Below are 52113 nucleotides of genomic sequence, written 5' to 3'. Positions count from 1 at the left end.
AGCAACAGGTCGATGGAGTGGAAACCCCAGTAGACCAGAGGCAACTCACCGTCCCTGACGGCGTTGGGCAGCTGCAGCTGCTCGACGGCCTTCCAGAACACAGTCTCGGCGTCGTCATATTCGGGGTGCGTGGTCTGCCCGGCAAGAAAAACGAAGGAGTTGTTCGACGGAGGCACGGGCACCGCTGCGGTTGCGGACATCAGGCCGGCGAATGCGTCACGTCGATCGGCGGGGAGGCTGCTGAGGTATTCGGTCAGATTGCTCGCTGCGGGCAAGATGGCGCTCCTATCGCTGATCGTGTGATGCGACTATCTTGGCGTAACTGCGGTGGTCTCGATACGTCGGCGCCTTCGTCGCGCGACTACTCGATCAGCGCGGGGGCGCGGAGGCGAGGGCGGCCTGCGCCGGTCGAGTAGCCCGAGGCCGCCCGCGGCCGAAGCGTATCGAGACCATGCCGACCGGCGCCCGGCTCAGCGACGGCGCAGGGAGGACCTCACCACTACCGCCGTGACCACGATCGTGGTGAGCGCTCCGGCCCCGGCGGCCGGCAGCACCGCGGTCGGGCTCAGCAGCACGCTTCCGATGACGGCGAACACCGCTCCTGCGAGCAGCCCCGGCGCAGCCGAGCTGAGCACCTCTGCGATGGCGGTTTTGCGCAGGTGCGTCCGCTGCCATCCCATGGCGTGCAGTGCCTCGAGTTGCGCGGTTCGCCGCTCGAGGCCGAGTCGGCGCACGACCACGATGAGCACGCAGCTCGCCACGATGGTCACCGTGATCAGGATGCCCTGCGGCACCAGCGCCTGCGCGGTGGCGAACGCTCCGAGCCGAGAGGTGCCGGCGGCCTGCCGCCCGGTGAGCAGCACGGCGATCGCGGTCGCCGCTGCGAGGTAGACGAGGGTGAAGGCGAGAGCAAGGGTCACCGTGGTCGCTGGACTGGTCGCTGCCTGCCTCAGTCCGAGACGAGACGGAGTGCGGAGCTTTCCCGCCCGCGCGGCGTCGTGGCCGAGTCGCGGAGGCGCCGCCGGGTGCGCGCCACGCTGGATCAGGAGGGCAGACGTGAGAAGGCTCGCGCCGAGCGAGATGATCACCATGGGAATGGTGACCTCGCGCACCGCCGACAGCGCGATGGTCGCGGCTCCGACGACGATCAAGATCGCCAGCGGAATCGCCTCTTCGGCCACGAGCCAACGTCGGATGCGGGCACGAGGCCATCCGATCTGGCGCAGCACGACCGAGTCGGTGCGCCGGGCCGCGATCGAACTCAGTTGCACGGCGACGAGCAGTGCCGTGCCGGCGACGATCGCCATGACGAGCAGCGCCAGGTTCGTGCCCGATACTCCGCCTGAGGCGAGGGCGGCGGCTCCGAGTCGGGAGTACTCCAGCGTCACAACGGGCGCCGCTGTCCGCTCATCCGCCTCCGGCGTCGGGGCGTTCTGTGCGGAATCATCCGTTGCCTCGGTGCCCTGCGTCTCGTCGGCGGGCGGCAGCAGGCTCACGGGAACCGCCTCGAGCGACGATCCCGAGACGACCGTGGCCGTGAGCCCGAGATCTCGGATGCGGTTGGCCACGTCGAGAATGCGCGCTTGGGCATCTGCGGTGTACCCGTCGATGCCGGCGACCCGAACCCTGATCGACGAGACAGGATCGGTGACGTGCCAGCTCGACGCGTTCTCGAGGTCGGCGATGGCCAGGGCGCCGGAGGTGTTGAGCCCCAGGCCCGACCACGAGGGCGGCAGGATCTGCTGCTCGCTGCCGTTTGTCACGGTGGGATCGGGGTCGTCATAGCCGAGACCGACCTGGCCGAGGCTCGTCGACTCACCACGCAGGCTTTGAGGTGTGAACGATCCCACCGGCCAGATCTCCGATTCGACGGTGTCGAGGGGCTGGGAGTTGCGGTCGAGAATCGGAGAGAGGGCGTTGAACTGCAGCTCGCCAGCGTCGTTGCTCGTCGACTGCAGGCTCACCTGGGGAGCGGCGCCGTGCGCATCCGTCGCGCCCGTCGCATCCGGTATCGACGCCGTGCTCGTGGTGGGCTGAACCGAGGAGTCGGCCATCGGCGTGACCATGCTCAAGATGTTTGACTCAGATGGACGGAAGTAGGGAAATCGAGCGTAGGACGGCTGCTCGGGCATGGTGAATCCCGGCCAGTTGATGTCGACTGTGTCGAACGTCAGCGGTGACAGCGCATCGCCCGGGTCGCCCGTGTAGATCGTCTGTGCGTCGCCTGCCGTAGCGCCTTCGATGGGGCCGGGCGGCAGCATCGAATTGTCCCCCGTCTGGTTCCAGGTCAGTGCACCGGAGAGCGTGCTCGGCGGCACGTCGAGAGGCGCGAGCTGCACGGTGAGAGCGGAGGGAGAGGTCTCGACGGTGCGAGTGAGTACCGGAGCGGCGTTCGAGACGATGCCCTTCTCCGAGAGGGTCTGCAGATCGTCTCCGTCGACGGGCCGATCGTCGGGGTCAGTCGGGTCGTAGACGTTCGTTCCGAGCGTTCCGATGAGCGAGGTCGTGTCGATCAGTGGATCCATGACGTCGCCCGCGTCGCCGAGCAGGCGTTTCTCTGCCTCGGCGTCGACGAGCACGATATGAGCGGTCTCGACGGCCGGAACGGGAAGGGTGATCATGACGATCCCTTCACCCGGGGGCGGCTGGCGAGGGGACGAGTAGCCCGAGTAGTAGTAATCGATCCCGACGTTCGGGTCGGTTTCGGCGGGCGCATAGGTGCCGCCGTCTGTGGTGGATGCTCGAATGCGCACATGCTCGCCGTCGGCGAGTTGCCTGAACCCCTCCCACTGCGTCTGATCGACGACGAAATCGACGGACCCGTTGATCGTGCGCGGCGCGGTGACGCCGTCGTCGATCGATAGCTGCGTCGTCGCCCGATAGGCCCGGGGGCCGGGGTTGCTGTTGTCGAGGGGAACGATCAGTGTGACCTTGGAGGTGCCCGTGGTGGGTGTCGAGATCTCGCCGATCGGAGCGGCGACGTCGATGCCGTCGAGTCCCTCGACTTGCGCGACCTGGCCAGAGGGGATGTGTCCGAGCGCGGCATTCGTGAGCGCCGACGAGGACAGCAGCGTGCTCTCGCCGTCGACGAGTGGAGTCGAACCGCCGGCCGTCACGAGAATGTCGTAGTCGCCGCGCCAATTCGCATCCAACGTCTGCTTGAGGAGCTCGGCCGAGGTCGACTGCATGAACGACGCGGCCACCAGAACGAGGCCGATCAGGCTGAGGGCGACGATGCGCAGGTGCCTGCGACGGAAGCGGGTGAAGGGGCCCGGAACGCGGTCGAGCTTGGCGTCGGTGTCCTTGTTGCGGCGGCGGGGCCGGCTCATGCCATGACCGTGCGGGTATCGGCGGCGTCGATGAGATTTTGGTCGTGCGCCGAGACGATCACCGCGGTTCCGGCATCCGCAATCGACCGCAGCAACGCGATCACGCCGTCTGCGCTGCGTCTGTCGAGGCTGGCGGTCGGCTCGTCGACGACGAGCACACCCGGGTCGAAGAGAAGTGCCCGGGCGAGGGCCACGCGTTGTCGCTCGCCGCCCGAGAGCTGTTCGGGCTTCGACCGCAGCCTTTCGCCGACGCCAAGGCGGTTCAGCAGATCGCGTGCCTTGCGGCCGAGGGCGCGGGTCTCGCGGTCGGGAACCGCGGGCAGCAGCACGTTCTCGAGAGTGGTGAGCCCGCTGATGAGCACGCCGCCCTGATCGAGGTAGCCCACATGGCGGCGACGGAACTTCGTGACCGCGTCGTCGGACTGGGTGGCGAGATCGGAGCCCGACCAGAACACGCTGCCCGAGGTGGGGCGCACCAGTCCGGCTGTTGCCTTGAGGATGCTCGTCTTGCCTGATCCGCTTCGACCGGCGAGGCAGTGCATTCTGCCGGCATCGACGTCGAAAGAGAGGTTCTCGATGATCGTGAGGTCGTCTTGACCCTCGCGCGGATAACGGATGGTGACATCTCGAAGAGACAACGGCGCTGTGATCACGGAGCGAGCCTAAGCCTGCCGAGGAGCCGTTCAGGCCTTGAGCGGGAGGAGTCCTACATTTGTCGAAAGCTCGTTCCTCGCCCGACTACTCGACGGCGCAGCGGGCGATCGTCACGGCTCGCAGAAGTCTCGCTGCAACTCAGGAGATCTCGACTCTTGGTGCGCGAGAAGACCGTTTTCCGCCCGGATTCTCCTGAGCGCGAGCAGCGAGCCACCCGTAGGCAGTCGACGATGTCACCAGTGATCGATGGAGCCTCTCATTCGTGCCGCGACTGATGCGGATGTCGGCGAACTGGCGTGGCTCAGTCTCACCGTGTGGGACGAGGCGTACGCCGACATGATCGATCCGGCAGTGTTGCGCGCGCGCCACGACGAGCCGGCGGATTCTCGCGCTGCGCGCTGGGCGGCGCGCATAGCTCGCGAGAAAGTACTCGTGGCCGTCGAGGTCGGGGCGGTCGTCGGCTTCGCCCGGGTCGCGGACAGACCGAATCTGGAACTCCTCTCGCTTTATACGCGGAGAAGTCACTGGCGATCGGGCCTCGGAACTCGATTGCTGAACGAGAGTCTGCGGGGAGCGGCCGCCGAGCTGTGGGTCTTCGAGGGCAACGCTCGAGCGCTGCACTTCTATGAGCACCACGGTTTCAGTTTGGACGGACAACGGCGCGAAGATCCGCCTTACGGGTTCGAGGTGCACATGACTCGGCCCTGATTTTCGTTGAACAGGATGTTTTGACGAAGTGTCGGTGTGTCTTCGACCTGACAGCGGCGAGCCGTCAATCGGCCCTGTAATGGTGAAGCACCTCGCTGTCTGGGGCGTGGGATCATTGCCCCATGACGGATGAACAGGATCGAGTGGGCGAGCTCCTGCGTGATTTCATCGTGGGGTACGGCGAGCTCACCCGTCACATGGGTGAATCCATCGATCTTCCCGCGTCGGACGCTGCCGGTCTTGCCGAGATCACGATTGCGGCCGGCGAAGGGGAGCCGATGACACCAGCACGGCTTGCACGACATGTGGGGCTGACATCGGGTGCGACTAATGCGCTGATCAACCGATTGGAGCGCCGAGAGCTGGTGACGAGGAGTCGCGAGAGCGAAGATCGCCGCATCGTCACACTTCGTCCGACACCCCAGGCTGCTGCGAGCGTCGGCGAGTTCTCCGCGCAGGCAGGGGGTGGTCTCGAAAGAACCCTCCGGAGCCTGGATCCGACATCGGCTCGCATCATCGCGGCGTTCCTCGGCGATATCACCAGCAGCATTGAAGAAGCCAACAAGGCCCTGCGTAAGGGGCGCCGCTGACACGGCCTCTTTGCCAACTTGATTCATAGAGAAGTAACTTCACAGTGAAGCAAAACATGCCATACTGATCTTCTGCACACGCACACCGATCAGAAAGCAGTCATGACATGCCTCAATTACACGCCGTCATCTCCGGTGCCAGCATCGCCGGGCTCTCCTCCGCATATTGGCTTCGCCGAGCCGGATGGCGGGTCACCGTCATCGAACGCGCGAACGAGTTCCGCGACGGCGGCCAGAACATCGACGTACGCGGCATCGCTCGTGAGGTGCTCTTCCGCATGGGCCTGTTCGATGCGGTCAAGGCACAGAACACGACGGAGACGGGCACTGTGCTCGTTACGTCTACGGGCAAGGTCAGGGTTGAGTTGCCCTTTGGTGGAGAAGGTGGGGCGACAGCAGAGCTCGAGGTGCTGCGAGGCGACTTAGCCCGCACGATGCTCGACCATCTGCCGGATGACGTCGACTTCATCTACGGGGACACGATCGCCGACGTCACAGACGTGCCCGATGGTGTGGAAGTCGGCACCGAAGGCGGACTGTCGCTGCGTGCGGATCTGCTCGTCATCGCCGAGGGTGTGCGTTCTGCCACCCGTGACCGGCTCTTCGGCGACGCGGTCGACCAGAAAGAGCTCGGCATCAAGATGGTGTTCGGCACTATTCCGCGCACCCCGACCGACGACGACCGGTGGCGTTGGTACAACGCGATCGGTGGGCGACAGATTCATCTCCGGCCCGACAACCACGGAACCATCCGCGCGATTCTCGCCTACTCGCGCGGGGAGGACCTCAAAGGCCTCGACCGTGCCGGCGCCCTCGCGGTCGTCAGGGCGCACTACCAGGATGCGGGGTGGGAGGCGTCCCGGATCTTGGATGCGTTCGACACGTCTGACGACGTCTATATCGACCAGCTCACTCAGGTGCGGATGAGCACCTGGCATCGAGGCCGCGTTGTGATGGCAGGAGATGCCGGGTGGTGCGTCACCCCGATGGGCGGCGGGGGAGCATCCCTCGCGCTCATCAGCGGATACGTGCTCGCTGCGTATCTGTCGACCACTCCGCACAATCTCGAGACGGCGCTCACCTCGTACGAGAAGTGGCTCCGACCGTTGGTCGACGATGTTCAGAGCCTGCCTCGAGGGCTCGAATATTTCGCCTATCCGCGAACGCGGCTCGGTATGGCGGCGCGCGGGGCCGTCGACAGGGTGATCGCGTCACGACTCTTCAGGCCAATCGCGGCGAAGGTCACCCGAGTCGCCGAGACGAAGCAGGTTCTTCCTGCGCTCCGCGACGCCGCCGAGTGAGCGATATCGACGAGTGAGCGATGCCGCTGGCTAGGGGAGCCCGCGATTTCTGCCGAGCGACCACACTGAACGCATGACGAACATTCTCGGGATCGGTGTCGCCGCCGAACTGCTGCAGGTCGACAGTTGGAGGGCCTCGCTGCACACGGCGCTCTCCGCGCCGACGATCTTCGAGGCGGAGTCGTCGGTGAAGTACGCATCTTCGGCGGCTACTCCGAGAGTGTCGAGCACGTGTGTGAAGGCGCGAACGTCTGGCTTCGCGAAACCGATCTCGGCGGAGTTGAAGATCGCGTCGAACCGGTGGGTGATATCGAGCTCGGCGAGTTCTGCGGGAATCGTATCGGTGCCATTGGTGAGTACGGCCGTTATGATTCCGAGTCGACGGATCTCATCGGAGAGCTCGAGAACAGCCTCGTCGATGCGCGCTGGTTGTCGTCCCCACTCCTCGGCGGCCGCCATGTTGCCGGCCAGCTCGCCCAAGCGCCTCACCCACGCGGACCGGCTGATGCGGCCAGTGGTCACCTGCTCGATCAGCGGTTTCGCGAAGGCGAATCCGTCGAGGGTTCCTGGCGGTCTTGCTGCAACTCAGGAGAAACCAGCTAGCCACGTACGAAAAGGCGACATCTGGCCTACTTCTCCTGAATAGGAGCGGCGACCGGCGCGGAGAGTGTATTCAGCGAGCGGGCATGGCTCAACGGTCGCAGAGTGCGCCGGCGGCGACAAGTTCCGCGTTCAACAGGATGTTTCGACCGAGAGCTGGCGTGTCCTCGACCGGGTGGCGGCATGGTGACAATCCGCCCTGCAATAGCGAAGTAGGGGCTCAGCCGTCGAGAGCGTCGAGCTCGTTCAGAGCCTCGTTCGCCCGGTCGATTCGATCCTGTTCGGGGGAGTCCCACCAGGAGGGGCCGCGCTCGCCCAGGCCGTGCTTAGCCAGATTGGTGCGCCGGCGCGCGGCGGCCACAGCCTCATCGTCGCCGGTCTTCTTCGCAGCCCGCACGCCCGAACGGCCCCGGCCGAGATGACTCTTCAGCCTTTCGACGAGTGCCTCATCGAGAACGGGGTCTGTGCGAGGCCACCTGCGGCCATTGATGACCAGCCAGCGGTCGTCGTCGACAGACCCCGTCTCAGACATGTCTGGTGATGACGGCCTTACGCCGCGATCAGCTCGGGCTGCGAAGCCCACGAACCGGAGGGGTTCTCCACGGGAGTCCCATCGGGCTCGGTTCCCTTATCGGGGTCGATCTCGTCGGGCTTGGGGGTGTGCTCGGGGCGAGGGTCACTCATCGTCTGCTCCTCCTCCTGATGCGGTGTCTTCACCGTTCTGGGGCTGGCTTCCGTCAGATCCTGAGCCATCGGGCAACTCGTCGGCATCCGGCTTCTTGGATTCATTCGTCGTCATGTGTGCTCCTTTCCGCCCGCGACGTTACGCCCGCCGCCCGATTCGGTGTCAGGGGTTGACGAGTCAGCGCGCGAGCAGGGCCCGAGCGCTGCGCGTGACGAGATCGCGATCGGTGGTGAGCACGAACTCGTAGAGCCCCTCGCGATGCCGCGACGAATCGATCTCCCTCGCGGTGAGGGCGGCGGCGTAGTCGGCGGTGAGCAGAACGACATCCCATTCGGCGGCGAGGGGGTCGGCGTCGTCGACCGTCACGCTGCGGGCCGGATGCGGAAGGGCCGCCGACGCGCCGGTCGAGTAGGCCGTCAACAGGCATCCGGATTCGATCAGACGGTCGTAACGCCGTCGCGTGTTCTCGCTGATGTTGTCGCCGGACTGGAAGGTCGAGAGCAGCACGGCCGAGTCGCCCGCCGCCGCGGCGCGCTCCTCGAGCAGGATGCTGACCTGCACGAGCATGGCGCGGTCGCCGACCCTCAGCGGAGTCTCGGCGGAGACCACACCGAAGGGCGTGGTGTCGATCGAATCACGCACGGGCGCCGCGCTGTGGCGGCCGGGTCCCGCACGTCGAACGGTGACGCCGGGCGCATCGCGTGCGCTCTCGCTTGGTTTGCCGAAGTGCCAGCCCTGAGCAACGGATGCGCCGAGCGCCCGCGCCCGTGTGATGTGCTCGGCGGTCTCGACCCCCTCGGCCAGAACGAGGGCACCGCTTCTCTCGGCATAGGCCGCGACCGCCGTCATCATCGCGGCCGTGGTGCGGTCGGGCTGGCGGCGAATCAGGTTCATATCGAGCTTCACGATCTCGGGCGCCAGCAGCGGCAGAAGCGCGAGAGAGGCGGGTTCGGCACCCAGATCGTCGATTGCGATGAGGTGGCCGGCGGCGCGCAGGGCGGCCGCGGAGGTGAGAAGCGCCCCGGGGTCGGCGGTGAGCGCCCGCTCGGTGATCTCGATGACCAGCGGGGGAGCGCTCAGGAGCGGTGCGGTGATGAATCCGTTCGCGAGGCTGATCGGCTCGACGTTCACGAAGAGGGAGTGCGGCGAGAGGAGTCCCCGAGTCGCCGCGGCACGCAGAGCAGACTCGATGAAGACCGAGTCGAGTTCGTCGGCTGTGCCGCTCTGATAGGCGTCGTGCAGAAGCCGATCCGGCGCCACGGGAGCCCCGTTGATCGACGCGCGGCTGAGCGCTTCGTGCGCCACGACCCGACCGGTATCGATGTCGACCACGGGCTGAAAGTTGGTCGTCAGACGATCGATACCGAATGCCTGCATAGTTCTATTAACGCAGTAGTGGCGGGCGATCACCTATTCGAGCCTCTTCGGACGTTCTCGGCGTGATCGCCGTGTGTCACATTTCGGCGAGAGACGAAGCTATTCGGCCATAGCGTGGAGTCATGACGACACACACCTATGCGAGCGCGCTGCGCTGGGCCGGCCGCACTCAGGGCTACGACAGCTACAGCCGCCAGCACGACATCACGATGAGTGACACCACGATGGCGGTCAGCGCTGATGCAGCGTTTCGTGGCGATGCAGCGCTGCCGAATCCTGAGCAGTTCGTGGTCGCGGCCGCCAGTTCGTGCCAACTCCTGTCTTTTCTCGCGGTGGCGGCTCTCGCTGGAGTCGAGGTGCTGGAGTACAACGACGCTGCGGAGGGTGTGATGCCCGATGATCTGCGCCCCATGCGTCTGACGGCAATCGTGCTTCGGCCCCGAATCGTTGTGCGCGGTGCGACAGTCGAGCGGGTGCAACGCCTGCTGAATAAGGCTCACGAGCAGTGCTACATCGCCAACAGCCTGACGACCGAGGTGACGATCGAGCCCGTCATCGAGGTGCTGTGATGTTCGATATCGAACTCCCTGCGCCCGACGGGGCGCGATCGCTTGCGCACATCGGCACCCTGCTGGGAGAGGCCGGCGTCGGCCTCGAAGGCGGCGGTATGTGGGCGGGCGTGGCGCACTACCTCGTTGCGGATGCGCAGCTCGCCATGGTGGCACTCGCCGAGGCGGGTATGGGACCGGTGGTCGCCCGAGAGGCAGTGCTCGCCGAACTCGACGCAGACATGCCCGGCGCACTGGGCCGAATGATGACCGCGCTCGCCGAGGCCGACGTCGTTCTTCTCGCTCAGTACAGCGATCACGACAACCGCAAAGTGCTCGTCGTCGACGATGTCGAGGCTGCTCGCGCGGCACTGGGTCGGGCGCACGCAGCATGAGCGGCGAGCCCGACATCGCAGTCCCTGCCCGAGCGTTGGGCGACCCCGCGCGCGGTCGGATTGTCACCGCTCTGCTTGGTGGCCGATCGATTCCGGCGGGCGACCTCGCTCGAGCCGCTGGAGTGTCTGCCTCCACCGCGAGTGAGCACCTTCGGGTGCTGCTCGCAGCGGGGCTGGTCGCGGTCGATCATCGAGGCCGCCACCGCTTCTTCCGGCTCGCGAGCAGCGAGGTGGCAGGCGCGATCGAGGCGCTCCAGGAGATCGCCCCGCGCACCGAGATCCGGTCGCTGCGTCAGCACCACGTCTCCGAAGAGCTTCGCTCGGCGAGGACCTGCTACGACCATCTCGCTGGAGACCTCGGGCTGCGGATGGCAGACCTGCTCGTGAGTTCCGGAGTAGTGAGCGAGCTCAAGATCGGAGAGTCGTCGTCTGCGCCCGAGCCGTTTCCGGCGGGACAGCTCGTGCACGCCCTGCGCATCCGGCCCACCCAGGGCCGTCGCCCGTGGGCGAGGGGATGCCTCGACTGGACAGGTCGGCGCGCTCATGTCGCGGGTCAGGTCGGCGCGCAGATTTTCAGCGCGATGGATGCCCAGGGCTGGGTCGCGCGTCGCGCCGACAGCAGGGCGGTGCGTCTCACAGGCCGCGGTGCCGCCCTGCTGTCAGAGCTTGAGCAGGTGACGAACGAGCTCGTCTAGTCCTGCGTGGCTGGCGACTTTCGCAGCGCCACGAGGGCTAGACCGGCACCGCTCAAGAGAACGGCCGCGCTTGCCCACGTCGCCACGCGCAGACCCTCCGCCGTCGCGGCAAATGAATCGCCGGATGCAGATTGGCTCACCGCCACCGCGAGCCCGGCCAGAACGCTGAGACCGAGCGCGGTTCCGACCTGTTGCGCGGTCGTCATTGTGGCGGACGCGACGCCCTGCCGCTCCGGGGTGATACCTGCGCCGGCTGCAGCGTAGAGGCTGGCGAATCCCATTGCCTGGCCGACGCCCAGCAAGAGTGTCCAGGCGACGGGCACGATGAGTGCCGTGCCGGCGTACAGCGACGTGGCAAATCCTGCCGTACCCAGGGCGGCGATGACGGCGCTCAGAGCTATTGCTCCACGCAGGCCGAACCGCCCAAGAGCCAGCCGGGCAATCGACGAACCGAGGAAGGCCATGATTCCCCAGGGAAGAAAGGCGAGGCCTGTTGTCAACGCAGATGCTCCGAGAACCTGCTGCAGGAACAAAGAGAACGTGTAGTAGCTCGTTCCGATCGATGCGATGAACAGAATCATGACGATCAGACCCACGGCGAGGCTGCGATTCCGCAACAGCGACAGGGGTAGGAGAGGGGAGGTGGAGCGCTTCTCGATCACGATGAATACAACCAACAGCACGGCACCGATGGCTGCCGTCGTCAAGACGTTCGGGCTCGTCCATCCCGCTGTCGGCCCTTCTCCCAGGGCGTAAACGATCGCGGTGATACCGAGCGCCGACGTGGCCGCGCCGAAGATATCGATCCGATGACGTGCACCAGTCGTGGCGTCTGCGGGAACCCCACGAAGTACGAGTGCGGCGGCGACGATGACCAGGGGCACGTTGATGGCGAAGACGCTGCGCCAATCAAAGGCGGCGATGAGAACGCCTCCGAGAGCAGAGCCGCCGGCGAGGCCGGCTGCTCCTGCCGCCGACCAGATCGACAGTGCTTTGAACCGAGCTGGTCCCTCGGGGAATGACACGGCGATGGTGGCCAATACGGCCGGGGACAGGAAGGCCCCGCCGATGCCCTGGACCACTCGCCCCGCGAGAATCACGCCATAGAACGGAGTTACGGCGGCGGCGATGGAGCCGAGGCCGTACAGCCCGAACCCGATCATCATCATGCGCCTGCGCCCCACGACATCGGCGAGTCGTCCGCTGAGGAGGAGAAGGCCGCCGAACGCCAAAGCGTATGCGCTGACGATCCACTGCAGGCCGGTGCCGTCGATTCCAAATTCAGACCCGATCTGCGGAAGTGCAACCAGGACGATGTTGTAGTCGATAGCAACGAGAAACTGACAGAACGCCAGCGCAAACAGCAGTAGGTGAGATCGTGATTGCACGATAGTCATAGGAGCTCCAAAGAAAGAGTGGTAGATCACTCACTAGCAGGACGCGTGATCCGGGATTGGGGTGGTTTGTTTGATGGGTGGTGTGGTTACGGGAGCAGAAGCTCGCTAGACGCAGAGCTCGAGTCGATGCCGGCTGCTTGTAGGGCGTTCGAGTACTGGGCCTCGGATAGATAGCGCCGCACCGCCTCGACAGAGGCGCCTCGGCCGCGCAAGAACTCGAGTTGGTCTTGATAGCAGTCGCGAACCGCCTCAGCCACCGCGGGCACCACGCATGCTGCGACTGCGTGGAGGAGGACCATGGCGATGTCGTGGTCCACGGCTCTCTGCTTTGCCAAAGCGGCGTCGATCTGATCTGTGGGAACGGAGTCGAATGTCGAGCGGAGATCGTCGCGAATGCGGAGCTTGACGTGATTGAGAACCGCGATGAACAAGGCTTCTTTGCTGTCGTAAAGACGGTAGAGGTAGGCCTGCGAAATGCCGGATGCGTGCGCCACCTCGGTCGTGTTCGTGCCGAAGTAGCCGCGCAGAGCAAAGGCCGCGGTTGCCGCGGTCAGCACGTCTACGCGGCGGTCTTCTGCCGTACTCAGCACTCGCTTCGGATTGGCCATAGTGAGTAATCTATCACTCACAAACAGAAAATGGAACGTAATCGAGAGACCATCGGGCCATGCCATCGCCGAGAGCGAACCTCGACGCGCGCCCGGCGCGCCGAGTACTCCGAGCCCTAGTGTCTGAATCACCACCACATGCAAAAGGACCTCACCATGCAGCTGCTCTTCGTACACGGCGCTCTCGTTCGCGACGGAGCCTGGTGGTGGCGGCCCGCAGCCGACCTGCTCGAGCGGCGCACCGGCATCCGGAGTCGCGCCGTGGCGCTGCCGTCGTGCGGCGAGCGTGCCGCGGGTGGCGCCGACAGCGAATCGGATGCCGCGGGCGGGCTCGTCGCAGACGCCGCGGCCCTGCGCCGCGAGCTCGACGACATCGACGAGGCGATCGTGGTCGGCCACTCCTACGGCGGAACCGTCATCGCCGAAGCCGGTGCGCACCCCGCCGTGACGAGCCTGTTCTATATCTCGTCGTATCTGCCCGACATCGGCGAAGCACAGGGCGCGATCATGAGCGGCGAGCCCGACCCCGTGGCCATCACAGACAACGGCGACGGCACGCTCGGCGTCTCGGGCTACGACGCCGAGTCGTTCGGTGCCCGGTTCATGCAGGATGCCGATGCCGCCACCCAGCGTGAGGCCTGGCAGCGCGTCACGGCTCAGGATGCGCGGGCGTTCATGACTCCGACGACGGCGGCCGGATGGCAGGGAGTCGACTCGACCTATCTCGTGTGCGGCGAGGATCGCAGCACATCGCTCGAGCTGCAGCGGTTGCATGCGGCGCGGGCCACGCGCTCGATCGAGGTGCCGACGGGGCACCACCCTTTCATTACCCGGCCAGACCTTGTAGTCGATGAGCTGATGCTCGGTACGATTCGGGCATGACCAATTCGCCTGTGCCGCCCATTGCCCAGCCGCCTCAGCAGCCGATGCCGCAAGTCAGCTTGCCTCGCGTAGCGACCGTGTTCTACGGTGTGTCGCCGTTCTTGCTGCTGATCGGCGGGTTCTTCTCACAGGTGAATGCCCGCTACACCTTCGACTGGGCGATCATGATGACCATGATTGGAACGATCGTCTTCTGGCTGGGCGCGGTGGCATTCATCATCGCGATCATCTTGAGTGGCGTGCGGTCGATCGCGCAGCAGCAGGTGAACATCCTGCTGCAGCACGATCTCGCTCGGGCTGGTCAGCGCGGGCAGTGACTCCGTAGCCTCAGTCGCGCTCACCCTGAATGAGTCGCGGCTACCCGGTCGCTAGATGCTGCTGGTGATGTACATCCAGAACCCTGCGGTGTCGACGTCGTCGCCCGCCTGCACAATCATGATCGAGACGTTTCGGGTCTTGCCCACATAGATGCCGCTGACCGTGCGGTCGTCACCTTCGGGCTTGAGGTCGACGTAGCCCTTGGCCCATGACACGGCCTTCTCATAGCTGTGGTCGCGGTCACTCGACCCCAATACCCACATACGCGTGTTGTTCATCACGTTGACGTTTGGCATAGAGACCAGACCGGATGCGTCGAACTCGGGAAACGCATCCTCGAATTGCTCGAGGGTGACGGGTTGATCCCAGGCATCCGGGTCGTTCGGCGCTTCTATCGGCTCGACCGTGGGCTCGACGGTCGCGACCGGCTCTGCGCCACCCAAGGCGGAGCATCCGGTGAAGCTTGCTGCGGATACTGCGATCAGCGCGACGATCATAAGTCTTCTCATGTCTGTCAGTATCCGGCAATGCGCGGCTGAGCGTGCAGGAAATGAGTCGCGGCTATCCGGTCGGTCGCGGTGAGGAGTGCTTCTCGATGAACGCGACCGTGTCGTCGAACGCCGTCTGTGCCGCGGTTGTCGACAGGTCGAAGGTGTAGTCGTGCGGCAGTGCACTGCCTGAGCCTGTCCAGTACCGGCTCGTCACGTCGACTCCCTGCGCGCGCAGAACGGCGTCGAGTTCGTAGCTCTGCGGTTCCAGAGGATCGGCGTCGCCAGCGGTCAGATACGTGGGCGGGTAGTCGGACGTCGCCGTACGCGTGGTCGAGAGCTGGTCTATTCGCGGGTCTGACGACCAGTCCTTGCGGCCGAGATAGCTCCAGGCGAAGGTGTCGAACGCGGGAAAGTCCGTGCGCGACACGGTCGAGAAGTCGTAAGGCCCCGAATACAGGATGACGCCGCGCAGGGCGGTCGCGGGCGTCTCGACAGACACATCCATCGCCTCGCGCAACGACGGATTGGTGACGATCGCGCCGAGCTGCGCGGCGATCTGCGCGCCCGCCGAATTGCCGGCCACGAACATCCGGGCCGGGTCGCCGCCGAACTCTTCGACGTTCTCGTGCAGATAGTCGAGCGCTGCGAGCGACTGAAGCGCGGGCGTCGGGTACTCGTACTCCGGGGCCAGTGAGTAGTCGAGGTTGGCGACGAGGTATCCCTCCGAAGCCAGCAGCTTCGCGTAGCTCGTGATCTGCGAGGCCGTGCCGAGAATCCATCCGCCGCCGTGAATGAGCAGAATGACGGGCTTTCCCGTCGTCGACTCGTCACCGTTCGAATAGAGAACGAGCTGCGCGTCGGGCAAGCCGTCGACCGGCACCGAGACGGGTTCGCTGGCCTCGATGCCGCTTATCCGATCGGCGTACGGGCCGATGGTGACCACGTCTTCGACAGATCCCACTGCGGCCCGGATGAGCAGGGCGGCCGGCCGCGGGGTCACCGCGTTCACGATCAGAACAACGGCGAGCAGAGTAACGACAACGACGGCAGCGATGATCAATCGCCGGCGGCGGCGATATCGCTTCGGATGGGTCGGGTGTTCAGTCACGGCCGGGGAGCCCGGCATCCAGAGCCTGTTTCAGTGCCTCGTTCGCACTGAGCCACTCGTCGGGATCTTCGTCTTGCCACAGCTCGGTCAGCTCGCTGTCGGGAGAGCTGGAGGCGGCCAGCGCATCGAGCGCGAGAGCCACGAGGGCGGCGTCGGGTCGACCTGCGCGCTGAACGAACGGACCCACCGACTCGGTATAGGCATCCGTCTGCGTGGGGCGATCGAGACCGTGCGCGACGACCTCTGCCGCGGCGATGGCGATGACGGCGTCGTCTGCGTCGACGTCGGTCTGGCCGATGACCGGGGCCAACGCATCGCGCACGACCGACCAGTCGGAGGCATCGGCCAGGTCGTATGCCCAGTCGCTCGCCGAGTCACTTCCGAACGGTTCTCCACTCCAGGTGCCCATGATCCAACGATAGAACAGCACCTCATGGCGCGGGATAGTCTGGACGTACTGATGGTCGGAGACGCGTGATGAATTCGAGGTGGGCGCGGGTCGCGCGCGGGTTCCTCGTCGCCGCCCTCTCCGTCTTCGTGGCGATGTTCTCGCACGCGGTCGCCGGCGGTTCTGCTCCGGGCGCAGTCGGCTTCGGGCTCGCCCTGACGTTCGCGACTCTGGTGAGCATCGCTATGGCCGGACGGCGGGTCAAACTCGTGCGTATGGCCGCATCCGTCGTCGTGAGTCAGTTCGCGTTCCACATGCTCTTCTCGGTGGGGGCCTCGTCGAGCTCGCAGTTTCACCAGGCCGGCCACCACGGCGTCGTCTCGGTGACGACGGGCGCCGCATCCGTCGTTCCGATGGGGCACAGCGACGCATCGATGTGGGCCTCTCACGCCGTTGCCGCCGTGCTCACCATCGCCTTCCTCTGGCGCGGCGAACGTGCCGTCTGGCGGGTGCTGGCCACGGCATCCCGGCGTCTTTTCGTGGTGCTGATCGGCGCCTTCGTCGTTGTGCCCGTGCGCACGACCCAGGCCGCGCTCGCGGCCGTGCCGGCATCCGTTCGCGCTCTTCGCGACGACCTCGGGGTCGTGCTTTCGGCGCTGCGCCACCGTGGGCCGCCGGTCGGCGCGCTCTCCGCCGTCTCCTCCCTGGTCTAGCGCCGCCTTCTGCGACGCCCGTTCGTCGGGGCTCGGCGGGAGCGATACCTCGATTCCGCAGATCATCTGCAGCCGGGCACGCGGGAACGCGCGGCTCTCAGCCTTTCGCCCGGCCGCGCAACCAGGAGCATCCGTCGTGACCCAACAGACAGACGTCGACACCACACAGAACGAGGTGACGACGCGCACCGTGTCGCTCGCCCACATCGGCTGGATCGAGATCGTTCTGCTGCTCTGCGTGCCGGGCAGCGTGGCCCTCGCGCTCGCGGGCATGGTCTACACCGGCGCGTTCACCAACATCCTCATGGACCCGGGGGTGCTCACGACCCGAGGCCTTCCCATTGCCCGAGTGGTGCACGACGCCTCGGCCGCTGTGACAATCGGTCTTCTCGTGCTGGCCTCGGTGGCGCTGCCCGGGCAGAAGAAGGTGCCCGGCGTCGTGAGCTATACGCAGTGGACCGCCGCTCGCTGGGCCGCCCGCTCGGCCGCGGTGTGGGCCGCCGCCGCCATCGTCGGTCTCTTCCTCACCGCCTCGAATGCCATGGGTCCGGTGTCGTCGTCGGTGTTCACGACCCAGTTCGTCTTCTTTGCGACCGAACTCGAGCTGGGCCAGTCGCTGCTCGTGTCGATCGCCTGCATCCTCATCGCGTTCGTCACCCTGTTGCTCACCAAGAACGTGTCGTGGGTGGCCTTCGCGACGGTCATGAGCATCCTGTCGTTGCTGCCCCTGTCGCTCTCAGGCCACGCGGCCGGGTCAGACGAGCACGCCAACGCGGTCAACAGCCTGGCGATCCACCTCATCGGGGTCACCGTGTGGGCGGGCGGTCTCACGGCCCTCATTCTGCTGCGGCGTCGCCTGGGGTCGAGCCTGCCGGTGGTGGTGGCCCGATACTCGGTTCTGGCCGGGTGGGCGTTCGTCGCGGTCGCGGCATCGGGCACGATCAACGCCATGCTGCGTCTGTCGTCGCCCGCCGATCTGCTCGGCGGCTACGGTCTGCTGATTCTCATCAAGATCGTCATTCTCGTTCTTCTCGGGCTGGCCGGAATCTGGCATCGGCGACGGGTCATTCCGCAGTTGGTGCGGCATCCCGATCGGCCCGCGCTCTTCGCTCGGCTCGCGGTCGCCGAGATCGTGCTGATGGCCGTGGCCATGGGCGTCTCGGTTGCCCTGTCGCGAAGCGCGCCGCCCGTGTCACAGGCGCCTGTCGAATCCGGGGACACGCGCCGCGGGCTGCTCGGCTTTCCGTTTCCCGAGCCCGTCGACACATGGCGCATGCTCACGTCGGTTCATGTCGACTGGCTGTTTCTCTCGGCCGGCGTCGTTCTGGCCGCGCTGTACATCGCCGCCGTCGTTCGGCTGCGTCGGCGGGGCGACGCCTGGCCCGTGATGCGCACGGTCAGCTGGGTCGCCGGATGCGTCGGGCTGATTTATACGACCAGTGGCGGCCCCGGGGTCTACGGCGCCGTTCACTTCAGCACGCACATGATCCAGCACATGGGATTGATGATGTTCGTGCCGCCGCTGCTCGTTCTCGGTGGACCGATCTTGCTCGCCCTGCGGGTTCTGCCGAAGCGGCATGACGGCAGCCGCGGGCCGCGAGAGTGGATCCTCATTATGGTGCACTCCCGCTATCTGAAAGTTCTGTCGTACCCGGCCGTCGCGGGAGTGATCTTCGCCGGCAGTCTCGTGGCGTTCTACTACACCGACTGGTTCCAGTACTCGCTGCAGACCCACCAGGGGCACATCCTCATGTGTCTGCACTTTCTCGCCAGCGGCTACCTGTTTTTCTGGGTGCTCATCGGAGTCGACCCCGGCCCCGGCCGGCCGAGCTACCCGCTGCGGCTCATCCTGCTGCTCGCGACGCTGGCGTTCCACGCCTTCTTCGGCCTCGCCATCATGTCGGCCACGAACGTACTCGCGATCGACTGGTGGCACGCGCTCGGATACACCGACACGGCGGCGCTGCTCGCCGATCAGCAGGTGGGCGGCGCGATCGCGTGGGGCGCGGGCGAGCTTCCAGTGGTGCTGGTCGCCCTGATGGTGGTGCGGCAGTGGGTCGCGTCAGACGAGCGCACGGCGAAGCGCACCGACCGCACGGCAGACCGCGATGGCGATGCCGAGCTGCGCGCCTACAACGAGCGGCTGCTGAAGATCGGCGACCGCGACCGGCGGAGTGGCGACGCGTAAGGGCCTCTCGTAGGGGACACACGCAAACGGGAGGAACCACGCGCATCCGACGCACATGGGGCGTTGATGTGCGAAATCTCCTCCCGTTCGAGGCGTCGGGCGGAGATATCGACCCTCCGTCGGCCTCTGCACCCCGGTGCCCACGAATCTCCGTCTGATCCGCTGCGCTGGCGTCGCCCGCAGCCCGTCGACAGTTCAGGGAATCCGGTGGGCCGTATTGAGATCGCCCCCCGATCGTCGAGACTGGATGCATGACGAACGTTTTCGGGATAGATGTCGCCGTCGAACTTCAGCAGGTCGACAAGCACTGGACTCCTCGGGTCGTGGGCCGGGTGAACGACCAGTACATCAAGGTCGCGAAGCTGCTCGGCGAGCTGATGTGGCACGCGCACGACCAGGAGGACGAGATGTTCCTGGTGCTCTCGGGTCGTCTTCGTATCCAATTGGAGGGCGGCGACGAGGTCGTGCTCGACCCCGGCCAGTTCTATGTGGTGCCCCGTGGGGTTCGGCACAACCCCGTGGCCGAGAACGAGGTCGAGATCATGCTCATCGAGACGGTGACCACCGCGCATACCGGCGACGTGGCATCCGAGAGATCTGTGCCGATCGACCAGCAGCTCGGGTCCTTCAGCTGACGCAGCTCGCGCCTATCGCGCCGGTAGCTTCGCGTGTTGCCACTTCGGTTGACGCGAACTGGCAACTCGCGCACTCCAGGCAGCGCGAACTGGCAACTCGCGTCCGAATGCGCGGCGGCGGCGGCGCCGGAGTCATCCCTTCGGATGGACTTTCCGGCAATCCGCGTCGTTCCTGGGGATACGTCTCGGCGACGCGCGAACGAACGGGGCCCGCAGCGCTTGTCGCCCGTCACGATGGACTCATAGCGTCGAGCTTTGTCGGCACGAGACGAAGTATCTGAGCCCGCCGACCCGAAGCAAGGAGAACGACATGGACGAGTCTCGAGACACCTCCGACGACACGAAGCGCACCGCGAGCTCGACGTTCCTTCGAGTCGGCACGACAGCCGCGGCGGCCTGCCTGATCGCCGGATCCATCGCGGGCCTCGGCGCGATGGGAGCCCTCGCGTCGCCCAGCAGCTCGTACGCCGAGGTCTCGGCATCCGGCGACACCTCGTCACCTGATCCGAAAGCGGCAGCGCCGGAGTACACCGACGCCGATCGGGCTGCCTTCGCTGCGTCGCCCTATGCCGAAGACGCACTCAACCTGGCAGCAATCTGGGGAACCGATACCGAGTGGGCGGAGGGCAAGGCCGGCTCGAAGATCCAGGCCGGTATTCCCCTGCCCTTCGCCGCGGGAGAGGCGATGAGCTTCGCCTACACCCCCGACCAGAAGCGACTCGCACTGCAGTTGACGACCGTCGACATGTCCGGAATCGTGCGCGTAGCCGCAGTCTGGGGTTCAGCAGACCTCTACAGCGCGAAAGCAGATATGGGCGCGCTGCTTCTCGCACACCAACCATTGCCCGCCATGCCGGCAGCGTTCTCCGATGACGACAAGGTTCGAGCGTTCGGCTTCAGCGGATACACCGACGATGATGCGGTCAAGCTCGCCGGACTCTGGCAGACAGATACGTACAGCGCCATCCTCCGTGCCGGAGCAGAACTGCTTGCGGGCCACGAATTGCCCCTGTGATGACTGTCCTGCACGAGCGCATCGGCTTCGAGATCGAACTCCTCGCGCCAGACGGAGCGGGCAGGCGCACCCTCGCCGAGCGCATCTGCCGCGAGCGGGGAGGGCGCGTCGAGCGCTTCTTCCACACCGACTCGGAGCCGTCGCTCGTGCCGGGCATGGGTCACTTCTGGCACCTGACCCCGGGGTTCGCAGTGATCGACTCGTCGGGAGCGCCGGTCGCGACCTTCGTCGACGACGTGACGATCACGGCGGATATCGCCCGAGACAGAACACGGGCGACGCCGGATGCCGGTGGCCGGGTCGCCGACGCGTCACCGGCATCCGACGAACACAGCTACCGGATATTGTCTGACGACGCCCGGCTGCTGCGGCTCATCGCAGGCCACACGCCGCCCGACACTCCGTTTCCTCGGGTGCTCGACGACGTCGCCGCTCTGTTCGGAAGTCGAGTGGAGACGATCGGAACGGTGCGCCGCCTACGAGACCGCGCCGGCGCCAGCATCGCCATGGCAACGTCGCTCGCTGCCGGGCGGGAGCGCCCGTGTGAAATCGTCACTCCTCCGCTGAGCAGCGATCACGAAGCAGCGCTCGAGAGCCTGCTGATGCCGGCCCGCGAGCTCGGATTCACGGTGCCCGTCGAAGCCGCCGTTCACCTGCACTTCGATGGGGCTCCGTTTCGCTCGGTGGCGGCCTTCTCGAACCTCGTGCGTCTCTTCGGGCACTGGCGCGAGGCGCTTCGTGTTGCGCTCGGCACCAATCCCGCTTGCACGCGGCTCCAGGCGCTGCCCCCGTCGCTACTCGAGCTTGTCGAGAGCGAGAGCGCGAACGCCGACGCGAGCGCCGGGTCTTCCGACGCCGAACGCTGGAGCGCGCTGCAGTCGGCCGCACGATCCACCGGACTGTCGAAGTACTTCGACGTCAACCTCACGGCGCTGCTGACCGACGCACCCGCGCGAGACACGCTCGAGGTGCGCATCCTGCCCGGCGCGCTGCGCGCATCCGACATCGTGTGGCGGGCCGCCTTCGTAGAGGCGCTTCTCGCGCGCTGTCGCGATCCCCTCGCCTTTCCGCGGCCGACCTCGGGCGACGCGGTCGCGGCGGCCGTCGAGCTCCGCGCTCTCGTCGGGTTCACCCCCGAGCGCGAGAAAGCCACCGACAGCGATGCGGCGCTAGCGTGAGTGACATGTCCACGATCAGGCCGCTTCTGATCACCGCGCAGAAAGACGACGCAATGGCCGAGCAGGGCGTGATCACACGCATCCGGATGTTTCTCGCCGCGCCCCGCAGGCGGCGTCTCGTCATCATCGGTGCCGCCGGGGTCGCGTACCTCATCGGCCTCGCCGTCGCGCTGCGCTTCGACTGGTACCCGCAGGGGTTGCCCGGATACGTCTACCTCGGCCTCTTCGCCGTCTTGGGCGCCGCGACCGCGCGCCGATGGCCGGTGGAGACGCTGGTGCTGGTGACGTGCTACACCGCCTACACGACGCTGGCCCCCCTCCCGCCGCAGCTCTACGGGCTGTATCTGGGGGCGCCGCAAGCGCTGGTTCCCCTCGCGATCGTGGTCTTCATCATGATCTCGGATGGCGGGCCTGTCGTCGCACCCGCTGCGACCTTCGGCACGCTCGCTCTGCTCGTGATTCTGCCGTGGCGAGACATCGTGGGTCTTCTCGTCGAGTCGCGCCCGCTCAGCGAGGCCCTTCTGCTCGACAGTGGAGAAGACCGCTCAGTTCTGGTGGCCGAGCTGGTTGCCTGTGCCCTGGTGATCGTCTTCGCGCTGATGCTGCGCAGACAGCGCCGCGTGGCCGAGGAACTGGCTGCGAAGAATCGCGAGCTCACGCAGCTGCGGGCGGCGGAGGTGTCGCGCATCGCCGAGCAGGAGCGCACCCGCATCGCACGAGGTATGCACGATGAGGTGGCCCACCACGTCGCAGCCCTCGTGATCCGCGCGCAGGCCGCTTTGCGGGTCGCCAATGGGCAGCCGGAGCCGCTCGAGCAGGCGATGCGCGACATCGCGACGAGCGGGCAAGACGTGCTCGCGCGCATCCGAACCGTCGTGCGCGTGCTGAAGTCGCCGCCGAAGACCAACGCGGCGGCGCCGCTTACCCTCATCGACGAACTCGAGGCGCTCTTCGCCCGCGTGCGATCGATCGGCTACGACGTGGATGCCGCGGTGCGCGTAAGCGACGAGGTTCCGGCCGAGTATCGCTCGGCGATCGCCGCGGCTGTGCAGGAGAGTCTCACCAACACGATGCTGCACTCGGCCGCTCACAGCGTGCAGGTCGAGGTCGCGGAAGAACCGCTCGTCTGGACGGTCAGGGTCAGCGACCCCGGCCCGGCGCGCGAACGATTCGCCGACATGCCGAAGGGCGGCTCTGGGCTCGAGTTTCTGGCGGATCGGCTCGCGTCTCTCGGCGGCCAGCTCACGAGTGGCACCGATGGTGAGGGGTGGACCGTGACCGCCCAGCTGCCGCGCACCGCCGCGGGAACACAGCAACGAAAGGCAGCTCTATGACCATCCGTGTGCTCGTCGCCGACGACCAGCCCATCGCCCGTGCCGGCATCGCCGCCATGCTCGACGCCGAGAACGACATCGACGTGGTGGGCCAGAGCGCCGACGGCGAAGACGCGGTGCGCGATGCGCGCGCGCTCAGCCCAGACGTGGTCGTCACCGACATCCGGATGCCGCGACTCGACGGCATCTCGGCGACCCGGCGCATCCTGGCCGATCTCCCCTGTGCGGTCGTGCTGATCACGACCTTCGACGACGACGAGTATCTCTTCGATGGCATCGCTGCGGGTGCCTCGGGATTTCTGCTCAAGGACTCCGGCCCGGATCTGCTCGCTGCGGCCGTGAGGTCTGCCTCGCGCGGCGACTCCCTGATCGACCCCGCCATGACCCGTGCGCTCATCGAGCAGACGGTCGCGCCGACCGGAGTCGGGCAGCCTCACGTGCCTCGCCCTGAACAGCTCGCGCTGCTCAATGAGTTGAGCGAGCGTGAGCGCGTTGTGCTCGAGGCCGTGGCCCGCGGTCTCAGCAATGTCGAGATCGCCGCCGAGCTCTGGGTGAGCGTGCCGACGGTCAAGTCGCATATCTCGAGCGTGCTCGCCAAGACCGGTACTCGTACTCGAGTGCAGGCGGCGGTCTTCGCCTACGAGTGCGGGTTCATGACGCCGGGGGCGTAGACGCGGAGCGCGTAGCCGTCCTGCGCCGGAGCGGCGGGATGGACGCGACGAACAGGCTCGCGGCTGAACCGAGCCCGACGATCACGAGGATGAGGTTCGCGTCGTCGGCGATGGCTCCCACGATGGCGCCGACCGCTGCCGCTGCGAGCATGGCGCCCCCGAGCCAGTAGAAGCCCGACCAGAAGAGCCGCCCGAAGAAGAGAAAGTGCAGGCCGACGATCGCCGAGATGAGGGCGATTCTGAACTGACTCTGCGCAGTGGCGGTAAGAACGAGGTTTCCCCCGATGATGGCGACCACCTCGGCCACGACGATGATCACGTAGGCGCGCGAAGAGAACAGCGTGCGCCCGGGGGCGGGAGCGCCCTTCGCGGTCTGCGCGTACCGTTTCACCGCCGCGATCACGATGATGAGCCCGATCAGGGTGGCGGCGAGTTGGGTGCACAGAGCTGCGAAGTGAGGCAGGCCCGACGAGGCCCAGAAGCCCCAGGCCACCCCGAAGACGCCGGAGACGAGCGAGCCGATCAGTGCCCCTCTGTCGGACTCTGCGATGTCATCTCGCAGAGACTTGCGTTCGGGGAGCCGATCCATGCGGGCACCATAACAGTGCGGCCTGGTTGATCGACAGAGGCGCATAGGCTGCATCCCATGATCGAGTTGCTTGAGCCGCCCCGGCTGACTGTGCCATCGACCGCCCTGAAGACGTCGTACCTCGTCGGTGAGCAGGCAGACATGCGTCATCGAGGGTCGGATACGTCGTGGCTCACGGCCGCCAGCCTCGACTTCGACGCGTTCGTCGCTGAGAGAACCGGAGTGCGCGAGCGTTGGGGCGTTGCATCCGAGCTCTTCTGGTTCGCGTCGGGCGAGTATTACGTCGGCTCGCTCGTGATCAGGCACGAGCTCACCGACGACGAGGGCGGAGGCCACATCGGCTATCACGTCGTGTATCCCTGGCAGCGTCAGGGTCACGCGACCCGGATGCTTCGGGAGGCTCTCGTGAAGTGTGCCGGCCTCGACATCGAGCGGGCGCTTCTTACGGTCGCTCCCGAGAACGCCGCATCGATCGCGGTCGTTCGCCGCAATGGCGGTGTCGAAGACAGCCTCAACGATGAGGGCGAGATGCGCTTCTGGATCGACACGGCCTCGGCCTGACGCGGTTTCCGCGTCGGCACACGACAAACGGGAGGAGATACGCGCATCCGACGCAGATAGCGCGCCGATGTGTGAAATCTCCTCCCTTTTGACGAAGAACGAGCGGAGATCAGTGCATCCGAGCCGTATATGGCACCGGTTAAACGGATCTCCGCCCATTCCGCACGTGTCTCCGACCACCGACACACGAGGCGGCTTTCCCGCTCGGAACCCGGGTCACCGCATCCACGATCACTCGGTCGATAGTGCAGCGCGCACCGGCTGACGCAGAACCGTCTTGAGCTTCTGCGGCGCCGTTCTGCGAGCGTCACTCAGATAGACCTCGTGATGCAGTCCGTTGAACGTCAGCCCGTTCTGCGGCAGATACTCGTCGTGCAGTCGAGCGAGTGTCGGCCCCTCGTCGTCGTACGACCCCACGTGCAGAATCTGGATGCTGCGCCCCTCGTCGAGCGTGATCAGTCGCGTCGTCGACAGGGCCGGGTTGGGCTTCTTCGCGGCGATCGTCGTCAGGGCGGCGGCCACGTCGTCTGCCGTGATCCACTCGGGCTGGTTGATCAGCGCCGTCCACCGCCACGAATCCTTGTCGCGTGACACGAAGACGCCTGCGTCATCGGCGGTCCAGAGCGCTTCGAGCGGGCCCACCACAAAGTCGCGCCCCCGCGCTTTGCTGGCGAACTTGATTGTGTACGAGGTAGAGAACAATGCTTCGATGGCCGCGGCGTAGGCGGGGGCCGTGTTCGGGTCGCCTTCGCCATCGACGGCGAGGTAGTTCAGCGGCGGCACCAGCACGTCGCTGAACGTTGTGGCCGACGGCGAGTAGAGCGCTGAATGCTCTTTCTTCACGTCGTACTTCTGCATGATCGGCAGACTAACCGGCCCACGCTGCCGTCGCTACGACGAAAACCACGAAGGCCCGAGTCGTGGACCCGGGCCTTCGTCGTGACGTGCTGATCGAGATCAGTGCTCGTCGTAGTGCTCGCCGTGCGCGGCGTGCTTGTGACCGTCGTGGTTGTAGTCGGTGTGGTCACCGTGCTCCACGGCCTCGTGGCCGCAGTCGGCTCCGTGGGCGTGCTCGTCGACGGTGTGCTCGGCGACGCTCTCGTGCTCGTCGTAGTGGTCGTCGTGCAGAGCGTGGTGGTGGGTGCCGTGCACGTAGTCGGTGTGACCTTCGTGCTCGACGGCCTCGTGGCCGCAGTCTGCGCCGTGGGCGTGCTCGGTGACGGTGTGCTCGGCGTGGATCTCGGTGGTGCTCATGATTGTTCCTTCTCTTCGGGTGAGTCTTCGATGACGTGCGCGATCGCATCGTCGATGACGTGTGCGATGTGGTGGTCGGCAAGCTGATACTCGGCTTCTCGGCCTATGCGGGAGACGGTGATGATGCCCGCCTGACGCAGCGTCTTGAGATGCTGCGATACGAGCGGCTGCGACATTCCGCTGAGGCCCGTGAGCTCGCTGACCGTGGCCGGCTTGTTCGACAGGAGCCTCAGAAGAATAAGCCGCGACTCAGACCCCAACACCTTGAAGAGTGCCGCGGTGGCTTCGAGCCCTGCTTCTGCTGCCATGACTCGATCTCACCACACGTATAAACAAATGACAATATATTTATCTAATTGATAATGATCGTCGTGTAGATGTCGTCGTCGGCGCGGCTGCCTGTTCGTCATTTCTGTAAAACAGAGTGGGCAGTATCATCGTTTGCGTCAATGTCATGCAGAAGAGAAGGCGAATTCATGACGGCACGCTCGAAGACTCAATCCACCGTTCTCGCCGCGGTTGCGGCGACTCTGATGGTGGCCCTGATGAGCGGATGCGGCACCTCGGGAGATAAGGCGACGGCCGGTTCAGACACGGCCGGTTCCGGGGCTGGCCAGACCGGGGCGCCGGCGCCGGAGGGCGGAGCTGCCTCCGCGCCAAGCTCCACCCCGGGCGCCGACGAGGGGTTCCCCAGTTGCGACGAGGTCAAGGCCGCACTCGGTGCAGAGGTCGCCGGACTGATCGAGATCGAGGGGAGCGAGAACGGCGTTTCGACGGGCTATATGGGGCCGGCGCTCGGCTGCGTTTGGTACACCCCCGAGACGAACGCGTCGAACATCAACATCGGAGAATACGGCGGCATCTCTGTCGGAGTCTCGAGGGATCCCTCGTTCACGGAGGAGAGTATGGAGCCGCTGGGCTGGGTCATCCAGGATCCACGGGTGTCGGCGGCGGGCGCATGGGCCGTGAGGGTCGGTGGTCAATACGACCCGGCGGCTCAGATCGATGTGGCCGGAGTGCAGGTGGTTCGCGATGGCGTGGTTGTCGTCTTCACCTCGTCGGGCGTCGCGCTGCAGGATGTGCCGCAGCTGGCTTCTCTGACGAACGAATGGGCGCTCGGTGGTGGAGTCGCGATCCTCGATCTGATGGGCTGAGATCGATCTGATGGACTGAGAAACGGCCCAAGCTGGGTGCGATGGCCTTGTCGGATGACCCGGATTGCTGTAGAAATCCATTAGACGATCGTCTAGCGAGAGATCCGTTTCTCGTTCCGTTGCCATGCCGCTGTCGATTTCGATCGTCACGCTGCGCGGTTGATACGCCTGACCCGAAAGGCTTTCCTGTGCTCCGCTTCCCCCACCGTGCCGCCATGCTGAGAGCGGGCGTCGTCGTCGCTGCGACTCTTGCCGCCAGCGTCGTCGCCGTCGCTCCGTCTGCCTGGGCTTCTGATTCTGGCAACGCCGATACCGTCTCGCTTCAGCTTCCGCACGTTCTTCCCCTGCAGGTCACCCCCGAAGACGCCGAGCGGGCGGTCGAGTACTGGACGCCGGAGCGGATGGTTGCTGCTGAGCGGGCGACGGACTCCGGCGAGCCGACGAGCGCGCCCGATAGCTCACATCACACCGCGTTGCCGAGCGCCGCCGGCGACGAGATTGCCGAGTCGGCCGAAGGCGCGACCGCAACGGCCACACCGGTTTCCGTAGCCCAGCAGGTCGCTCCTGTGTCGCACATCGGCCGCGTCTTCTACACGCTCAACGGCGCCGATCACGCCTGCAGCGCCAATGTCGTGCAGTCGGCAAACCGTTCCACTGTTGCGACCGCGGCCCACTGCATGACCGGCGACGGCGGGTTCTCCGTGAACTCCGTGTTCGTGCCCGGCTACGAAAACGGTGAGGCGCCCTACGGTAGCTGGCCGGTCGTCGCCGGTGAGATCGCGGGCGGGTTCACCGAGAACAATGCCGATCAAGCCGACGACACCGGGTTTCTGGTGGTCGCGCACAACGACGACGATGCCGACATCGTCAGCGTGGTCGGTGGTTCACCTGTTCTCTTCAACCAGTCGCCAACCCAGGAAGGCAGCGTCTTCGGGTACCCGGCGGCGGGCCGCTTCAACGGTGAGACGTTGCAGACCTGCAGCGGTCAGTTCGAGGCGTTTGCCAACCTCCAGCAGATCGACCTGCCCTGTGACATGAACGAGGGCGTGTCTGGCGGTCCGATGTTCGAGGGTGACAGTCCTGAGGGGGCGCAGTTCGCCAACGAAGATGCGCGGTACGAGGACTACTCCCACATCATCGGTCCGATCTGGCAAGACAACGAGGAGTCGGCCTACAATCTGGCCGCAGCTGTCGCCGTCTCGGCCCAGTAGTGCCCTCGGGGCGCCCGTCGATCCTGTCTATCGATCGCCGGGCGCCTGCTCAATCGTCGTCATCGAGCAGCATGCCTACGGAGGTCGCGCAGGTGTCGCCGCGCCAGGCCTCGATGCCCTCGCGAACGGCGAAGCCCGCTATCACGAGGCCCGCGATCGCGTCTGCCCACCACCAGCCGAAGAAACTGTTGAGCACCAGCCCGGCCAGTACGGCGGCCGATAGATAGGTGCAGATCAGGGTCTGCTTCGAGTCGGCGACTGCGGTGGCCGATCCCAGCTCGCGACCGGCGCGCCTCTCTGCCAGCGACAAGACCGGCATGATCACAACGCTCGCCGCGGTAATGACGATGCCGAGCGGGGAATGCCGCACCTGATCGCCGCCGACGAGGGCTGCGACCGACGACACTGTCACATACGCGGCAAGCGCGAAGAAGGCCACCGCGATCACTCGCAGCGTGCCCTTCTCCCAGCGCTCGGGGTCGCGTCGCGTGAACTGCCACGCGACGGCCCCCGCTGACAGAACCTCGATCACGGAGTCGAGCCCGAAGCCGATAAGCGCCGCCGACGACGCGAGGGAGCCGGCTGTGATGGCCACGATCGCCTCGACCACGTTGTACGCGATCGTCGTGCCGACGATCAGCCGGATGCGGCGCTGAAGAAGCCAGCGTCCCTCGGGGGCCGCAGCGGGCGCGATCGTCATGTGCACACGCATCCGGGGCCCTCGCAGCAGTCGGGCTCGACGAACAGAACGACCCTCAGCAGCTCGTCGAGTGCGGGCGCAAGGTGCTCGTCGGCCAGTCGGTAGGCGGTGCGTCGGCCCTCGGGCAGCGCTTCGACCAGGCCGCATCCGCGCAGGCACGCGAGCTGGTTCGACATGACCTGGCGTGAGACGGCGAGGCGATCGGCCAGGTCAGACGGATAGGCCGGCGCCTCCCGCAGGGCCAGCAGGATGCCGGTGCGGGTCGGATCGCCGAGGGCATGACCCAGCCGCGAGAGCGCTGCGGTGTGCGAGAGCGTTGCTGTGGCCGTGGTCATTTCTCGATAGTACAGCGAATCGTGAACTATCGGGTATGCCGCCCGTTGGCTCAGCGGCCGACGAGTCCCAGGTGCTGCTCGTTGTAACGCTCGCCCTGCACGCCGAGCCGGGCGGCGATTCCGTCGAGGGCCGCTATGTCATCTGCAGACAGCACGGCCTGTGTCGAACCGGCGTTCTCGATGACGCGTTCGATTCGTCGGGTGCCGGGGATGGGCGTGATCCACGGTTTCTGCGCGAGCAGCCAGGCGAGCGCGATCTGACCGGGTGTCGCGCCTCGGTCGGCGGCGAGCTTCACCACGTGGTCGACGAGTGCCTGGTTCGCCGCGCGGTTCTCCGCCTCGAACCGTGGAATCGTTCCTCGCACGTCGCCCTCGGAGAAGGGCGCGCTCGTGTCGATCGTTCCGGTGAAGAAGCCTTTGCCGAGCGGGCTGAAGGGCACGAAGCCGATGCCGAGTTCCTCGAGCACGGGCAGCACCTCGGGTTCGGGGTCTCTCGTCCACAGCGAGTATTCGCTCTGGACGGCGGTCACGGGAAACACCGCGTGCGCCCGCCGAATGGTCGGCGCAGACGGCTCAGACAGCCCGAAGTGCCGCACTTTGCCGGCCTTCACCAGCTCGCCCACGGCGCCCGCCACGTCTTCGATGGGAACGTCCGGGTCGACCCGGTGCTGGTAGAAGAGGTCGATCACATCGGTACGGAGGCGGCGAAGTGACGCGTCGGCGACCGCACGAATCTGCTCGGGCCTGCTGTCGAGCCCCTCCGACCTGCCGTTCTGGATGTTCCACCCGAATTTGGTCGCAATGGTCACCTGATCGCGCACCGGCTCCAGAGCCTCTCCCACCAGTTCTTCATTGGCGTAGGGGCCATAGACCTCAGCGGTGTCGAAGAAGGTGATCTGTTGATCGACCGCGCCGCGCAGCACCTCGATCATCTCTTCGCGGCTGCCGGGGTTGGGCCCGTAGCTCTGAGACATGCCCATGCAGCCCAGGCCGATCGCCGACACGGTGAGTCCTTGGCCGAGTGTGCGTGTGTGCATCGATCTCCCGCTTTCTGTCTGGGTTGCGCGACCATTCTCTCTCCGTGGCGGGCATCTCGTCAGATCGAGATCGACACTTCGACCGCGTGGTCTGCCTCGGTTTCGCCGAGTGAGACTTGGCGCACCTCGCGACCAGTGAAGGTGACGTCGCGTTCGGCCAGCCCGTCGAAGAGGGCGACGATCGCGGGATGCGTCGCTCCCTCGGCGAGGGTTTCGCCACCGGTCGGGCGCCAGAGCGCAGTGAGTTCCGTGCGCTCGGGCAGTACTCCGACGGATGCTCGTGGCCCGACGGTCTGCGCGTCGAGTTCCGTTGCGGTCGGCCAGCAGAGGGCCAGCTCGACGGCATCCTGATCGCGGCTGCGGAGCGCCGTCCACGGTCCGCCGCTGGGAGCGACGCCCGCGCTCTGGAGAATCTCGAACATCTCGGCGAATGCGGCGTTGGCGTCGTCGTTGCTCTGATCGACGTCGTCATCCATGCCGATCTCGAGCACGCGAGCGATGTAGGGCTGCGCGGGCATCTGCCGTTCGCTCACCATGATGGGAACGCGGAGCGCGCGTAGCTCGGTCTTGGCCGAGTCGAATGCGCGATCCTCTGCGGCGCGATCCGCGAGCGTCTGTCTGCGATGAGTGTCGAGCGCGTCGAGGGCGGCGTCGGATGCGAGTGCCTGGGTGACCGCCGCGAGCGGCACCCCGGCCTCGCGCAGCGCCCGAACGACAACGCCCGAGCGAACCTGGCCCTCGTCGTACTCGCGATAGCCCGAGAGCGCATCGACATCCGACGGCGGCAAGACGCCCCTGTCGTCGTAGTGTCGCAGCGCCTTGACGCTCAAACCTGTTATTCCGGAGAACTCGCCGATCTTCATCATGAGTCCAGCATCGCGGCTCCCGTGAGGGGAGGGTCAAGCCGAGGCTCGGCATTGGGTTAGTTGGTGCCGCTGTCCTTCCGCGGTGCTGTCGGTCATAAGAGGCCTCCAAGCACGGCACCGGTCAGTGCGGCGGCGATGCTGAGACTGAGCATTCCGAGGCTGTTGACCAGGGCTGATAGGTATCGGTGTTGCTGGATGAGTCGAACGCTTTCGAAGCTGGCGGTACTGAAGGTGGTGTAGCCGCCGAGGAGCCCGGTTCCGATGATCAGCCGCCATGCATCCGGCAGGATGTCGCGGAGCATGATCTCGGTGACGAACCCGAGCAGCAGCGCCCCGGTGACGTTGATGATCATCGTCCCGATCGGGAACGTGGTCCGAGTGTGCGCCTTGATCGTCCCGTCGACGATCAGACGGAGGACGGATCCGATTCCGCCGGCGGCGGAGAGACCGAGGAACAAGAGCGGTGTCACCGGTCACCTCCCGCTGCAGCGAGCTGGCGGCGGTGATGGCCGGCGGCCAGACCTATCCCGGTCAGTGTCGCGACCGCACCAACGACCACCGTGACGACGGCGTACCCCGCGCCGTCCCATAGCTGCCCTCCGGCGAGGAGGAATCCGGTGTCGGTGGCGAGAGCGCTGTACGTGGTGAACCCGCCGGCGAACCCCGTGCCGAGCAGCAGCCGCAGCGTGCGACGGCGGCCTTCGTCAGGGCCCCTTCGGGCGAGGGATTCCAAGAGGGCTCCGAGGAACAGGGCGCCGGCGATGTTGATCAGGAAGATCGCCACCGGGATACCGGCCATCGGTGGGATTGCGAGGCTGACGGCCTCGCGCGCCGCAGAGCCGACGGTGCCGCCGACGGCGACGAGGCTGATGTATCGCCATCGCAGATGGATGGGCCGCGCCGGGCCCGACACGGGTGCGTCGGAGACGTTCGTATCGGGGTCTATCGGAAGCATGTCTTCCGGGTCTGATCGTCGGGCGCGGTTGGGGGTGTGGTGGCTGGTGTAGTCATCCATGGGGTCTCCTATCTCACAAGGCGCACAAAAGTGCCGAGATAGGGACTGTTGTCGACCCAGAAGTCGAGGTTGGTTACGGTGAGCCCCACCGCCGCAGCATCCCAAAAGACGCTATCCACATGATAGCCCTGGCTCGATCAGGGCGCCACGGTGACGCGCGAGGTCCGCGCGGACGAGTCGGGGACGGATGCCCACGATACGCACGGCGGGGCAGGTCTAGTCTTGCCTCGGCTCACTATTCCCGTTGGTCAGTTGTGGAGGTCGTGATGGAACTGAGCATTCCCAGCCCCGATCCGGCGTGGGCGCAATTCCACCTCGGTCCGCTGACTGTGCACATTTACGCGCTATGCATCTTGACCGGCATCATCGCCGCGATGCTTATTACCCAGCGCCGGCTCTCGCGCCGGGGTGCGGAGTCGGGCGTGGTGCTCGACATCATCATGTGGGCAGTGCCCCTGGGTATCGTCGGTGCCCGTTTTTATCATGTATTCACCCACATCGGCGACTACTTCTTCCCCGGAGCGAACCTCTGGGATGTATTCGCGATCTGGGACGGAGGGAACGCGCTCTACGGGTCCCTGCTCGGAGGCGCAGTCGGTGCCTACATCGGCTGCCGTCGCGCCGGAATCCGGTTCTGGTCCTTTGCAGACGCTCTCGCCCCGGCAATGCTTGTCGCACAGGCCATCGGCCGGCTCGGAAACTACTTCAACCACGAACTCTTCGGCCTCCCCACCACGCTTCCGTGGGGGCTTCAGATCGAAGCCAGCAACCCCAAATTCCCTGCAAACCTCCCCGACGGCACCGTGTTCCACCCTCTGTTTTTGTACGAGATCATCTGGAATCTCGCGGGGGTGGCGATCCTTCTGCTGCTCGAGCGGCGCTTCCACCTGCAATGGGGAAAGCTGTTCGCCCTCTACCTCGTCTGGTACGGACTCGGACGAAGCTGGCTCGAGGCCATCAGGATCGACCCCACCAGCGATGGATTCCTTAACATTCCGGACAACGTGTGGGCATCGTTCGCCGCCGTCGCCCTCGGAGTCATCCTCTTCATCATCCACACCCGGCACCACACCGGCGCGGAACCCTCGATTTTCCGCGATGGGCGCACACCGCCCAACGCCACAACGTCTGGCATTGAGGAAGATCCGGACGCCGAGATGGCCCACGCCTCCACACAACCCAGCCGACGCGAGTCGGACTAAGGTCGTGCAACCAGGCCGGCCCGGCTTTTCGATGATGAAGAGCCGGCGGCGGTGCGCGCTACTCTGGACACCATTCCCCGCTGAACACTGAGCGGTCTGACGCCCCCACCCCAAGGAGACGCCCATGTCGGTTGGATTGCTCGCCGTTGTCGATGACATTCTGACCGCCGCTCTCAAGGCGAGTGCCAAGACCGCGGGAGTCGTGATCGATGACGCGGCCGTCACGCCGCAGTATGTTCAGGGCCTCACCCCCGCCCGCGAGCTACCTGTGGTGTGGAAGATCGCGCTCGGAAGCCTCGTCAACAAGTTCGTCATCATCATTCCGATCGCACTGCTTCTCACGGCCTTCGCGCCGTGGGTGCTGCCTTTCCTGCTCATCATCGGCGGCACGTATCTGTGCTTCGAGGGCGCCGAGAAGGTGACCGAGTGGTTCGGGGTGCACCACGGAGAGGGCGACGAAGAGCAGAAGACCGAGAAGAGCCTCGTCTTCGGCGCTATTCGCACCGACCTCATTCTGAGCACTGAGATCATGCTCATCGCCCTCGACAGCCTCGACCCCGACTTCGGCATCTGGCTCACTCTCGGCGCACTCATCGTCATCGGCCTCGGCATGACCCTCCTGGTCTACGGAGCGGTCGCCCTGTTGGTGAAGATCGACGACATCGGGTTGCGATTCATGAAGAGCGCGTCTCGTGGAGTGCGCCGTGCCGGAGCCCGCGTCGTCGCCGCGATGCCCGGGGTCTTCCGCGTCATCAGCATCGTGGGCACCGTCGCCATGTTGTGGGTGGGAGGCCACCTGGTGATCGCAAACCTGGCCGAGACGTTCTGGCACGGTCCATACGACCTGCTGCACGTGATCACTCACGCCGTCGAGGCCGCGGGCCCCGTCGTCGTGTGGGTCGCCGACACCGCGGTGTCGCTCGTGTTCGGGCTGGTGCTCGGAATGATCATCGTCGCGATCCTCCTCGGGGCCTCGCGCCTGCGGAACCGCAACCAGCCGGTCTCTGCCGCGCACTGACCGGGTCGGCTCATCCTGACGCAGTCGAGGTGTTCTGGCCGCTAGGTGTCTGATCGAGGTGACAGTTAGGTTCGTTCGAACTGGCAACACGCTGGCTCGAGCGCTCACTTAGTGGCAACTCGAGGCCGCTCGCGGTTGCGTCATGGCCAACACCTGTCGATGATCGAGAGTGTGACCACGACTTCGCCCACGCTCGAGCACACCAGTTCGCCGGCGACGATGTCGACAGCACTCGGCCGTGTGGTACTCATCGCCTGTGCGGTGATCGCCGCGGCGTCGCTCGCGACCGTGGCGATCGCTTTGCCGCAAGGTGCGCCCACATCGAGTGATCCGGGCGCGCCGGTCGTGCCCTGGTGGGTGGTGCTGGTGCCCGCCGTCGTTGGCATAGCCCTGACGATGGTGTTACCGCACCGAGCCCCTGCTCAACCCTCGGTCGTCGAGAACCGCGCTCGGCATGCCGCGGCAACGTGGAGTCTGCTGGCGCTCGCCATTGTGTTCCCTCTCGTCTCCGGAGTGTTCGACCTCGGCGGGGGAGAAGGCTACGTGCTCGCGAAGCTCGTTCTTTTGATCGCCGTTCCCGCCCTGATCGTGGGTGTTCTGCGCGGCGTGCGGCTGGATCGTGTTCGAGGTGCGTGGCGCTGGTGGGCCGCGGGCGTGGTGGTGATGGTCTGGACGTTGCTTTCGCAGGTCGCGCCATGGAATCCTCCGACCGATCTATCCGGCTTCGACCTCACCACCCTCATCGTGTCTGCCACCGCGACCGCCATCACGGCGGGCCTGGGCGAGGAACTCTTCTATCGTCGGTGGCTGCAGACGCGCCTCGAGGCGTCGCTCGGAGCATGGGCCGGCATCGCGCTCGCATCGCTGGTGTTCGCCCTGATGCACCTCGGGTCGCACTCGACAGGCGAGCCCGTTCTCGACATCGCGCGCGTCGTCGTCGCTCAGGGATCGTTTGGGTTTTTCCTGGGGGTGCTCTGGTGGAAGTACCGCAACCTGACGGCGATCGTCGTCGCGCACGTGATCGTGAACGGGTGGCCCGTCGCCGCTGAGCTCGCGAGCTGACACTCACGCACGAACGGCGATGCTGCTCAGTCGGCCTGCCAGAGTTCGATGCGGTTTCCCTCAGGATCGGTGACCCAGCCGAAGCGGCCAACGCCATGCATGTTCTCGACGCGGGAGTCGACGTCGGCGCCACTGGAGCGAAGCTGTTCGAGCATCGCGTCGAGGTCTGACACGCGAAAGTTCAGCATCACCTGCTGTTTCGCAGACCCGAAATAGTCGCTCCCGACCTCGAACGCCGCGAACACCGTCGGCCCGGACTCCTGCTGCCACGGTGCAGCCGGGTCTACACCCACACCGAGATTGTCGCGGTACCAGGCCGTGAGTGCGTCGGGAGCGACGGAACGGAGGAAGACGCCACCGATGCCGAGAACCTTTTCCATGCCGCCATCCTGCCGCTGGCGGGGACGGGCGTCCAGTCCCATTTTGGGGCACCAGGTATCGCATCCTCTTGCTTTATCGGCAAGACTCCATGCCATGAAGCCAACAGGCGCTTAGCGTTGAACTATGACCTCAACGCACTCCTCTCCACAAGCCCCGGCCCTCGATGACCGAGTCGATGTGGTCGTCGTCGGGGGCGGTGCCGCCGGCCTCGCCGCCGCCATCGCTCTCGCCCGTTCTCGACGCACCGTGATCGTCGTCGACGCCGGGCAGTCACGCAATGCTCCGGCAGCGGGGGCGCACAACGTACTCGGCCACGAGGGCATTCCTCCGCTCGAGCTGCTCGCCCGCGGTCGAGCCGAGGCCGAGGCCTACGGCATGCGCATCCTGAACGGTCTCGTGACCGGCGCATCCGGTGTCGCGGATGACTTCACGCTCGAGATCGACGGCGGCGTGACTCGCCTCACGGCTCGTCGCGTGATTCTCGCGACAGGTCTGGTCGACGATCTGCCCGATGTTCCTGGAGTCGCAGAGGCATGGGGGCACAGTGTTCTGCACTGTCCGTTCTGTCACGGCTGGGAGGTGCGCGACCAGCGCATCGCCGTGATCGGGCGAAACGAGAATGCCATGCATCAGGTGCTGCTGTTCAGCCAGCTCAGCGACGACGTCACGCTGTTTCTGCACGACGCGCCCGAGCCCAGCGACGAGCAGTGGGAGCAGCTCGCCGCGCTCGGCGTACGGGTCGTGACCCCACGGGTAAAGCGGCTCGTCGTCGATGGCGCCCAGGTGCGCGCCGTCGAGGTGGATGGCGGTCGGTCGTTCGAGATGGACGCCGTCGTCGTCGCGCCCGTGTTCCTCGCGCGCACGGAGCTCTTCGAGGCGCTCGGCGGCGAGCGCACGCTCACCCCCTTCGGTGCGCAGGTCGACGCCGATCCCCGGGGAGTGACCGCCGTGCCGGGCGTTTTCGTCGCTGGCAACACGGGACAGCCCATGGCGATGGTCGCCGCCGCGGCAGCATCGGGGGTCATGGCCGGGGCCGCCGCGCACGGAGACCTCGCGGCCGCAGACCTGGCGCGAGCCGTGGCTCAGAGGGCGCAACCGTTCTCGTCAGCGATGGAGCGGAAAGTCACCGAGGCGGTTCTCGGCGATCGGCGACACGGGATCTGAGGTCAGTTCGCGGCTGCGGCGTAGCGTTCGGCCAGTTCGCCGAACGCCGTCGCCAGCTGCGGGGGTTCGACGACCTCTATCGATGCATCGAACCGTCCGAGCGAGGCGGCCAGCGCTCTCCACGACCACGACCCGGCTGTCAGGCTGCAGCTGTCTTCGCCGAGGTCCTCGACAACTCCATCGCCAGCGAACGGCAGCACGTCGCGCGCCGGCAGGCCGAGAATGACGGTGCCTCGGCACGGCCACGCGTCGGCGCTCGCGGAACCTTTGAATCGCGCCGAGACGAACGCGCGCGCATCGCCGCCCGGCACCTGGCGCCGAACGAAGCGCGGCCCGGTCGGCGTGCGAGGTCGGATGCGATCGGCTCGGAAGACCCGCCAGTCCGCCCTGTCGAGATCCCAGGCCACCATGTACCAGCGCCCGCTCGCGGTGATGAGGTGGTGCGGTTCGACGCGACGGGGTGGTTGAGGGATCGCGGCCGCGGCATCGCCGCCGTCTACTCGGCTCGAGTCCGATCCACTGCTCTCGTAGTCGAAGCGCAGCACCTCGCGCCCGCGCACCGCCGCCGAGAGGGCGATCAGCGCATCCGGTGTCACCGAGACCTTCGCCGATTGGCCGACCGCCGCTATCGCCTCGAACTCGAGCGCGTCGAGCCTGTGCCGCAGCCGCGACGGCATGACCTGCCGAACCGTCGTCAGCGCGCGCAGGGCTGCCTCCTCGACCGCGACATCGCTCACGGCCGCCGCCTTCAGCGCCACGGCCAGCGCGACGACCTGCTCGTCGTCGAACAGTAGCGGCGGCAACTCGCTGCCCGCGTCGAGGCGGTATCCGCCATCCGGCCCCATCGTGGCCTGGATGCTGTAGCCCATCTCGCGCAAGCGATCGACGTCACGGCGCACCGTGCGGTGACTGATGTCGAGTCGCTTGGCGAGCATGGCTCCCGGCCAGTCGCGCCGGGTCTGCAGCAGAGAAAGCAGCGTGAGGAGTCGCGAGGTCGAGGCCATGTCCCGATCCTAGATCCGGTCTAGGACAAGAACTGGCCTATACCGCTGCGACCGTAGATGTCGTCGGGCAACCGCGCCGGCACCCTCACCGTCAGGAGCAGTCATGAGCATCACCACCACAACCCACCTCAACTTCACAGGTCAGGCGCGCGAGGCGCTCGAGTTCTACCAGTCGGTCTTCGGCGGCAGCATCACGATCGCCAGTTACAGCGACTTCGGCATGCCCGCCGAGGCTCCGGGAGCTCAGAACGTGGTCTTCGGCCAGGTCGAGAGCGAGGCCGGCTTCCGGGTCATGGCCTACGACATCCCGGGGCAGGCGGGCGATGCTCCGGATGCCTTTGGCGCGGCCACCGCTGACATCGCAGCCGGTGCAGGCACTCGTCGCGCCGGCACTCACCGCGAGAACGGCATGACCATCACCGATCAGTCGTTCTTCGTGTCGGTGCGGGGCGAGACTCTCGCCGAAGTCGAGGGCTATTGGAGCGCGCTGTCGGTCGGCGCATCCATCGTCGAGCCGCTGGCAGCATCCGCCTGGAGCCCGGGCTTCGGCATGCTCACCGACAGCTTCGGCGTGACCTGGATCCTCGACGTGGCGGCGGCCTATCCAGCTGAGTAGTCGTAGCTGAAGCGCGGTGAGATGTCGCAGATGGCGGGCTGTGCTCGAGTAGCGCGCGCCATCTGCGACATGTCACCTGCTCGTGCGGATGCGCCGCGCGTTGATCGCAATGCACGCAAGGACGAGGGCGATGACCCCGGCTGCTGCGGCGACGAGTGCTTCAGAGTGGAGGTGCGTCGAGAGGGGCACCAGAATCCAGGGCAAGACGATTCCCGCCGGGCCCCAGGCCACGATCTCTTGCCAGGGGGCGCGGTAACGGAGAGATTCGGCAGCACTCGCCACGAAGAATAGGCTGATCCCGGCGCTGAGGGAGATCGTGGCGCCTGGCGCCAGGTGGTGTCCGGCTTCGGCGACGGCTGTGCCCAGCGCCGATGCGAACAGCGTGATGCCTGCCACCAGCAGGAACGGCAGGTACATCACCGTGTCGCGCAGTCCGCCGACGTTCCCGCGCAATTGCAGTCTCTTCAACCCGCTCTCGACAGACGAGGTGGCGTAGGTGAAGTAGAACCAGGCGAGCATCGAGACGGCCGCGAACCCCAGGATGGCCGTGAGGCCAGACATCGGTGTCCAATGCGAGTCGAGTTCGGCGATGGTGGTCAAGACAGACTCGCCGAAGACGATCACCACCAACAGGCCCACGCGTTCGGCGAGGTGATCGACATCGAGTGCTGTGCGCAGCCAGGCTTGTTCGCCGTTGAGGAAGACCAGCAGCACGACCTCGACTGCCACAGCTGCTGCCCACAGCGCGTACTGCCAGGGCGGCGCGACCGCGATCGAGGCCAACCACAGCGCTGCGGGGATGCCGCAGTAAAGCGCCGAGCGCCACCACGGAGCGCCCATCGTGCGTCGATTGATGAGCCACGGCACCGCCCAGATGATCCGGATGACGGCGTTGCCGATCGCGAATGCGCCGGCTCGATCGCCGAGGGCATCCGGAACCGACGCAGCCATCACGCCGATCGAGAGCATGGCGATGGTGACGGAGATCCACATGGTGGCGCTTATCCGGGCGCCGAAGAGATTCATCGTGAGGGTCGCGTTCACCCACGCCCACCAGGCGGCGGCCAGGAATCCGACGAAGACGAGTGCGTCCATCCACGATGGATCGCCGTGCATCGTGTGGGCGATCTGGCCGATGTAGGCCACGATCACGAGGTCGAAGAAGAGCTCGAGCCAGTGCACCCGCCGGCTCGTGCTCGCGATCGTCTGTGTCGTCGACATGGCATACACCTCCGGAGGAAGCAGTGAAGCCGGTCAGGGAATGTATGGCCGAGCATAGACCGTCGAGAGCATTCCGCCGAGGGAGAGACTGGCCTAGGTTATGAGTCATGGCAGACACCTTCGAACAGGCCCAGGCGCGCGTCCTCGCGCTCAACAGCGACGAGCTCCCGTTCGTCTACCAGGCGGCGCCGTATGGCATCCAGGCTGTGTGGAAGTACGCCGATGTGAAGTGGGCCGCGATCACCGCGGCTGGCACCATCGATTCCTCCTACGAGCTGCGGGTCACACTCGACCCGGCCGAATCCCAGTGGGAGTTCGACGAGACCGACACCCAGAGCGAGTCGCGTATCCGCAGCACGGGCGGAGGCGGGTTCAGCATCGGCGGCTCGACCTCGACGTTCAAGGGGCGGGAAAGCAAGAAGAGCTTCTCGTTCGGAGTGGGGTCAGCGGCACGCACCACCGACCGCCAGGGAACCCACGACGGGTTCACGTACGGATACTCGTTCACCACAGACGAGATCAAGCAGCCACTCATCGCTGCGCTCGAACAGGGCGGCTGGGAAGCGAAGAAGAAGGGCCTCTTCGGCAAGCTCTTCGGGGGCTGAGCGTCGGGCGCTACACCACGCCGGATGCCCCGAGCAGCGCTCCGACCGAATAGGTCGCGATGAGCGCCAAGGCGCCACCAATCACCACCCGTGTCATCGCGCGGAACCGTGAGCTGCCGCCGATCTGGGCCGAGACGGCGCCGGTGATGGCGAGGGCCACGAGCACGGCGACGAACGTCACCGGCACGCGCCACTCGGGAGGGGGAAGCAGGATCGCCAGCAGAGGCAGGATCGCTCCGATCGTGAAGGCGGCTGCTGAGGCCGCTGCCGCGTGCCACGGGCTCACCACGTCGCTCTCGTCGATGTTGAGTTCCGCCGACAGGTGCGCCGCGAGTGCGTCGTGCTGGGTGAGTTCGACCGCGACCTGGCGGGCCGTCTCCTCGCTGAGGCCCTTCGCTCGGTAGAGTCCAGCGAGTTCCTCGAGTTCTTCCTCCGGCATCTGCTCGAGCTCCTGCCGTTCCTTCGCGATGAGGGCCCGCTCGCTGTCGCTCTGGCTGCTCACCGACACGTACTCGCCCAGCGCCATCGAGATCGCTCCACCGACGAGGCCGGCGATTCCCGCGGTCAGGATCGGCCCCGACTGGCTCGTGGCGCCGGCGACGCCGACCACGATGGAGGCCACGGAGACGATGCCATCGTTGGCGCCGAGCACGCCGGCGCGAAGCCAGTTGAGCCGCTGGGCGAGGCCGCCGCGGTGAGGCTCATTGTCGTGAGCGGGGGCATCCGGTGCTGCGGCGTCGTGGGGCAAATCAGTGGACATATCGCCACCTAAGCACTCTCGGTCCGCCCGAACAACGTCGGTAAGCCTCACCACACAGGCGCGGATGTGGCTACGCGCGAGTGAGTGTCGGGAGTGCGTCGACGAGGGGGGCGAGCTCAGGCATATCGCGAGCCTGGGTCAGTGCGCGCTCCAGGGTCTCGTCGTGCACCGGGCGAGCGTCGGCGAGCAGCGCCTGACCCGGAGCGGTGAGTTCGGTGTAGATCCCGCGCCGATCGTCGGCGCACAACACGCGGGTGAGCAGACCGCGCTCCTCGAGTCGGTTCACGAGACGAGTGGTGGCGCTGGGGCTGAGGGCTGTGGCGCGGCCGAGCTGCTGCATGCGCATGTGCCAGCCGTGCTGCCGGCTGAGCGCATCCAGAACCGTGTATTCGACGACAGAGAGGTTGACGTTCGAGGTGAGAGCGCGCTCGAGTTCGCCCTCGATGAGTCCGTGCAGTGCGGCAAGCGTGCGCCACCCCTGCGAGCGGATCTCGACGGAGTCGTCTGCGATTCCCATGGTTCCTCCGGTGCTGGGCAAAGTAGTTGCTTGCGCGGCATAGTTGCGTGTGCAATCATTTATGACGCGCGTGCAACTACTAGCGTACGCGCTCTACTCGAGTGCGTGGCACACGACCGACCCCCACGGAGAAACGCATGCCCCTCGGCTTACTCGCCCTCGCCATCGGAGGGTTCGGAATCGGACTCACCGAGTTCGTCATCATGGGTCTGCTGCCCGAGGTGGCAAGCGAATACGGCGTTACCGAAGCGGCGGCCGGGTGGCTCATCACCGGTTACGCGCTCAGTGTCGTGGTCGGAGCGCTCGCGATTCCCGCGCTCGTCACGCGCCTGCCGCGCAAGAACGTGCTCCTCGGTCTGCTCGTTCTCTTCGTCGCCGGCAACCTCATCTCGGCGTTGGCTCCCAGCTACGAACTGATGCTCACCGGTCGGGTCGTGGCGGCGCTCTGCCACGGAGCCTTCTTCGGCATAGGCTCCGTCGTCGCCGCCGACATGGTCGCACCGAACAAGAAGGCCAGCGCGATCGCCATCATGTTCACGGGCCTCACCGCGGCCAACGTGCTCGGCGTTCCGTTCGGCACGTTCCTCGGTCAGGCATTCGGATGGCGCTCCACGTTCTGGGCCATCACGATCATCGGCGTGATCGCGCTCGCCGGCATCCTCACCCTGGTTCCCCGCTCAGCGGGTGCCGAACACGACGCCCCGAGCCTGCGTGCAGAACTCGGAGCCTTCCGCGCCACTCAGGTCTGGCTCTCGATCTCCGTCACTGTGCTCGGCTACGGAGGAATGTTCGGCGCCTTCACGTACATCGCCTACGTGCTCACCGATGTCTCGGGCTTTGCATCGAGCGCCGTGCCGTGGCTGCTGGTGCTGTTCGGAGTGGGGCTGTTCATTGGCAACTTCGTGGGCGGCAAGGCCGCAGACAAGGCTCTGGATGCGACGCTCATCGTCGCTCTCGCGGCCCTCGCGATCGTGCTGCTCGCCTTCGCCCTGACGGCCCAGAGCCAGCTCGCCACGATCATCGCCCTCTTCTTTATGGGAGGTTTCGGGTTCGCCACCGTTCCCGCGCTGCAGATGCGCGTGATGCGCTCCGCAGGCTCCCGCGCCGCCACCCTCGTCTCGGGCGCGAACATCGGAGCGTTCAATCTGGGCAACGCGCTCGGCGCCTGGCTCGGGGGAATGTTCATCGCAGCCGGCCTCGGCTACACGGCTCCGATCTGGGCTGGCGCAGGGCTCACCGTCCTGGCGCTCGCGGTGATCGTCCCCGCGGCAGCTGCCGTGAAGCGCAGCGTTTCGCGTTCGGGGGCGGCAGCAGGCGCTGCCGCGTCGCCGGGAGCGGAGCAGCCCATGGGCGACGCGGCCGCACCAGATGCGGCGACCCAGCCCGTCGCATCCTGAGGGTGCAATGGGCCCCGCTGCGGACTAGAGGTACCGGTGTGCCGGTACCTCTAGTCCGCAGTGGTCACTACTGCCTCGTTCCCGTGCTCGCGGACTCCATCTCGTGAGCGAAGAAGTCCCACTGCGACCAGGGCCGCTGCCAGAGCGGTGAGCGTGAGGCCCGCGATCGTCACGGCGGTCTCGAACTGACCCATCTGTGAGGCGCTCCAGTCTGTCGACGCGATGCTGCCGGTGAAGAGCGCCGCGAGCAGTGTGCCCGTGGCCGCGATGCCGATCGCGGTCGCCAGCTCGCTCGATGTGTCGACGAGCGCAGCACCCATCGAGGTGCGCGACTCGGGCAGCCCTTTCAAGACGTTCGTACCCGCGACGACGCCGACCACGCGCATCCCGATCGCCACCAGTACGAGCGCGAAGAGAATGTACCCGTAGCCGAAGCGGCCGAACAGGCCGAAGACCGCAAGCCCGAGAACGACCGCGGCCGAGCTGACGAAGGCGGCCCGATCGAGCCCGAACTTCTGCACGAACGGCCCCACGAACCGTCCGCTCGCCAACAACACCACGACTTGCGGCAGCATCGCGACGGCTGCAGCTGCGGGAGGCCAGCCCCACGCGAACTGCAGCTGCAGCGTGACCAGGTAGCTCAGCCCGGCGATCGCGAGCCCGGCGGCCGCCTTGTAGGCGAGTCCGCTCGAGACCAGGGGCAGAGCGAGCAGGCGCAGGTCGAGCAGGGGAGTCCGCGCCGTGCGTTCGCGCAACACGAACCCGACGCCCGCGGCGACCGTTGCCGCGGTGCCGGCCCACGGCATCCACGACCCTGTGCCGGCGTTCACGAACAACGTGGGCGTGACGAGCGCGAGAACGATGGCGGATGTTCCGAGCACGGCTCCCCAGATATCGATCGGGTCGTGATGCCGGTCGGCCGGATCATCGGCCGCGATACCCGCGCGGATGCCGACGAACGCGAGGGCAGCGATCGGCACGTTGATCAGCAACAACACCTGCCAAGGGACCACTGCCAGGGCGAGGCCTCCGGCGGTGGGCCCGACGGCGAGACCGACGAGCCCTGCCGTAGAGATGACCGTGATGGCGCGAACACGCAGGTCGTCGTTGCCGAAGAGGCGAAACGCCAGGGCCATCGAGCCCGGGGTGGTCATCGCGGCGGCGATTCCCATGACGGCGCGCACGGCGATGAGCTGCTCGGTTGTGGTGACGAACAGTGTGGCCAGGCTTGCGAGGCCCAGAATCACGAGGCCGATGAGCATCACGCGGCGGCGCCCGAAGCGATCGGCCACGGCGCCGAACAGCAGCATCATCCCTCCGAAGGCGACCGAGTACGCGCCCGTCACCCACTGCAGGCCGGTCGTCGTGGCATCCAATTCGCGGCCGATCGTGGGCAGCGCGACGTTGAGAATCGAGTTGTCGAGCATCTCGAAGAGAAAGACGGCCGAGAGTCCGGCGAGGGCGATCCACGCCTCGCGCAGAGTTCGGGGCGGTCGGGGGGTGGTGGTCATAAAGACACTCCTTCATTACGAAGAAGTGGCGACTCACTCGAGACCGCGTGTCTGCGCTGGCTGCCTGCGGCGGCCGAGCGTTTTTACCTCAGATACAAGAACTGTATACCCGGGCGCGATGCAGTCACAACGTAAGGATTCCGGCCCAAGCCGCTCGGATTCCGTTAGGGCGTCTTCAGGGGCGACATCGACCGGCGTAGACCTGCATCTGTGACCCTCACTTCTCTTCTTCCCTCGCTCAGAAAAAGCATCCCCGACCCGTTCGTCATCGACCGCTGGCCCGAGTGGACGCACCTCACCACCACCGATGTCGTTGTCTCAGGAGTCTCTCTGCTGCGCCTCGTCGAGCTCTGCGACACCCCGTGCGTGCACATCGCGGCGGCCGTCGTGCCCGGCACGCATGGACACCCGTCAGACGTCGAGCAGTCGTCGGTCGTCGTCGCGACAGTCGTCGAGATTCCCCACGACGGCCTGCTGGTTCTGGATGCCGACATCACGCGCGTGCAGGCCCACGCGTCGGAGGCGCGTCTCATAGGCCGCGCGTCGACGCAGCACTCGGTGCCCTTCTCGCTCTCAGCCGAGCAGTCTGCGGTGCTGCCCGCCGACCTCCGCGTCGGCGACCTCATCGCCATCCCGTGCCGCGGAGCGGTCTGTCGCCGTCAACTTCGCCCGGGCGGCGTCTCGTGAGCTTGATGTCGACGGTCGCGCGCTACGGACGCATCCGTCGTCACATCCTTGATCGACGATTCTGGCCTCAGGCTGCGGTGGCCGTCGGAGATGACATCCGGATCGTCGGCGAATCGATGATCACCATGGCGCGTTCCGTCGGAACGCCCTGCACACGCGTGGTCGAGGCGGAGCACGAGTGCGACCCGGCGATCGGGCGCCAGGGCGAGTCTCGCCGGTTCTGTGCCGTCGTCGTGGCCACAGTCGAGCTTGTCACGCCCTCACATGAGGGCTCAGGCGCCGATATCTGGCTCGATTCCGAGCTCGACGGATGCGAACCCGTCGCCGAGTCGGTGCGGTTGATCGGTCGGCATTCGTCGGATGCGCAGTGCGCGTTCACCCTTCGACCCTCGCCGCGGCGGGGCGAGCTGCGCGCGATGCTGCCCACCGACATCCGGGCCGGCGATCTGCTGGCGTTCGTTGTGGCGGAACCCGTGGCGCTGCACGATATTCGGCGGCGTTCGTGGCACCGGGAGCGCCTGCTCTGATGCCAGTAGTGCCCGAGGCGGACAGAAGGTACAGGCGCACCGGTACCCATTGTCCGCACCGGTACCTGCTGCGCGCGTGGCGAGTCGCGGGCGCGGCTCAGTTCAGCGGCAGCACCATTTCGACCTCGTTCTGCGTGCGGTCGAGGGGGTAGGGAATCGTCTCGCCCGTCTCGACGTAGCCGCGTCGCTTGTAGAAGGCTCGTGCTCTCGGGTTGTCCTCGTGCACGTGCAGTCGCAGGCTGCCCTCGGGCACGGCGGCGCGCGCCCAGGCCTCGACTCCATCGAGCAGCGCATCCGTGAGACCGCGGGCCGTGCCGCGCCAGGCCGGCGTCACGTACACGCTCACGAGCATCGCGTCGCCGTCGGCATCGAGATAGGCGCTCATGGTGCCGAGCCAGGCGCCGCTCGACGTGTCGACCGCGGCGAGTCCGACGCTGCCCTCTCGCGTCGTGCGCGAGGCACGAAAGCGCCACTCGGACTCCGGCTCGCGGAGGGCGTTGTCGAGAGTCTCGAGAAAGGCGAGTGGAGTGTCGGCGAGCATCTCGAGGCGCAGCGTGCGCAGCCGCTCCCAGTCGCCTTCGGCAATGCGGTCGATCCTGAATTCTGATTCCACCGGGCGAGGCTAGCGGCCTGTCGGCTGTGAGCGCAACGGGGGTGGACAGGCAGGCGCCGGCGTCAATGCGCTCGGCGTCAGGGGCGCAGGCGCCGGATGCGGATCGGGCCGCGGGCCGTCGCCAGGTCGACCGGGTCGCCACCCTGCGTGATCTCGACCTCGCCGCGGGCCACGAGGCGCGCCGCCGCGCTGCGCGACGCATCCATCAGTTCGCGCCAGTCGTCGTCGCCGACGGCCCGCGCGGCATCCGAGGGGCAGATCGTCGAGGTGGGCGCGCGCCTGTCGAGCATGTCGAGAATCGTGCGCTCGAGCTTCTGGTCGATGTCGGGCGTGGAGCCGGGGTGAGTCGAATCTGCGGGCATGAATCGAGTCTGCGCTCGCGGCTCGCGAAACGCAGGGGGTTGCTCACACGGGCAGCGGCCACCAGCTCGGCAGAAAGGTCCGGTACGCCGTCATGAACGTCTCCGTGCTGCGCGGGCGCGGGGTCGACAGCCATACGGCCAGTGCGCCTACGGTGCCGTCTGCGATGAAGCGGGCCGCAGCATCCGCCATGAATCCGTCGGGTAGAGCCGGCGTCGAATCGGGAACGGAGACCGCATGCCGATCGAGGAGCAGTCCGATGGATGCCGCGAAGTGCTGGCTGAGCATCGGCTGGAGGCTCGCAGATCCGCTCGACTCGCCGAGTCCCCGAATGTAGATGGCGTCGTGTGAGTCGACGTGCTGCAGAACGGCGACGGTCACGTGTCTGATCGCTTCGGATGCCTGACGCGCGGTCGTGAGGTCGGCCTCGCCGAGGTGCGTGCAACGGAGCTCGTCGAGTTCGGTGCGCAGCACGCTCTCGAGGAGCGCGGCGGGTGACGCGGCGTGCTGGTAGAAGGTGGAGCGGTTGATCTCGGCTGTGATCGCGATCTCCGACGCCGTGATCTCGCTCGCCTGCCTGTCTGCCGCCAACGACAGCACGGCCGAGGCGAGCCGGGCACGGGTCTTTTTTTGGCGGGAGTCCACACAGCGAGTGTAGGAGCCTTAACCGCCGGTTCACCCCCAACAATGTCCTGACTTTGACAATCATTATCAATAAGGCTATTTTCAAAAATGACCCGCACGACATTCGACCTAGAACGGCTTACCCCACCCGTGAAAAAACTCCTCTCTATCACCGCGCTCGCCGCGGCGACCGCACTCGTTCTCTCCGGCTGTGCCTCCGCGTCCACCGACGCCGGCGCGACCGACGACCCGTCGAACTCGTCGGGCGTGCGCGTCGTCGCATCGACCGATGTGTACGGCGACATCGCCAAGCAGATCGGCGGCGACCGGGTGAGCGTGACCTCGATCATCGACGACCCCGACAAAGACCCGCACGAGTACGAGGCAGACGCCCGCACGCAGCTCTCGCTCTCGAAGGCCCAGCTGGTGATCGAGAATGGCGCAGGCTACGACGACTTCGTCGAGAAGATGCTTTCTGCTGCCGACAACAAGGTTGCGCCCGTGCTGAACGCTGCCGACATCTCGGGTTACAACCAGAAGCCTGCCGAGGGAGACTTCAACGAGCACGTCTGGTACGACTTTCCGACCGTGCAGAAGCTGACCGACGAGCTCGTCAAGCAGCTCAGCGCGATCGACCCCGAGGGCGCCAAGAGCTACGAGGCGAATGCCAAGACTTTCGAGGGTCAGCTCACCGCGCTCGAGCAGCAGGAAAAAGACATCAAGACCTCGTTCGACGGCGCAGGCGCCGCGATCACCGAGCCTGTGCCGCTGTACATGCTCACCGCCGCAGGTCTCGTCAACAAGACGCCGGCCGCCTTCAGCGAGGCGATCGAAGAGGGCACCGACGTTCCCGCCGACGTGCTCAAGCAGACCACCGACCAGTTCTCGTCTGGCGCGGTCAAGGTGCTCGTCTACAACGAGCAGACCTCCGGCGCTCAGACCGAGCTCGTGCTGACGGCTGCGAAAGACGCGAAGGTGCCGGTCGTTCCCGTCACCGAGACCCTCCCCGCCGGTTCCGACTACATCAGCTGGATGACCACCAACCTCAACGCGCTTCAGGGCGCGCTCAGCGGCAAGTAGTCTTCAGCGAGTGAAGATCTTCGGGGCGAAGTCGGCGCCGGCCGACGCAGAAGCTGTCCCTCCGCCCCGCAACGCGCCACGACATGTCGTGCTGCGCGTGCGGGGCGGCGCGCTTCAATTCGGTGATCGTCGGCTCTGGCACGACCTCGACTTCGATGTTCGCTCGGGCGAGTTCATCGCCGTGCTCGGCGCCAACGGCTCGGGCAAGTCGAGTCTGCTCAAGGTCATCCTCGGTCAGCAGCAACTGAGTGCGGGAACGATGACCTTCGAGGGCTCTCCTGTGACGCGCGGAAATCGTCGTATCGGGTACATCCCACAGCAGAAGCTCGCCGACGAGGGTGCTCCGCTGCGAGGCCGCGATCTCGTCGCCCTCGGCGTCGACGGTCACCGCTTCGGGTTGCCGTTGCCCCGGGCCGCGCGACGCCGTGAGGTCGACGATCTGCTCGCATCCGTCGGCGCATCCGAGTATGCGAATGTGGCCGTCTCGACTCTGTCGGGCGGCGAGCAGCAGCGTCTGCGTGTGGGCCAGTCGCTCGCGGGCAATCCGCGCCTGCTCCTCTGCGACGAGCCGCTGCTCTCTCTCGACCTCGCCCATCAGCGCGCGGTCTCCGAACTGATCGACACGCATCGCCGGCAGCGCGACCTCGGGGTGCTCTTCGTGACGCACGACATCAATCCCATTCTCGACATGGTCGACCGCGTGCTCTATCTCGCGGGTGGATCCTTCCGCATCGGAACGCCGGACGAGGTGCTGCGCAGCGAAGTGCTCTCCGAGCTCTACGGCTCGCCCGTCGACGTCATCCGCACGCGCGGCCGCGTGATCGTCGTGGGTGTTCCGGATGCCGGGCACGGGCACGACGGGCATCATCACCACGACGACGACCCGGGTGGCAACGGGAACACCGGGTCGACCGCGCCCGTCGGCGGGCCGCGATCGTGAACGGTATCGACTGGTCCGACCTCTGGTCGCAGATCTTCAACTTCTCGGACTACGGCGATTTGGTCGTTCTTCTGCAGAACTCGATCATCGCGGGCGCCGTGCTCGGCATCGTGGGCGGACTCATCGGCGTCTTCGTGATGTCGCGCGATATGGCCTTTGCTGTGCACGGCATCAGCGAGCTGTCGTTCGCCGGCGCATCCGCCGGGCTGCTGTTCGGAGTCGGGGTGGTCGAGGGCTCTCTCATCGGCTCGATAGTGGCAGCCCTGATCATCGGTCTTCTCGGAGCGAAGTCGCGTGATCGCAACTCGATCATCGCCGTGCTGATGCCGTTCGGCCTGGGGCTCGGCATCCTGTGCCTGGCCCTGTACCCGGGCCGCAGCGCCAACAAGTTCGGGCTGCTCACCGGCCAGATCGTCGCCGTCGACGACCCCAGGCTCAACTCGCTGATCGCGATCTCGATCGTGGTCGTGGTCGGCCTGCTCGTGATCTGGCGCCCGCTCACCTTCGCCAGCGTCGACGCCGACGTGGCGGCAGCACGCGGCGTCTCGGTTCAGGCGCTCTCGATCGTCTTTATGCTGCTGCTCGGCCTGGCGGTGGCCGTGTCGGTGCAGGTCGTGGGCTCGCTGCTCGTGCTGTCGATTCTCGTCACGCCCGCCGCCGCGGCGCTGCGGGTGTCGTCGTCGCCGATCGTCGTTCCCCTTCTCAGCATGCTCTTCGCCGTTCTCTCACTCGTGGGTGGAATCATGCTGGCCCTCGGCGGGTCGGTGCCCATCAGCCCCTACGTCACTACGATCTCGTTCGCCATCTACGTCATCTGCCGCATCATCGCGGCGTCACGGGTGCGTCGGGGCGTCTCGGGTCGAAAGGCGATGGCCTGAGGATGCCGGGGCGAACGTCGGCGACGCGGGTTAAGATTGAGGGGATTTCGGTCATACGTGACCCCGGAGGTAGATGATGGTCGTGAAGCGCAACACCTGGCAGCGCGAGGCGGTGCGTGCCGCACTCGGCACCCAGATCGGTTTCGTGAGCGCCCAGGGCCTCCACTCCAATCTGCACTCCAACGGCTCGCACATCGGCTTGGCCACGGTCTACCGCGCGCTGGCCGACCTGGCGAACGAGGGCGAGGCCGACTCGCTGCAGTCGCCCGACGGCGAGAGTCTCTACCGCGCGTGCAGCACCGGGCATCACCACCACCTCATCTGCCGCAGCTGCGGCCTCACGGTCGAGATCGAAGCCGACGAGGTCGAGTCGTGGGCCCGCAAGACGGCTGCTCTGCACGGCTTCTCCCGCCCCGAACACGTGGTCGACATCTTCGGCTTCTGCAGTTCCTGCGTTCCGACGCCCGCCGGCTGAATCGGCGCACGCGCGTACTTGCGCGCATCCGGCCTGTCGCCTAAACTCGGTAGCTGGTCGAGTGGCATCTCTACTCGCATGTACACCACCCCCCACCTGTTTCATTCGGGGGCGACGTGTGCCGACAAGCAATCTTGGGTAGAACGCGCGTTGACTCGCGTTTTTCTACGGTAACTATGGAGGAAATCATGGCAGCAACCTGCCAGGTGACCGGCGCCATTCCCGGCTTCGGACACAACATCTCGCACTCGCACCGTCGCACGAAGCGCCGGTTCGACCCGAACATCCAGAAGAAGACGTACTACGTTCCGTCGCTTCGTCGTAACGTGACCCTGCAGCTCAGCACCAAGGGCATCAAGGTCATCGACGCACGCGGCATCGAGAGCGTTGTCAAAGATCTTCTCGCCCGTGGGGAGAAAATCTAATGGCCAAGTCACAAGACGTACGTCCGATCATCAAGCTGCGTTCGACGGCTGGCACGGGTTACACCTATGTCACCAAGAAGAACCGCCGCAACAACCCCGACCGCCTCGTGCTCAAGAAGTACGACCCGGTTATTCGCCAGCACGTCGACTTCCGGGAGGAGAGGTAACACATGGCCAAGAAAAGCATGATTGCAAAGAACGAGCAGCGTAAAGTCATCGTCGCTCGTTACAACACCAAGCGCCTTGAGCTGAAGAAGGCCCTCGTCAGCCCGACGTCGACCGACGCCGAGCGCGAGGCTGCCCGCCTCGGCCTGCAGAAGCTGCCCAAGAACGCCTCACCGGTGCGCGTGCGCAGCCGTGACGCGGTCGACGGCCGCCCCCGTGGTGTGCTCACGAAGTTCGGCATCAGCCGTGTTCGCTTCCGTGACATGGCTCACCGTGGCGAGCTGCCCGGCATCACGAAGAGCTCCTGGTAGTCCAGAGCTTCTCGCACTGAACATCTGAAAAAGGATGTCG

General features: G+C 66.1%; 66 protein-coding genes (1 of these 66 cut by a window edge). 34 read left to right on the top strand and 32 right to left on the bottom strand.

Annotation, left to right across the window (positions count from 1 at the left end):
* The 3 genes from B9Y86_RS14230 to B9Y86_RS14220 form a co-directional block, all read right to left on the bottom strand.
* Positions 1-275, bottom strand: partial view of a hypothetical protein gene (locus B9Y86_RS14230; RefSeq protein WP_085487178.1) — the beginning only. It extends 685 nt beyond the left edge of the window; only the first 275 of its 960 coding nucleotides appear in the window; it begins with the start codon at positions 273-275; its stop codon lies beyond the left edge, outside the window.
* Between the two features lie 195 nt (positions 276-470).
* Complete coding sequence (locus B9Y86_RS14225) at positions 471-3329, bottom strand: ABC transporter permease (RefSeq protein WP_085487176.1); 2859 nt, start codon at positions 3327-3329, stop codon at positions 471-473.
* Positions 3326-3982: an ABC transporter ATP-binding protein gene (locus B9Y86_RS14220; RefSeq protein ID WP_085487174.1), complete on the bottom strand. Its 657-nt coding sequence runs from the start codon at positions 3980-3982 to the stop codon at positions 3326-3328. Before B9Y86_RS14220 ends, B9Y86_RS14225 begins: the two co-directional genes overlap by 4 nt.
* Before the next feature lie 247 nt (positions 3983-4229).
* Between B9Y86_RS14220 and B9Y86_RS14215 the strand changes: the two genes are divergently transcribed.
* The 3 genes from B9Y86_RS14215 to B9Y86_RS14205 all read left to right on the top strand — a co-directional run bounded on the left by B9Y86_RS14215 (position 4230) and on the right by B9Y86_RS14205 (position 6582).
* Positions 4230-4691, top strand: a complete 462-nt coding sequence (locus B9Y86_RS14215; protein ID WP_085487172.1) for a GNAT family N-acetyltransferase — start codon at positions 4230-4232, stop codon at positions 4689-4691.
* Between the two features lie 122 nt (positions 4692-4813).
* Positions 4814-5281, top strand: a complete 468-nt coding sequence (locus tag B9Y86_RS14210; protein ID WP_085487170.1) for a MarR family winged helix-turn-helix transcriptional regulator — start codon at positions 4814-4816, stop codon at positions 5279-5281.
* Positions 5282-5388: 107 nt separating this feature from the next.
* Complete coding sequence (locus B9Y86_RS14205) at positions 5389-6582, top strand: FAD-dependent monooxygenase (RefSeq protein ID WP_085487168.1); 1194 nt, start codon at positions 5389-5391, stop codon at positions 6580-6582.
* A gap of 30 nt (positions 6583-6612) precedes the next feature.
* On the opposite strand, the gene B9Y86_RS14200 is transcribed toward B9Y86_RS14205, so the two are convergent.
* From B9Y86_RS14200 to B9Y86_RS14190, 5 genes are all read right to left on the bottom strand, one after another.
* On the bottom strand, positions 6613-7104 hold the full coding sequence (locus B9Y86_RS14200) for an HAD family hydrolase (protein ID WP_085487166.1): 492 nt from the start codon (positions 7102-7104) through the stop codon (positions 6613-6615).
* Between the two features lie 298 nt (positions 7105-7402).
* Complete coding sequence (locus tag B9Y86_RS14195; protein WP_085487165.1) at positions 7403-7714, bottom strand: biopolymer transporter Tol; 312 nt, start codon at positions 7712-7714, stop codon at positions 7403-7405.
* Positions 7715-7731: 17 nt separating this feature from the next.
* Positions 7732-7866 carry a hypothetical protein gene (locus tag B9Y86_RS17845; protein WP_280522306.1) on the bottom strand — a complete coding sequence of 45 codons (135 nt, stop codon included), beginning with the start codon at positions 7864-7866 and terminating at the stop codon, positions 7732-7734.
* Complete coding sequence (locus B9Y86_RS17840; RefSeq protein WP_280522305.1) at positions 7859-7981, bottom strand: hypothetical protein; 123 nt, start codon at positions 7979-7981, stop codon at positions 7859-7861. Before B9Y86_RS17840 ends, B9Y86_RS17845 begins: the two co-directional genes overlap by 8 nt.
* 63 nt (positions 7982-8044) lie before the next feature.
* Entirely contained in the window at positions 8045-9244 is a 1200-nt protein-coding gene (locus B9Y86_RS14190; protein WP_085487164.1) for an EAL domain-containing protein, read from the bottom strand.
* 122 nt (positions 9245-9366) lie between these two features.
* On the opposite strand from B9Y86_RS14190, the gene B9Y86_RS14185 reads away from it, so the two are divergent.
* From B9Y86_RS14185 to B9Y86_RS14175, 3 genes are read left to right on the top strand one after another with little or no spacing between them, the layout of a single operon-like run.
* A complete protein-coding gene (locus B9Y86_RS14185) occupies positions 9367-9813 on the top strand; it encodes an OsmC family protein (RefSeq protein ID WP_085487162.1) in 447 nt (148 codons plus the stop codon).
* Positions 9813-10187, top strand: a complete 375-nt coding sequence (locus B9Y86_RS14180; protein ID WP_085487160.1) for a hypothetical protein — start codon at positions 9813-9815, stop codon at positions 10185-10187. The genes B9Y86_RS14185 and B9Y86_RS14180 overlap by 1 nt, the downstream gene beginning before the upstream one ends.
* Entirely contained in the window at positions 10184-10882 is a 699-nt protein-coding gene (locus tag B9Y86_RS14175) for an ArsR/SmtB family transcription factor (RefSeq protein ID WP_085487158.1), read from the top strand. The genes B9Y86_RS14180 and B9Y86_RS14175 overlap by 4 nt, the downstream gene beginning before the upstream one ends.
* Here B9Y86_RS14175 and B9Y86_RS14170 read toward each other — a convergent pair.
* Positions 10879-12279: an MFS transporter gene (locus B9Y86_RS14170; RefSeq protein WP_085487156.1), complete on the bottom strand. Its 1401-nt coding sequence runs from the start codon at positions 12277-12279 to the stop codon at positions 10879-10881. The genes B9Y86_RS14175 and B9Y86_RS14170 overlap by 4 nt on opposite strands.
* An 86-nt stretch (positions 12280-12365) precedes the next feature.
* The gene (locus B9Y86_RS14165; protein WP_176223369.1) at positions 12366-12887 is read right to left on the bottom strand and encodes a TetR/AcrR family transcriptional regulator; all 522 of its coding nucleotides are present in this window, start codon (positions 12885-12887) and stop codon (positions 12366-12368) included.
* A gap of 156 nt (positions 12888-13043) precedes the next feature.
* On the opposite strand from B9Y86_RS14165, the gene B9Y86_RS14160 reads away from it, so the two are divergent.
* Together B9Y86_RS14160 and B9Y86_RS14155 are read left to right on the top strand one after the other, a co-directional pair.
* Entirely contained in the window at positions 13044-13769 is a 726-nt protein-coding gene (locus tag B9Y86_RS14160; protein WP_085487585.1) for an alpha/beta hydrolase, read from the top strand.
* Entirely contained in the window at positions 13766-14086 is a 321-nt protein-coding gene (locus B9Y86_RS14155) for a hypothetical protein (RefSeq protein ID WP_085487153.1), read from the top strand. Before B9Y86_RS14160 ends, B9Y86_RS14155 begins: the two co-directional genes overlap by 4 nt.
* 51 nt (positions 14087-14137) lie before the next feature.
* Here B9Y86_RS14155 and B9Y86_RS14150 read toward each other — a convergent pair whose 3' ends face one another.
* The 3 genes from B9Y86_RS14150 to B9Y86_RS14140 are packed head-to-tail and all read right to left on the bottom strand — an operon-like array spanning position 14138 to position 16095.
* Positions 14138-14596 carry a hypothetical protein gene (locus B9Y86_RS14150; RefSeq protein ID WP_139824916.1) on the bottom strand — a complete coding sequence of 153 codons (459 nt, stop codon included), beginning with the start codon at positions 14594-14596 and terminating at the stop codon, positions 14138-14140.
* 52 nt (positions 14597-14648) lie between these two features.
* Positions 14649-15686, bottom strand: coding sequence for an alpha/beta hydrolase (locus tag B9Y86_RS14145; RefSeq protein WP_176223368.1), 1038 nt, complete (start codon positions 15684-15686; stop codon positions 14649-14651).
* Positions 15679-16095: a DUF4259 domain-containing protein gene (locus B9Y86_RS14140; RefSeq protein WP_085487583.1), complete on the bottom strand. Its 417-nt coding sequence runs from the start codon at positions 16093-16095 to the stop codon at positions 15679-15681. Before B9Y86_RS14140 ends, B9Y86_RS14145 begins: the two co-directional genes overlap by 8 nt.
* 68 nt (positions 16096-16163) lie before the next feature.
* On the opposite strand from B9Y86_RS14140, the gene B9Y86_RS14135 reads away from it, so the two are divergent.
* From B9Y86_RS14135 to B9Y86_RS14105, 7 genes are all read left to right on the top strand, one after another.
* Positions 16164-16787 carry a hypothetical protein gene (locus B9Y86_RS14135; RefSeq protein ID WP_085487147.1) on the top strand — a complete coding sequence of 208 codons (624 nt, stop codon included), beginning with the start codon at positions 16164-16166 and terminating at the stop codon, positions 16785-16787.
* A 136-nt stretch (positions 16788-16923) separates the two neighbouring features.
* Positions 16924-18975, top strand: coding sequence for a bifunctional copper resistance protein CopD/cytochrome c oxidase assembly protein (locus tag B9Y86_RS14130; protein WP_244894772.1), 2052 nt, complete (start codon positions 16924-16926; stop codon positions 18973-18975).
* A gap of 251 nt (positions 18976-19226) precedes the next feature.
* Complete coding sequence (locus tag B9Y86_RS14125) at positions 19227-19610, top strand: cupin domain-containing protein (protein ID WP_085487145.1); 384 nt, start codon at positions 19227-19229, stop codon at positions 19608-19610.
* Positions 19611-19920: 310 nt separating this feature from the next.
* A complete protein-coding gene (locus B9Y86_RS17595) occupies positions 19921-20625 on the top strand; it encodes a hypothetical protein (RefSeq protein ID WP_085487143.1) in 705 nt (234 codons plus the stop codon).
* A complete protein-coding gene (locus B9Y86_RS14115; RefSeq protein ID WP_085487141.1) occupies positions 20625-21803 on the top strand; it encodes an amidoligase family protein in 1179 nt (392 codons plus the stop codon). Before B9Y86_RS17595 ends, B9Y86_RS14115 begins: the two co-directional genes overlap by 1 nt.
* A gap of 5 nt (positions 21804-21808) precedes the next feature.
* Positions 21809-23137, top strand: a complete 1329-nt coding sequence (locus B9Y86_RS14110; protein ID WP_085487139.1) for a sensor histidine kinase — start codon at positions 21809-21811, stop codon at positions 23135-23137.
* Positions 23134-23808, top strand: coding sequence for a response regulator transcription factor (locus tag B9Y86_RS14105; protein WP_085487137.1), 675 nt, complete (start codon positions 23134-23136; stop codon positions 23806-23808). The genes B9Y86_RS14110 and B9Y86_RS14105 overlap by 4 nt, the downstream gene beginning before the upstream one ends.
* Here B9Y86_RS14105 and B9Y86_RS14100 read toward each other — a convergent pair.
* A complete protein-coding gene (locus B9Y86_RS14100) occupies positions 23789-24397 on the bottom strand; it encodes a hypothetical protein (protein WP_085487135.1) in 609 nt (202 codons plus the stop codon). The two genes, B9Y86_RS14105 and B9Y86_RS14100, sit on opposite strands and share 20 nt — an antisense overlap.
* 57 nt (positions 24398-24454) lie before the next feature.
* On the opposite strand from B9Y86_RS14100, the gene B9Y86_RS14095 reads away from it, so the two are divergent.
* Positions 24455-24958, top strand: a complete 504-nt coding sequence (locus B9Y86_RS14095) for a GNAT family N-acetyltransferase (protein WP_085487133.1) — start codon at positions 24455-24457, stop codon at positions 24956-24958.
* Between the two features lie 231 nt (positions 24959-25189).
* On the opposite strand, the gene B9Y86_RS14090 is transcribed toward B9Y86_RS14095, so the two are convergent.
* From B9Y86_RS14090 to B9Y86_RS14080, 3 genes are all read right to left on the bottom strand, one after another.
* Positions 25190-25816, bottom strand: a complete 627-nt coding sequence (locus B9Y86_RS14090) for a GyrI-like domain-containing protein (protein ID WP_085487131.1) — start codon at positions 25814-25816, stop codon at positions 25190-25192.
* A 99-nt stretch (positions 25817-25915) separates the two neighbouring features.
* A complete protein-coding gene (locus tag B9Y86_RS14085) occupies positions 25916-26212 on the bottom strand; it encodes a hypothetical protein (RefSeq protein ID WP_085487129.1) in 297 nt (98 codons plus the stop codon).
* Positions 26209-26520, bottom strand: a complete 312-nt coding sequence (locus tag B9Y86_RS14080) for an ArsR/SmtB family transcription factor (RefSeq protein ID WP_085487127.1) — start codon at positions 26518-26520, stop codon at positions 26209-26211. Before B9Y86_RS14080 ends, B9Y86_RS14085 begins: the two co-directional genes overlap by 4 nt.
* 168 nt (positions 26521-26688) lie before the next feature.
* Here B9Y86_RS14080 and B9Y86_RS14075 point away from each other — a divergent pair, with 168 nt between their 5' ends.
* Complete coding sequence (locus tag B9Y86_RS14075) at positions 26689-27366, top strand: hypothetical protein (RefSeq protein ID WP_085487125.1); 678 nt, start codon at positions 26689-26691, stop codon at positions 27364-27366.
* A gap of 188 nt (positions 27367-27554) precedes the next feature.
* Positions 27555-28577, top strand: a complete 1023-nt coding sequence (locus B9Y86_RS14070) for a trypsin-like serine peptidase (RefSeq protein ID WP_085487123.1) — start codon at positions 27555-27557, stop codon at positions 28575-28577.
* Between the two features lie 49 nt (positions 28578-28626).
* On the opposite strand, the gene B9Y86_RS14065 is transcribed toward B9Y86_RS14070, so the two are convergent.
* From B9Y86_RS14065 to B9Y86_RS14040, 6 genes are all read right to left on the bottom strand, one after another.
* Positions 28627-29277 (bottom strand): cation diffusion facilitator family transporter, encoded by a 651-nt coding sequence (locus B9Y86_RS14065; protein WP_085487579.1) that lies wholly within the window; start codon positions 29275-29277, stop codon positions 28627-28629.
* Positions 29274-29612, bottom strand: a complete 339-nt coding sequence (locus tag B9Y86_RS14060) for an ArsR/SmtB family transcription factor (protein ID WP_085487121.1) — start codon at positions 29610-29612, stop codon at positions 29274-29276. The genes B9Y86_RS14065 and B9Y86_RS14060 overlap by 4 nt, the downstream gene beginning before the upstream one ends.
* A gap of 50 nt (positions 29613-29662) precedes the next feature.
* Positions 29663-30649 (bottom strand): aldo/keto reductase, encoded by a 987-nt coding sequence (locus B9Y86_RS14055; RefSeq protein WP_085487119.1) that lies wholly within the window; start codon positions 30647-30649, stop codon positions 29663-29665.
* 59 nt (positions 30650-30708) lie between these two features.
* Positions 30709-31515: a MerR family transcriptional regulator gene (locus tag B9Y86_RS14050; RefSeq protein ID WP_085487117.1), complete on the bottom strand. Its 807-nt coding sequence runs from the start codon at positions 31513-31515 to the stop codon at positions 30709-30711.
* A gap of 92 nt (positions 31516-31607) precedes the next feature.
* On the bottom strand, positions 31608-31985 hold the full coding sequence (gene crcB, locus B9Y86_RS14045) for a fluoride efflux transporter CrcB (protein WP_085487114.1): 378 nt from the start codon (positions 31983-31985) through the stop codon (positions 31608-31610).
* A complete protein-coding gene (locus tag B9Y86_RS14040) occupies positions 31982-32530 on the bottom strand; it encodes a fluoride efflux transporter FluC (protein WP_410372064.1) in 549 nt (182 codons plus the stop codon). Before B9Y86_RS14040 ends, crcB begins: the two co-directional genes overlap by 4 nt.
* A 266-nt stretch (positions 32531-32796) precedes the next feature.
* Here B9Y86_RS14040 and lgt point away from each other — a divergent pair, with 266 nt between their 5' ends.
* From lgt to B9Y86_RS14025, 3 genes are all read left to right on the top strand, one after another.
* On the top strand, positions 32797-33732 hold the full coding sequence (lgt, locus tag B9Y86_RS14035; RefSeq protein WP_085487112.1) for a prolipoprotein diacylglyceryl transferase: 936 nt from the start codon (positions 32797-32799) through the stop codon (positions 33730-33732).
* Between the two features lie 124 nt (positions 33733-33856).
* Entirely contained in the window at positions 33857-34750 is an 894-nt protein-coding gene (locus B9Y86_RS14030) for a DUF808 domain-containing protein (protein WP_085487110.1), read from the top strand.
* A gap of 171 nt (positions 34751-34921) precedes the next feature.
* Positions 34922-35812, top strand: a complete 891-nt coding sequence (locus B9Y86_RS14025) for a CPBP family intramembrane glutamic endopeptidase (protein ID WP_244894771.1) — start codon at positions 34922-34924, stop codon at positions 35810-35812.
* Between the two features lie 26 nt (positions 35813-35838).
* Here B9Y86_RS14025 and B9Y86_RS14020 read toward each other — a convergent pair whose 3' ends face one another.
* Positions 35839-36192, bottom strand: coding sequence for a VOC family protein (locus B9Y86_RS14020; RefSeq protein WP_085487108.1), 354 nt, complete (start codon positions 36190-36192; stop codon positions 35839-35841).
* 124 nt (positions 36193-36316) lie between these two features.
* Between B9Y86_RS14020 and B9Y86_RS14015 the strand changes: the two genes are divergently transcribed.
* On the top strand, positions 36317-37357 hold the full coding sequence (locus B9Y86_RS14015) for an NAD(P)/FAD-dependent oxidoreductase (RefSeq protein ID WP_085487106.1): 1041 nt from the start codon (positions 36317-36319) through the stop codon (positions 37355-37357).
* Between the two features lie 2 nt (positions 37358-37359).
* Here B9Y86_RS14015 and B9Y86_RS14010 read toward each other — a convergent pair whose 3' ends face one another.
* Positions 37360-38361 carry a helix-turn-helix transcriptional regulator gene (locus B9Y86_RS14010; RefSeq protein ID WP_085487104.1) on the bottom strand — a complete coding sequence of 334 codons (1002 nt, stop codon included), beginning with the start codon at positions 38359-38361 and terminating at the stop codon, positions 37360-37362.
* 103 nt (positions 38362-38464) lie between these two features.
* On the opposite strand from B9Y86_RS14010, the gene B9Y86_RS14005 reads away from it, so the two are divergent.
* Positions 38465-38977, top strand: a complete 513-nt coding sequence (locus B9Y86_RS14005) for a VOC family protein (protein WP_085487102.1) — start codon at positions 38465-38467, stop codon at positions 38975-38977.
* A gap of 72 nt (positions 38978-39049) precedes the next feature.
* Here B9Y86_RS14005 and B9Y86_RS14000 read toward each other — a convergent pair whose 3' ends face one another.
* A complete protein-coding gene (locus B9Y86_RS14000) occupies positions 39050-40198 on the bottom strand; it encodes a low temperature requirement protein A (RefSeq protein WP_085487100.1) in 1149 nt (382 codons plus the stop codon).
* Positions 40199-40305: 107 nt separating this feature from the next.
* Here B9Y86_RS14000 and B9Y86_RS13995 point away from each other — a divergent pair, with 107 nt between their 5' ends.
* Positions 40306-40803, top strand: a complete 498-nt coding sequence (locus B9Y86_RS13995) for a hypothetical protein (protein ID WP_085487098.1) — start codon at positions 40306-40308, stop codon at positions 40801-40803.
* Between the two features lie 10 nt (positions 40804-40813).
* On the opposite strand, the gene B9Y86_RS13990 is transcribed toward B9Y86_RS13995, so the two are convergent.
* Together B9Y86_RS13990 and B9Y86_RS13985 are read right to left on the bottom strand one after the other, a co-directional pair.
* The gene (locus B9Y86_RS13990; RefSeq protein WP_085487096.1) at positions 40814-41563 is read right to left on the bottom strand and encodes a VIT1/CCC1 transporter family protein; all 750 of its coding nucleotides are present in this window, start codon (positions 41561-41563) and stop codon (positions 40814-40816) included.
* Between the two features lie 70 nt (positions 41564-41633).
* The gene (locus B9Y86_RS13985) at positions 41634-42080 is read right to left on the bottom strand and encodes a MarR family winged helix-turn-helix transcriptional regulator (protein ID WP_085487094.1); all 447 of its coding nucleotides are present in this window, start codon (positions 42078-42080) and stop codon (positions 41634-41636) included.
* Positions 42081-42217: 137 nt separating this feature from the next.
* Here B9Y86_RS13985 and B9Y86_RS13980 point away from each other — a divergent pair, with 137 nt between their 5' ends.
* Positions 42218-43477, top strand: a complete 1260-nt coding sequence (locus B9Y86_RS13980) for an MFS transporter (RefSeq protein ID WP_085487092.1) — start codon at positions 42218-42220, stop codon at positions 43475-43477.
* 50 nt (positions 43478-43527) lie between these two features.
* Here the strand turns inward: B9Y86_RS13980 and B9Y86_RS13975 are convergent, their stop codons facing one another.
* On the bottom strand, positions 43528-44988 hold the full coding sequence (locus B9Y86_RS13975; protein ID WP_085487090.1) for an MFS transporter: 1461 nt from the start codon (positions 44986-44988) through the stop codon (positions 43528-43530).
* A 210-nt stretch (positions 44989-45198) separates the two neighbouring features.
* Here B9Y86_RS13975 and B9Y86_RS13970 point away from each other — a divergent pair, with 210 nt between their 5' ends.
* Both B9Y86_RS13970 and B9Y86_RS13965 read left to right on the top strand, forming a co-directional pair.
* Positions 45199-45675: a hypothetical protein gene (locus tag B9Y86_RS13970; protein WP_085487088.1), complete on the top strand. Its 477-nt coding sequence runs from the start codon at positions 45199-45201 to the stop codon at positions 45673-45675.
* Positions 45672-46202, top strand: coding sequence for a hypothetical protein (locus tag B9Y86_RS13965; protein WP_139824915.1), 531 nt, complete (start codon positions 45672-45674; stop codon positions 46200-46202). Before B9Y86_RS13970 ends, B9Y86_RS13965 begins: the two co-directional genes overlap by 4 nt.
* A 97-nt stretch (positions 46203-46299) precedes the next feature.
* On the opposite strand, the gene B9Y86_RS13960 is transcribed toward B9Y86_RS13965, so the two are convergent.
* The 3 genes from B9Y86_RS13960 to B9Y86_RS13950 form a co-directional block, all read right to left on the bottom strand.
* Complete coding sequence (locus tag B9Y86_RS13960; RefSeq protein ID WP_244894770.1) at positions 46300-46815, bottom strand: GNAT family N-acetyltransferase; 516 nt, start codon at positions 46813-46815, stop codon at positions 46300-46302.
* 77 nt (positions 46816-46892) lie between these two features.
* Entirely contained in the window at positions 46893-47177 is a 285-nt protein-coding gene (locus tag B9Y86_RS13955; RefSeq protein WP_085487084.1) for a DUF3253 domain-containing protein, read from the bottom strand.
* 43 nt (positions 47178-47220) lie between these two features.
* Positions 47221-47820 (bottom strand): TetR/AcrR family transcriptional regulator, encoded by a 600-nt coding sequence (locus B9Y86_RS13950; RefSeq protein WP_085487082.1) that lies wholly within the window; start codon positions 47818-47820, stop codon positions 47221-47223.
* Positions 47821-47907: 87 nt separating this feature from the next.
* Here B9Y86_RS13950 and B9Y86_RS13945 point away from each other — a divergent pair, with 87 nt between their 5' ends.
* The 7 genes from B9Y86_RS13945 to rpsN all read left to right on the top strand — a co-directional run bounded on the left by B9Y86_RS13945 (position 47908) and on the right by rpsN (position 52073).
* Positions 47908-48879: a metal ABC transporter solute-binding protein, Zn/Mn family gene (locus B9Y86_RS13945; RefSeq protein ID WP_085487080.1), complete on the top strand. Its 972-nt coding sequence runs from the start codon at positions 47908-47910 to the stop codon at positions 48877-48879.
* A 91-nt stretch (positions 48880-48970) separates the two neighbouring features.
* On the top strand, positions 48971-49819 hold the full coding sequence (locus B9Y86_RS13940) for a metal ABC transporter ATP-binding protein (RefSeq protein WP_217809218.1): 849 nt from the start codon (positions 48971-48973) through the stop codon (positions 49817-49819).
* A gap of 5 nt (positions 49820-49824) precedes the next feature.
* Complete coding sequence (locus B9Y86_RS13935; protein ID WP_085487568.1) at positions 49825-50697, top strand: metal ABC transporter permease; 873 nt, start codon at positions 49825-49827, stop codon at positions 50695-50697.
* 76 nt (positions 50698-50773) lie between these two features.
* A complete protein-coding gene (locus B9Y86_RS13930; RefSeq protein WP_085487566.1) occupies positions 50774-51172 on the top strand; it encodes a Fur family transcriptional regulator in 399 nt (132 codons plus the stop codon).
* Positions 51173-51360: 188 nt separating this feature from the next.
* Positions 51361-51597: a 50S ribosomal protein L28 gene (gene rpmB, locus B9Y86_RS13925; RefSeq protein ID WP_055782318.1), complete on the top strand. Its 237-nt coding sequence runs from the start codon at positions 51361-51363 to the stop codon at positions 51595-51597.
* Positions 51597-51764, top strand: coding sequence for a 50S ribosomal protein L33 (rpmG, locus tag B9Y86_RS13920; RefSeq protein WP_055782315.1), 168 nt, complete (start codon positions 51597-51599; stop codon positions 51762-51764). Before rpmB ends, rpmG begins: the two co-directional genes overlap by 1 nt.
* Before the next feature lie 3 nt (positions 51765-51767).
* The gene (rpsN, locus tag B9Y86_RS13915; protein ID WP_044443722.1) at positions 51768-52073 is read left to right on the top strand and encodes a 30S ribosomal protein S14; all 306 of its coding nucleotides are present in this window, start codon (positions 51768-51770) and stop codon (positions 52071-52073) included.
* Positions 52074-52113 lie beyond the last annotated feature (40 nt).

It is taken from the genome of Agreia pratensis, from assembly GCF_900177685.1.
Classification (GTDB): Bacteria; Actinomycetota; Actinomycetes; order Actinomycetales; family Microbacteriaceae; genus Agreia; species Agreia pratensis.
The sequence above is the reverse complement of the archived record's forward strand: the minus strand, read 5'-3'. Positions and strand labels throughout refer to the sequence as shown.

What these genes read in the sequence shown, in the direction of transcription:
- B9Y86_RS17845 (WP_280522306.1), bottom strand. Translation starts at nt 7,866, where the DNA reads ATGAGTGACCCTCGCCCCGAGCACACCCCCAAGCCCGACGAGATCGAC.
- B9Y86_RS17840 (WP_280522305.1), bottom strand. Translation starts at nt 7,981, where the DNA reads ATGACGACGAATGAATCCAAGAAGCCGGATGCCGACGAGTTGCCCGAT.
- B9Y86_RS13990 (WP_085487096.1), bottom strand. Translation starts at nt 41,563, where the DNA reads ATGTCCACTGATTTGCCCCACGACGCCGCAGCACCGGATGCCCCCGCT.
- B9Y86_RS14085 (WP_085487129.1), bottom strand. Translation starts at nt 26,212, where the DNA reads ATGAGCACCACCGAGATCCACGCCGAGCACACCGTCACCGAGCACGCC.
- B9Y86_RS14075 (WP_085487125.1), top strand. Translation starts at nt 26,689, where the DNA reads ATGACGGCACGCTCGAAGACTCAATCCACCGTTCTCGCCGCGGTTGCG.
- B9Y86_RS14125 (WP_085487145.1), top strand. Translation starts at nt 19,227, where the DNA reads ATGACGAACGTTTTCGGGATAGATGTCGCCGTCGAACTTCAGCAGGTC.
- B9Y86_RS14135 (WP_085487147.1), top strand. Translation starts at nt 16,164, where the DNA reads ATGAATTCGAGGTGGGCGCGGGTCGCGCGCGGGTTCCTCGTCGCCGCC.
- B9Y86_RS14215 (WP_085487172.1), top strand. Translation starts at nt 4,230, where the DNA reads ATGGAGCCTCTCATTCGTGCCGCGACTGATGCGGATGTCGGCGAACTG.
- B9Y86_RS14095 (WP_085487133.1), top strand. Translation starts at nt 24,455, where the DNA reads ATGATCGAGTTGCTTGAGCCGCCCCGGCTGACTGTGCCATCGACCGCC.
- rpmB (WP_055782318.1), top strand. Translation starts at nt 51,361, where the DNA reads ATGGCAGCAACCTGCCAGGTGACCGGCGCCATTCCCGGCTTCGGACAC.
- B9Y86_RS13955 (WP_085487084.1), bottom strand. Translation starts at nt 47,177, where the DNA reads ATGCCCGCAGATTCGACTCACCCCGGCTCCACGCCCGACATCGACCAG.
- B9Y86_RS14210 (WP_085487170.1), top strand. Translation starts at nt 4,814, where the DNA reads ATGACGGATGAACAGGATCGAGTGGGCGAGCTCCTGCGTGATTTCATC.
- B9Y86_RS14205 (WP_085487168.1), top strand. Translation starts at nt 5,389, where the DNA reads ATGCCTCAATTACACGCCGTCATCTCCGGTGCCAGCATCGCCGGGCTC.
- B9Y86_RS14185 (WP_085487162.1), top strand. Translation starts at nt 9,367, where the DNA reads ATGACGACACACACCTATGCGAGCGCGCTGCGCTGGGCCGGCCGCACT.
- lgt (WP_085487112.1), top strand. Translation starts at nt 32,797, where the DNA reads ATGGAACTGAGCATTCCCAGCCCCGATCCGGCGTGGGCGCAATTCCAC.
- B9Y86_RS13975 (WP_085487090.1), bottom strand. Translation starts at nt 44,988, where the DNA reads ATGACCACCACCCCCCGACCGCCCCGAACTCTGCGCGAGGCGTGGATC.
- B9Y86_RS14140 (WP_085487583.1), bottom strand. Translation starts at nt 16,095, where the DNA reads ATGGGCACCTGGAGTGGAGAACCGTTCGGAAGTGACTCGGCGAGCGAC.
- B9Y86_RS13945 (WP_085487080.1), top strand. Translation starts at nt 47,908, where the DNA reads ATGACCCGCACGACATTCGACCTAGAACGGCTTACCCCACCCGTGAAA.
- rpsN (WP_044443722.1), top strand. Translation starts at nt 51,768, where the DNA reads ATGGCCAAGAAAAGCATGATTGCAAAGAACGAGCAGCGTAAAGTCATC.
- B9Y86_RS14195 (WP_085487165.1), bottom strand. Translation starts at nt 7,714, where the DNA reads ATGTCTGAGACGGGGTCTGTCGACGACGACCGCTGGCTGGTCATCAAT.
- B9Y86_RS14060 (WP_085487121.1), bottom strand. Translation starts at nt 29,612, where the DNA reads ATGACCACGGCCACAGCAACGCTCTCGCACACCGCAGCGCTCTCGCGG.
- B9Y86_RS14005 (WP_085487102.1), top strand. Translation starts at nt 38,465, where the DNA reads ATGAGCATCACCACCACAACCCACCTCAACTTCACAGGTCAGGCGCGC.
- B9Y86_RS14155 (WP_085487153.1), top strand. Translation starts at nt 13,766, where the DNA reads ATGACCAATTCGCCTGTGCCGCCCATTGCCCAGCCGCCTCAGCAGCCG.
- B9Y86_RS14065 (WP_085487579.1), bottom strand. Translation starts at nt 29,277, where the DNA reads ATGACGATCGCGCCCGCTGCGGCCCCCGAGGGACGCTGGCTTCTTCAG.
- B9Y86_RS14225 (WP_085487176.1), bottom strand. Translation starts at nt 3,329, where the DNA reads ATGAGCCGGCCCCGCCGCCGCAACAAGGACACCGACGCCAAGCTCGAC.
- B9Y86_RS14010 (WP_085487104.1), bottom strand. Translation starts at nt 38,361, where the DNA reads ATGGCCTCGACCTCGCGACTCCTCACGCTGCTTTCTCTGCTGCAGACC.
- B9Y86_RS17595 (WP_085487143.1), top strand. Translation starts at nt 19,921, where the DNA reads ATGGACGAGTCTCGAGACACCTCCGACGACACGAAGCGCACCGCGAGC.
- B9Y86_RS14160 (WP_085487585.1), top strand. Translation starts at nt 13,044, where the DNA reads ATGCAGCTGCTCTTCGTACACGGCGCTCTCGTTCGCGACGGAGCCTGG.
- B9Y86_RS13980 (WP_085487092.1), top strand. Translation starts at nt 42,218, where the DNA reads ATGCCCCTCGGCTTACTCGCCCTCGCCATCGGAGGGTTCGGAATCGGA.
- B9Y86_RS14190 (WP_085487164.1), bottom strand. Translation starts at nt 9,244, where the DNA reads ATGCAGGCATTCGGTATCGATCGTCTGACGACCAACTTTCAGCCCGTG.
- B9Y86_RS14115 (WP_085487141.1), top strand. Translation starts at nt 20,625, where the DNA reads ATGACTGTCCTGCACGAGCGCATCGGCTTCGAGATCGAACTCCTCGCG.
- B9Y86_RS13930 (WP_085487566.1), top strand. Translation starts at nt 50,774, where the DNA reads ATGGTCGTGAAGCGCAACACCTGGCAGCGCGAGGCGGTGCGTGCCGCA.
- B9Y86_RS14020 (WP_085487108.1), bottom strand. Translation starts at nt 36,192, where the DNA reads ATGGAAAAGGTTCTCGGCATCGGTGGCGTCTTCCTCCGTTCCGTCGCT.
- rpmG (WP_055782315.1), top strand. Translation starts at nt 51,597, where the DNA reads ATGGCCAAGTCACAAGACGTACGTCCGATCATCAAGCTGCGTTCGACG.
- B9Y86_RS14110 (WP_085487139.1), top strand. Translation starts at nt 21,809, where the DNA reads ATGTCCACGATCAGGCCGCTTCTGATCACCGCGCAGAAAGACGACGCA.
- B9Y86_RS14050 (WP_085487117.1), bottom strand. Translation starts at nt 31,515, where the DNA reads ATGATGAAGATCGGCGAGTTCTCCGGAATAACAGGTTTGAGCGTCAAG.
- B9Y86_RS14180 (WP_085487160.1), top strand. Translation starts at nt 9,813, where the DNA reads ATGTTCGATATCGAACTCCCTGCGCCCGACGGGGCGCGATCGCTTGCG.
- B9Y86_RS14015 (WP_085487106.1), top strand. Translation starts at nt 36,317, where the DNA reads ATGACCTCAACGCACTCCTCTCCACAAGCCCCGGCCCTCGATGACCGA.
- B9Y86_RS13995 (WP_085487098.1), top strand. Translation starts at nt 40,306, where the DNA reads ATGGCAGACACCTTCGAACAGGCCCAGGCGCGCGTCCTCGCGCTCAAC.
- B9Y86_RS14090 (WP_085487131.1), bottom strand. Translation starts at nt 25,816, where the DNA reads ATGCAGAAGTACGACGTGAAGAAAGAGCATTCAGCGCTCTACTCGCCG.
- B9Y86_RS14165 (WP_176223369.1), bottom strand. Translation starts at nt 12,887, where the DNA reads ATGGCCAATCCGAAGCGAGTGCTGAGTACGGCAGAAGACCGCCGCGTA.
- B9Y86_RS14055 (WP_085487119.1), bottom strand. Translation starts at nt 30,649, where the DNA reads ATGCACACACGCACACTCGGCCAAGGACTCACCGTGTCGGCGATCGGC.
- B9Y86_RS14080 (WP_085487127.1), bottom strand. Translation starts at nt 26,520, where the DNA reads ATGGCAGCAGAAGCAGGGCTCGAAGCCACCGCGGCACTCTTCAAGGTG.
- B9Y86_RS13985 (WP_085487094.1), bottom strand. Translation starts at nt 42,080, where the DNA reads ATGGGAATCGCAGACGACTCCGTCGAGATCCGCTCGCAGGGGTGGCGC.
- B9Y86_RS14150 (WP_139824916.1), bottom strand. Translation starts at nt 14,596, where the DNA reads ATGAGAAGACTTATGATCGTCGCGCTGATCGCAGTATCCGCAGCAAGC.
- B9Y86_RS14170 (WP_085487156.1), bottom strand. Translation starts at nt 12,279, where the DNA reads ATGACTATCGTGCAATCACGATCTCACCTACTGCTGTTTGCGCTGGCG.
- B9Y86_RS14000 (WP_085487100.1), bottom strand. Translation starts at nt 40,198, where the DNA reads ATGTCGACGACACAGACGATCGCGAGCACGAGCCGGCGGGTGCACTGG.
- B9Y86_RS14105 (WP_085487137.1), top strand. Translation starts at nt 23,134, where the DNA reads ATGACCATCCGTGTGCTCGTCGCCGACGACCAGCCCATCGCCCGTGCC.
- B9Y86_RS14040 (WP_410372064.1), bottom strand. Translation starts at nt 32,530, where the DNA reads ATGGATGACTACACCAGCCACCACACCCCCAACCGCGCCCGACGATCA.
- B9Y86_RS14175 (WP_085487158.1), top strand. Translation starts at nt 10,184, where the DNA reads ATGAGCGGCGAGCCCGACATCGCAGTCCCTGCCCGAGCGTTGGGCGAC.
- B9Y86_RS14100 (WP_085487135.1), bottom strand. Translation starts at nt 24,397, where the DNA reads ATGGATCGGCTCCCCGAACGCAAGTCTCTGCGAGATGACATCGCAGAG.
- B9Y86_RS14030 (WP_085487110.1), top strand. Translation starts at nt 33,857, where the DNA reads ATGTCGGTTGGATTGCTCGCCGTTGTCGATGACATTCTGACCGCCGCT.